The organism is Cryptosporangium japonicum (genome assembly GCF_039524755.1).
In the GTDB taxonomy this organism is placed as follows: Bacteria; Actinomycetota; Actinomycetes; order Mycobacteriales; family Cryptosporangiaceae; genus Cryptosporangium; species Cryptosporangium japonicum.
On the sequence record NZ_BAAAGX010000015.1, the window covers coordinates 1 to 55,635 of the forward strand.

Annotated in this window: 57 protein-coding genes and 2 pseudogenes (1 of these 59 only partly in view); 33 read left to right on the plus strand and 26 right to left on the minus strand. The window is 71.9% G+C overall.

The features are described from left to right. The 4 genes from ABD437_RS18865 to ABD437_RS18880 form a co-directional block, all read left to right on the plus strand. Positions 1-1,021, plus strand: a 1,021-nt coding sequence (locus ABD437_RS18865; protein ID WP_344650177.1) for a pseudouridine synthase, incomplete at its 5' end; no start/stop codon positions are given. Positions 1,022-1,066: 45 nt separating this feature from the next. Next, positions 1,067-1,429, plus strand: coding sequence for a chorismate mutase (gene aroH, locus ABD437_RS18870; protein ID WP_035850714.1), 363 nt, complete (start codon positions 1,067-1,069; stop codon positions 1,427-1,429). Next, positions 1,426-2,130: a TVP38/TMEM64 family protein gene (locus ABD437_RS18875; RefSeq protein ID WP_344650178.1), complete on the plus strand. Its 705-nt coding sequence runs from the start codon at positions 1,426-1,428 to the stop codon at positions 2,128-2,130. The genes aroH and ABD437_RS18875 overlap by 4 nt, the downstream gene beginning before the upstream one ends. Before the next feature lie 148 nt (positions 2,131-2,278). Beyond that, a complete protein-coding gene (locus tag ABD437_RS18880) occupies positions 2,279-2,941 on the plus strand; it encodes a class I SAM-dependent methyltransferase (RefSeq protein ID WP_344650179.1) in 663 nt (220 codons plus the stop codon). Between the two features lie 4 nt (positions 2,942-2,945). Here ABD437_RS18880 and ABD437_RS18885 read toward each other — a convergent pair whose 3' ends face one another. Together ABD437_RS18885 and ABD437_RS18890 are read right to left on the minus strand one after the other, a co-directional pair. Then, complete coding sequence (locus ABD437_RS18885; RefSeq protein ID WP_344650180.1) at positions 2,946-3,953, minus strand: alpha/beta fold hydrolase; 1,008 nt, start codon at positions 3,951-3,953, stop codon at positions 2,946-2,948. Beyond that, on the minus strand, positions 3,950-4,414 hold the full coding sequence (locus tag ABD437_RS18890; RefSeq protein ID WP_344650181.1) for an NUDIX hydrolase: 465 nt from the start codon (positions 4,412-4,414) through the stop codon (positions 3,950-3,952). The genes ABD437_RS18885 and ABD437_RS18890 overlap by 4 nt, the downstream gene beginning before the upstream one ends. A gap of 167 nt (positions 4,415-4,581) precedes the next feature. Between ABD437_RS18890 and ABD437_RS18895 the strand changes: the two genes are divergently transcribed. Beyond that, positions 4,582-4,710 (plus strand): hypothetical protein, encoded by a 129-nt coding sequence (locus ABD437_RS18895; RefSeq protein WP_344649990.1) that lies wholly within the window; start codon positions 4,582-4,584, stop codon positions 4,708-4,710. Between the two features lie 76 nt (positions 4,711-4,786). On the opposite strand, the pseudogene ABD437_RS43050 reads toward ABD437_RS18895, so the two are convergent. The 3 genes and pseudogenes from ABD437_RS43050 to ABD437_RS18905 all read right to left on the minus strand — a co-directional run. Continuing rightward, positions 4,787-4,950, minus strand: a pseudogene (locus ABD437_RS43050) (YciI family protein); the annotation flags it as partial. Positions 4,951-5,225: 275 nt separating this feature from the next. Beyond that, the gene (locus ABD437_RS18900) at positions 5,226-5,459 is read right to left on the minus strand and encodes a hypothetical protein (RefSeq protein WP_344650182.1); all 234 of its coding nucleotides are present in this window, start codon (positions 5,457-5,459) and stop codon (positions 5,226-5,228) included. 238 nt (positions 5,460-5,697) lie between these two features. Further along, entirely contained in the window at positions 5,698-6,075 is a 378-nt protein-coding gene (locus ABD437_RS18905; protein ID WP_344650183.1) for a VOC family protein, read from the minus strand. Between the two features lie 66 nt (positions 6,076-6,141). On the opposite strand from ABD437_RS18905, the gene ABD437_RS18910 reads away from it, so the two are divergent. The 12 genes from ABD437_RS18910 (at position 6,142) to ABD437_RS18965 (ending at position 16,179) form a co-directional block, all read left to right on the plus strand. Then, the gene (locus ABD437_RS18910; RefSeq protein WP_344650184.1) at positions 6,142-6,705 is read left to right on the plus strand and encodes a TetR/AcrR family transcriptional regulator; all 564 of its coding nucleotides are present in this window, start codon (positions 6,142-6,144) and stop codon (positions 6,703-6,705) included. 86 nt (positions 6,706-6,791) lie between these two features. Continuing rightward, positions 6,792-7,370 carry a TetR/AcrR family transcriptional regulator gene (locus ABD437_RS18915; protein ID WP_344650185.1) on the plus strand — a complete coding sequence of 193 codons (579 nt, stop codon included), beginning with the start codon at positions 6,792-6,794 and terminating at the stop codon, positions 7,368-7,370. Beyond that, positions 7,367-8,572, plus strand: coding sequence for a cytochrome P450 (locus ABD437_RS18920; RefSeq protein ID WP_344650186.1), 1,206 nt, complete (start codon positions 7,367-7,369; stop codon positions 8,570-8,572). The genes ABD437_RS18915 and ABD437_RS18920 overlap by 4 nt, the downstream gene beginning before the upstream one ends. Further along, complete coding sequence (locus ABD437_RS18925) at positions 8,572-9,357, plus strand: SDR family oxidoreductase (RefSeq protein ID WP_344650187.1); 786 nt, start codon at positions 8,572-8,574, stop codon at positions 9,355-9,357. Before ABD437_RS18920 ends, ABD437_RS18925 begins: the two co-directional genes overlap by 1 nt. Further along, positions 9,354-10,718 (plus strand): cytochrome P450, encoded by a 1,365-nt coding sequence (locus tag ABD437_RS18930; protein WP_344650188.1) that lies wholly within the window; start codon positions 9,354-9,356, stop codon positions 10,716-10,718. The genes ABD437_RS18925 and ABD437_RS18930 overlap by 4 nt, the downstream gene beginning before the upstream one ends. Further along, positions 10,715-10,933, plus strand: coding sequence for a ferredoxin (locus tag ABD437_RS18935; RefSeq protein ID WP_344650189.1), 219 nt, complete (start codon positions 10,715-10,717; stop codon positions 10,931-10,933). Before ABD437_RS18930 ends, ABD437_RS18935 begins: the two co-directional genes overlap by 4 nt. Position 10,934: 1 nt before the next feature. Further along, positions 10,935-11,540: a nuclear transport factor 2 family protein gene (locus ABD437_RS18940; protein WP_344650190.1), complete on the plus strand. Its 606-nt coding sequence runs from the start codon at positions 10,935-10,937 to the stop codon at positions 11,538-11,540. Next, on the plus strand, positions 11,537-12,997 hold the full coding sequence (locus tag ABD437_RS18945; RefSeq protein ID WP_344650191.1) for an aldehyde dehydrogenase: 1,461 nt from the start codon (positions 11,537-11,539) through the stop codon (positions 12,995-12,997). The genes ABD437_RS18940 and ABD437_RS18945 overlap by 4 nt, the downstream gene beginning before the upstream one ends. Positions 12,998-13,011: 14 nt before the next feature. Beyond that, positions 13,012-13,758, plus strand: coding sequence for an SDR family oxidoreductase (locus ABD437_RS18950; protein WP_344650192.1), 747 nt, complete (start codon positions 13,012-13,014; stop codon positions 13,756-13,758). After that, positions 13,755-14,606: an NAD(P)-dependent oxidoreductase gene (locus tag ABD437_RS18955; RefSeq protein ID WP_344650193.1), complete on the plus strand. Its 852-nt coding sequence runs from the start codon at positions 13,755-13,757 to the stop codon at positions 14,604-14,606. The genes ABD437_RS18950 and ABD437_RS18955 overlap by 4 nt, the downstream gene beginning before the upstream one ends. Continuing rightward, the gene (locus ABD437_RS18960) at positions 14,603-14,962 is read left to right on the plus strand and encodes a carboxymuconolactone decarboxylase family protein (RefSeq protein WP_344650194.1); all 360 of its coding nucleotides are present in this window, start codon (positions 14,603-14,605) and stop codon (positions 14,960-14,962) included. The genes ABD437_RS18955 and ABD437_RS18960 overlap by 4 nt, the downstream gene beginning before the upstream one ends. Then, positions 14,959-16,179, plus strand: a complete 1,221-nt coding sequence (locus ABD437_RS18965; RefSeq protein WP_344650195.1) for a hypothetical protein — start codon at positions 14,959-14,961, stop codon at positions 16,177-16,179. Before ABD437_RS18960 ends, ABD437_RS18965 begins: the two co-directional genes overlap by 4 nt. Before the next feature lie 129 nt (positions 16,180-16,308). Here the strand turns inward: ABD437_RS18965 and ABD437_RS18970 are convergent, their stop codons facing one another. Beyond that, positions 16,309-17,454 carry an erythromycin esterase family protein gene (locus ABD437_RS18970; protein WP_344650196.1) on the minus strand — a complete coding sequence of 382 codons (1,146 nt, stop codon included), beginning with the start codon at positions 17,452-17,454 and terminating at the stop codon, positions 16,309-16,311. A 109-nt stretch (positions 17,455-17,563) separates the two neighbouring features. Here ABD437_RS18970 and ABD437_RS18975 point away from each other — a divergent pair, with 109 nt between their 5' ends. From ABD437_RS18975 to arfA, 5 genes are read left to right on the plus strand one after another with little or no spacing between them, the layout of a single operon-like run. Continuing rightward, positions 17,564-18,568 (plus strand): LacI family DNA-binding transcriptional regulator, encoded by a 1,005-nt coding sequence (locus ABD437_RS18975; protein WP_344650197.1) that lies wholly within the window; start codon positions 17,564-17,566, stop codon positions 18,566-18,568. Between the two features lie 18 nt (positions 18,569-18,586). Next, on the plus strand, positions 18,587-19,903 hold the full coding sequence (locus ABD437_RS18980) for an extracellular solute-binding protein (protein WP_344650198.1): 1,317 nt from the start codon (positions 18,587-18,589) through the stop codon (positions 19,901-19,903). Between the two features lie 13 nt (positions 19,904-19,916). After that, complete coding sequence (locus tag ABD437_RS18985; RefSeq protein WP_344650199.1) at positions 19,917-20,819, plus strand: carbohydrate ABC transporter permease; 903 nt, start codon at positions 19,917-19,919, stop codon at positions 20,817-20,819. 2 nt (positions 20,820-20,821) lie between these two features. After that, positions 20,822-21,703 carry a carbohydrate ABC transporter permease gene (locus ABD437_RS18990; RefSeq protein ID WP_344650200.1) on the plus strand — a complete coding sequence of 294 codons (882 nt, stop codon included), beginning with the start codon at positions 20,822-20,824 and terminating at the stop codon, positions 21,701-21,703. Positions 21,704-21,707: 4 nt separating this feature from the next. Then, a complete protein-coding gene (gene arfA / locus ABD437_RS18995; RefSeq protein ID WP_344650201.1) occupies positions 21,708-23,210 on the plus strand; it encodes an arabinosylfuranosidase ArfA in 1,503 nt (500 codons plus the stop codon). Positions 23,211-23,415: 205 nt separating this feature from the next. On the opposite strand, the gene ABD437_RS19000 is transcribed toward arfA, so the two are convergent. Together ABD437_RS19000 and ABD437_RS19005 are read right to left on the minus strand one after the other, a co-directional pair. Further along, positions 23,416-23,544 carry a hypothetical protein gene (locus ABD437_RS19000; protein ID WP_281174598.1) on the minus strand — a complete coding sequence of 43 codons (129 nt, stop codon included), beginning with the start codon at positions 23,542-23,544 and terminating at the stop codon, positions 23,416-23,418. Positions 23,545-23,725: 181 nt separating this feature from the next. Next, a pseudogene (locus tag ABD437_RS19005) lies at positions 23,726-23,965 on the minus strand (Imm21 family immunity protein); the annotation flags it as partial. Here ABD437_RS19005 and ABD437_RS19010 point away from each other — a divergent pair. After that, positions 23,949-24,446, plus strand: a complete 498-nt coding sequence (locus ABD437_RS19010) for a hypothetical protein (RefSeq protein WP_344650202.1) — start codon at positions 23,949-23,951, stop codon at positions 24,444-24,446. The pseudogene ABD437_RS19005 and the gene ABD437_RS19010 overlap by 17 nt on opposite strands. Before the next feature lie 209 nt (positions 24,447-24,655). Here the strand turns inward: ABD437_RS19010 and ABD437_RS19015 are convergent, their stop codons facing one another. The 6 genes from ABD437_RS19015 to ABD437_RS19040 all read right to left on the minus strand — a co-directional run bounded on the left by ABD437_RS19015 (position 24,656) and on the right by ABD437_RS19040 (position 30,875). Next, positions 24,656-25,066, minus strand: coding sequence for a VOC family protein (locus ABD437_RS19015; RefSeq protein ID WP_344650203.1), 411 nt, complete (start codon positions 25,064-25,066; stop codon positions 24,656-24,658). 116 nt (positions 25,067-25,182) lie between these two features. Beyond that, a complete protein-coding gene (locus ABD437_RS19020; RefSeq protein WP_344650204.1) occupies positions 25,183-26,046 on the minus strand; it encodes a hypothetical protein in 864 nt (287 codons plus the stop codon). Positions 26,047-26,210: 164 nt separating this feature from the next. Next, a complete protein-coding gene (locus ABD437_RS19025; protein ID WP_344650205.1) occupies positions 26,211-27,518 on the minus strand; it encodes an AAA domain-containing protein in 1,308 nt (435 codons plus the stop codon). Next, positions 27,515-28,942, minus strand: a complete 1,428-nt coding sequence (locus tag ABD437_RS19030) for a hypothetical protein (protein WP_344650206.1) — start codon at positions 28,940-28,942, stop codon at positions 27,515-27,517. Before ABD437_RS19030 ends, ABD437_RS19025 begins: the two co-directional genes overlap by 4 nt. Beyond that, positions 28,939-30,036: a hypothetical protein gene (locus ABD437_RS19035; RefSeq protein WP_344650207.1), complete on the minus strand. Its 1,098-nt coding sequence runs from the start codon at positions 30,034-30,036 to the stop codon at positions 28,939-28,941. The genes ABD437_RS19030 and ABD437_RS19035 overlap by 4 nt, the downstream gene beginning before the upstream one ends. A 41-nt stretch (positions 30,037-30,077) precedes the next feature. Beyond that, positions 30,078-30,875 (minus strand): hypothetical protein, encoded by a 798-nt coding sequence (locus tag ABD437_RS19040; RefSeq protein WP_344650208.1) that lies wholly within the window; start codon positions 30,873-30,875, stop codon positions 30,078-30,080. Between the two features lie 104 nt (positions 30,876-30,979). Between ABD437_RS19040 and cmk the strand changes: the two genes are divergently transcribed. From cmk to ABD437_RS19065, 5 genes are all read left to right on the plus strand, one after another. Continuing rightward, the gene (gene cmk, locus ABD437_RS19045) at positions 30,980-31,702 is read left to right on the plus strand and encodes a (d)CMP kinase (protein ID WP_344650209.1); all 723 of its coding nucleotides are present in this window, start codon (positions 30,980-30,982) and stop codon (positions 31,700-31,702) included. Next, entirely contained in the window at positions 31,699-33,117 is a 1,419-nt protein-coding gene (gene der, locus ABD437_RS19050; protein ID WP_344650210.1) for a ribosome biogenesis GTPase Der, read from the plus strand. Before cmk ends, der begins: the two co-directional genes overlap by 4 nt. Further along, on the plus strand, positions 33,114-33,713 hold the full coding sequence (locus tag ABD437_RS19055; RefSeq protein ID WP_344650211.1) for a sulfite oxidase-like oxidoreductase: 600 nt from the start codon (positions 33,114-33,116) through the stop codon (positions 33,711-33,713). The genes der and ABD437_RS19055 overlap by 4 nt, the downstream gene beginning before the upstream one ends. Before the next feature lies 1 nt (position 33,714). Beyond that, a complete protein-coding gene (locus ABD437_RS19060; RefSeq protein ID WP_344650212.1) occupies positions 33,715-34,437 on the plus strand; it encodes a ferredoxin reductase in 723 nt (240 codons plus the stop codon). Positions 34,438-34,503: 66 nt separating this feature from the next. After that, the gene (locus tag ABD437_RS19065; protein ID WP_344650213.1) at positions 34,504-37,401 is read left to right on the plus strand and encodes a hypothetical protein; all 2,898 of its coding nucleotides are present in this window, start codon (positions 34,504-34,506) and stop codon (positions 37,399-37,401) included. Here ABD437_RS19065 and ABD437_RS19070 read toward each other — a convergent pair. The 3 genes from ABD437_RS19070 to ABD437_RS19080 are packed head-to-tail and all read right to left on the minus strand — an operon-like array spanning position 37,342 to position 40,635. Continuing rightward, entirely contained in the window at positions 37,342-38,058 is a 717-nt protein-coding gene (locus ABD437_RS19070) for a GNAT family N-acetyltransferase (RefSeq protein ID WP_344650214.1), read from the minus strand. The genes ABD437_RS19065 and ABD437_RS19070 overlap by 60 nt on opposite strands. Positions 38,059-38,104: 46 nt before the next feature. Then, positions 38,105-39,439, minus strand: a complete 1,335-nt coding sequence (locus ABD437_RS19075) for an NtaA/DmoA family FMN-dependent monooxygenase (protein ID WP_344650215.1) — start codon at positions 39,437-39,439, stop codon at positions 38,105-38,107. Further along, positions 39,436-40,635, minus strand: coding sequence for an LLM class flavin-dependent oxidoreductase (locus ABD437_RS19080; protein WP_344650216.1), 1,200 nt, complete (start codon positions 40,633-40,635; stop codon positions 39,436-39,438). The genes ABD437_RS19075 and ABD437_RS19080 overlap by 4 nt, the downstream gene beginning before the upstream one ends. A gap of 120 nt (positions 40,636-40,755) precedes the next feature. Between ABD437_RS19080 and ABD437_RS19085 the strand changes: the two genes are divergently transcribed. Then, on the plus strand, positions 40,756-41,178 hold the full coding sequence (locus ABD437_RS19085; RefSeq protein ID WP_344650217.1) for a hypothetical protein: 423 nt from the start codon (positions 40,756-40,758) through the stop codon (positions 41,176-41,178). Here ABD437_RS19085 and ABD437_RS19090 read toward each other — a convergent pair. After that, positions 41,168-42,193 carry a medium chain dehydrogenase/reductase family protein gene (locus ABD437_RS19090; RefSeq protein ID WP_344650218.1) on the minus strand — a complete coding sequence of 342 codons (1,026 nt, stop codon included), beginning with the start codon at positions 42,191-42,193 and terminating at the stop codon, positions 41,168-41,170. The two genes, ABD437_RS19085 and ABD437_RS19090, sit on opposite strands and share 11 nt — an antisense overlap. Before the next feature lie 134 nt (positions 42,194-42,327). Between ABD437_RS19090 and ABD437_RS19095 the strand changes: the two genes are divergently transcribed. Then, entirely contained in the window at positions 42,328-43,563 is a 1,236-nt protein-coding gene (locus tag ABD437_RS19095; protein WP_344650219.1) for a serine hydrolase domain-containing protein, read from the plus strand. Here ABD437_RS19095 and ABD437_RS19100 read toward each other — a convergent pair. The 4 genes from ABD437_RS19100 to ABD437_RS19115 all read right to left on the minus strand — a co-directional run bounded on the left by ABD437_RS19100 (position 43,539) and on the right by ABD437_RS19115 (position 47,286). Then, positions 43,539-44,741 carry an MFS transporter gene (locus ABD437_RS19100; RefSeq protein WP_344650220.1) on the minus strand — a complete coding sequence of 401 codons (1,203 nt, stop codon included), beginning with the start codon at positions 44,739-44,741 and terminating at the stop codon, positions 43,539-43,541. The genes ABD437_RS19095 and ABD437_RS19100 overlap by 25 nt on opposite strands. 46 nt (positions 44,742-44,787) lie before the next feature. Next, on the minus strand, positions 44,788-45,249 hold the full coding sequence (locus ABD437_RS19105; protein ID WP_344650221.1) for a hypothetical protein: 462 nt from the start codon (positions 45,247-45,249) through the stop codon (positions 44,788-44,790). A 182-nt stretch (positions 45,250-45,431) separates the two neighbouring features. Beyond that, on the minus strand, positions 45,432-46,211 hold the full coding sequence (locus tag ABD437_RS19110; protein ID WP_344650222.1) for an LLM class F420-dependent oxidoreductase: 780 nt from the start codon (positions 46,209-46,211) through the stop codon (positions 45,432-45,434). A 34-nt stretch (positions 46,212-46,245) separates the two neighbouring features. Then, on the minus strand, positions 46,246-47,286 hold the full coding sequence (locus ABD437_RS19115; RefSeq protein ID WP_344650223.1) for a lysylphosphatidylglycerol synthase transmembrane domain-containing protein: 1,041 nt from the start codon (positions 47,284-47,286) through the stop codon (positions 46,246-46,248). A gap of 178 nt (positions 47,287-47,464) precedes the next feature. Here ABD437_RS19115 and ABD437_RS19120 point away from each other — a divergent pair, with 178 nt between their 5' ends. The 3 genes from ABD437_RS19120 (at position 47,465) to ABD437_RS19130 (ending at position 51,929) form a co-directional block, all read left to right on the plus strand. Beyond that, positions 47,465-48,448 (plus strand): hypothetical protein, encoded by a 984-nt coding sequence (locus ABD437_RS19120; protein ID WP_344650224.1) that lies wholly within the window; start codon positions 47,465-47,467, stop codon positions 48,446-48,448. A gap of 59 nt (positions 48,449-48,507) precedes the next feature. Beyond that, complete coding sequence (locus ABD437_RS19125; RefSeq protein WP_344650225.1) at positions 48,508-49,269, plus strand: TetR/AcrR family transcriptional regulator; 762 nt, start codon at positions 48,508-48,510, stop codon at positions 49,267-49,269. A gap of 2,141 nt (positions 49,270-51,410) precedes the next feature. Further along, positions 51,411-51,929: a hypothetical protein gene (locus ABD437_RS19130; protein WP_344650226.1), complete on the plus strand. Its 519-nt coding sequence runs from the start codon at positions 51,411-51,413 to the stop codon at positions 51,927-51,929. A 258-nt stretch (positions 51,930-52,187) separates the two neighbouring features. Here the strand turns inward: ABD437_RS19130 and ABD437_RS19135 are convergent, their stop codons facing one another. From ABD437_RS19135 to ABD437_RS19150, 4 genes are all read right to left on the minus strand, one after another. After that, positions 52,188-52,535, minus strand: coding sequence for a histone-like nucleoid-structuring protein Lsr2 (locus tag ABD437_RS19135; protein WP_344650227.1), 348 nt, complete (start codon positions 52,533-52,535; stop codon positions 52,188-52,190). Between the two features lie 123 nt (positions 52,536-52,658). Further along, positions 52,659-53,858: an MFS transporter gene (locus tag ABD437_RS19140; protein ID WP_344650228.1), complete on the minus strand. Its 1,200-nt coding sequence runs from the start codon at positions 53,856-53,858 to the stop codon at positions 52,659-52,661. A gap of 46 nt (positions 53,859-53,904) precedes the next feature. Continuing rightward, on the minus strand, positions 53,905-55,257 hold the full coding sequence (locus ABD437_RS19145; RefSeq protein WP_344650229.1) for a GH1 family beta-glucosidase: 1,353 nt from the start codon (positions 55,255-55,257) through the stop codon (positions 53,905-53,907). After that, on the minus strand, positions 55,254-55,635 hold the 3' portion of the coding sequence (locus tag ABD437_RS19150) for a carbohydrate ABC transporter permease (RefSeq protein ID WP_344650230.1). It continues 458 nt past the right edge of the window; the window shows 382 of its 840 coding nt (coding positions 459-840); its start codon lies beyond the right edge, outside the window; its stop codon occupies positions 55,254-55,256. Before ABD437_RS19150 ends, ABD437_RS19145 begins: the two co-directional genes overlap by 4 nt.

The window sequence follows — 55,635 nt, forward strand, 5'->3', positions numbered from 1 at the left end:
CCGCGCTGCCGGTCCGCGCCGGGAGAGCAGCGGCGACAACCCGCGCCGCGGCGGCGCGCCGCGCCAGGGCACCGGCGGCGGGCGCGGTGGTGCTCCCCGCTCCGGCTCCGCGCGTTCCTCGCGGGACACCGACTCGCCGCGCATCGAACCGCTCGGCCGCGACGGCCAGCCGGCCCCGAAGCGTGTGTCGCGCACCGTCGGCCGCGGCAAGGCGGCCACCGACAACCGCCCGTACCAGGACATCTGGGAAGAAGAAGAGGGCGACCCGAACTGGGCGGCCAAGCTCGACGAACCCAAGGAGGGCGAGCGCCTGCAGAAGGTGCTCGCGTCCGCCGGGATCGGATCGCGCCGCGCCTGCGAGGAGCTCATCGAACAGGGCCGGGTCAGCGTCGACGGCAAGGTCGTCCAGGTCCAGGGCAAGCGCGTCGACCCGCTCACCGCGGTGATCCACGTCGACGGCCAGCGCGTGATCGTCGACGACCGCATGGTCTACATGGCGTTCAACAAGCCCACCGGCGTCATCACGGCGATGAGCGACGACAAGGGCCGGCTGAACATCGGCGACTACGTCCAGGACCGGGAGACCCGGGTGTTCCACGTCGGGCGCCTGGACACCGAATCCGAGGGCCTGCTGCTGCTCACGAACGACGGCGCGCTCGCGCACCGCCTCACCCACCCGTCCTACGGCGTGCTCAAGACCTACCTCGCCGAGGTGCCGGGCCCGATGAGCAGCGACGTCAAGAAGCGGCTGCTCGAGGGCGTCGAGCTCGAGGACGGGTTCGTGAAGGTCGACGACTTCCGCGTCGTGGACAACCTGCCCGGCAAGCTGCTCGTCGAGGTCGTCATCCACGAGGGGCGCAAGCACGTCGTGCGGCGGCTCCTCGAGGAGGTCGGGCACCCGGTCAGCCGGCTGGTGCGCACCGCGATCGGTCCGGTGCAGCTGGCCAACATCAAGCCCGGCAAGGCGCGGCACCTGAGCCAGGCCGAAATCGGCCAGTTGCACTCCCAAGTAGGGCTTTAGACCCCGTCGGCTAGGCTTCGCCTAGCCGACGAAAGGGAAGTGCCGGTGGCGGTCAGGGCCCTGCGTGGAGCCATTCAGGTCGACGAGAACTCGCGTGACGCGATCCTCGAGGGCACGACCGAGCTGATCAAGGCGGTAATGCACCGCAACACGATCACGCCGGACGACCTGATCAGCGTCATCTTCACCGCCACGCCGGATCTGGACGCCGAGTTCCCGGCGTACGCGGCCCGGCTGCTCGGGTTCACCGACGTGCCGCTGCTCTGCACGACCGAGATCGGGGTGCCGGGGGCGATGCCCCGGGTGCTCCGGTTGCTGGCCCACATCGAGACCGAGACCCCGCGCTCCGGCCTGCACCACGTGTACCTGCACGGCGCCGCCGCGCTCCGGAGGGACCTGCCGCAGTGACGTCCCCGGCGGTCCGGGCGGTGGCGCTCGGCGTGATCCTGTTGATGTGCGTGGGGTTCCTGCTCACGTACGGGGTGCCCGAGCCCGCCGAACTGCGTGCCTACGTGGCGCAGGCCGGCCCGTGGATGCCGTTCGGGGTGGCCGGCATCGCGGTCGTCACGTCGGTGCTGATGGTGCCCCGGGGTGTTCCGGCGCTGCTGGCCGGGCTGCTGCTGCCGGCCCCGGTCGCGGTGGTGGCCGCGCTCGGCGGCATCGCGCTCGGGGCGTCGGTGTCGTTCCTGCTCGGCCGTTGGCTCGGGCGCCCGTTCCTGTCCGGGCGCACGGAGGCCGCCGGGCCCGACGCGCGGCTCACCCGGCTGCAGTCCTGGCTCGACCGGGACGGCACCCGCGCCGTCGTCTACGCCCGGATCCTGCCGGTCTTCCCGTTCGGTCTGCTCAACTACCTGTTCGGGGCGACGACGGTCAGGATGCTGCCGTTCGTGCTCGGCACCGCGGCCGCGATCGTGCCCAGCACGACCGCGTACGTGCTGGTCGGTGCGTCCGCCGATCATCCCGGTTCGCCGGCGTTCTTCCTGTCGGTGGGGCTGGTGGCGCTGGTCGGTGCGCTCGGTCTGGCCCACGCCTGGTGGAGCCGCCGACGGGGTCGCCGCATCGCGCCGCCCGAAGAGCCGGCCACCCCGGCGCTGTCGGCCGGCCGGTAGCAGCGCCGCCCGGTCCTGGTGCCGCGCCCTCTCGGGCCGGGCCAGAAGCGCGAATGGCCGGTTTGCGGGACGCGGGAGGCGGTGCCCGGCCCGGAGACTCGGATCGCCCCCTCCACGGGGCGCCCACCACCGAGTCCGAGGGACCGCCATGACGCTGACCGACACCGCCGACCGCGCGGGCTGGTACGACCGCCTGTTCGCCGCGATCTACGACCCGTTCCTGGCGCTCGGGGAGCGCCGGGGGATGGCCGCGCGCCGCCGCGATCTCCTGGCCGGAGCGGTCGGGTCCGTGCTCGAGATCGGCGCGGGCACCGGGTTGAACCTGCCGCACTACCCGGAGACGGTCACCGGCCTCACGGTGTCCGAGCCGAACGCGGCGATGCGCGCGGTGCTCCGGCGGCGGGTCGGCGCCGACGCGGTGCGGGTCTCGCCGGCCGCGGCCGAGGCGCTCCCGTTCGCCGACGACACGTTCGACACCGTCGTCAGCACGCTGGTGCTGTGCACCGTCGAGGACCCGGTGGCCGCCGTCGCGGAAGTGCGGCGGGTCCTGCGCCCCGGCGGCCGGTTCCTGGTGCTGGAGCACGTGCGCGGCGAGCACGGCAGCCGGTTGGCGCGCCGCCAGCACCGGTTCGCCGGCCCGTGGGAGACGTTCGCCGCCGGGTGCCGGTGCGACCGGGCGACCGCCGAACTCCTGGACGACGCCGGGTTCGCCGTTCCGGCGCTGCGCCGGGAGCGGTGGGCCGGCATGCCGTCGATCGTCGCGTCGCTGGTCGTCGGCGCGCTCACGGTTCCCGACCAGGGCGCGTGCTGACCGGTCAGATCAGGCCGAGGCGCACCGCGGCGGCCGCGGCGGCCGCACGGGACGGCTGGTCGAGCTTGCGCCGGATGTTGGCCACGTGCCGGTGCACGGTGTGGCTGCTCAGGAACAGCTCGGCCGCGATCTCGGAGTCGCTGCGCCCGGCCGCGACCAGCCGCAGCACCTCCCGCTCCCGGGCGGTGAGCACGTCCCCATCGCTCTCGGTGAGAAACGGGAGCAGCGCGTCGAGGACCGCCCCGGAGTCGCCCAGCCACGGCGGGTGGTTGCTGCCCTCCAAGGGGACGAAACGAGCGCCGGGGATGCCGGCGGCCACCTCGCGGCCCAGCGCGAACGGGATCGCCCGGTCGTGGCGCCGGTGCAGCACCAGCGTGGGCGCCCGTACGTCGGCCAGTATCCCGCGGAGGTCGGCGTCGTAGACCGACGCCAGCACCGCCGCCGCGGTCTCCGCGTCGGTGGCCTCGCGCTGCAGCCGTGCGAACGCGTCGCGCACCCGGCTGTCGACGTCGGGCATCCAGACGTCGGCCAGCAACCGTGACCCCGCGCCCCAGTGCGCCCGGACGGTGGCGAGGATCGACGTGCGCAGCGCCTCGGGCGCCGTGCGGGCCCCCTCGGCGTACCCGCCGAAGAGCGCCAGCCGGGTCACCCGCCCGGGCCGCGCGGCCGCGTAACCCAGCGCGGCGCACGCCCCGATCGAGAACCCGAACACCGCGAACGACGCCAGCTCGAGCTCGTCGACGAGCGTCGCGAGCACCGCGGTGTCGTGCTCCACGCCGGTGCCGCCCCGCGGCGGACGGTCCGACAGGCCGCACCCGAGCCGGTCGTACCTAACGACCCGGTGCGTGCGTGCCAGCGCGGTCACGAACGCGCGGAACTCCGGCACCTCCCAGTCGCGCTCCAGGTGACTCACCCACGGCGTCGGCAGCACCAGGGGAGGCCCGTCGCCGACCTCGGCGTACGCCACCCGGCCCCCAGGCACCGCCCGGAAGCCGATCCGCTGGCCACTCACCCGAGGGACTCGCCGAGCCGGTCCAGGAACGGGAGCTGGCCCTTGACGAGCTTCTCGCGCGCGGCGTCCAGATCGAACCAGCCCACCCGATCGAGCTCCGGGAACTGCTGGATGCGCCCCGACTTCGGCGGCCACTCCAGCTCGAACGTGCCCGGGACGACGTCGGCGGGGGAGAGGTCACCCTCGACCGCCCAGACCGTGACGGTCTTGCCGCCCGACTGCTTCACCTCGCCCAACGGCAGCAGCGGACCCTCCGGCGCGGGCAGGCCCAGCTCCTCGGTGAACTCGCGGCGAGCCGCCGCCTCCGGCGTCTCGTCCGCCTCGTACTCGCCCTTCGGCACCGACCAGGCCGCCGCGTCCTTCTTGGCCCAGAACGGCCCGCCCATGTGCCCGAGCAGCACTTCGAGCCGGTCACCGGCCGTGCGGTACAGGAGCAGCCCCGCGCTGCGCTTCGCCACCATGCGGTCAGTCTGCCCGCCCCGGCAACCCGTTCGTAATAACAAGCCCAGACGAGTGTTGGGAACCGAACGTTCCGGTCGTCACGCCGCCGATCGAACATGCCTGGCTTTCCCGCGAAGCTAGTGGCACAGCAGGAACACACACTCTTTCTTCTTGGAGGCTGGACGACATGAGCGGCTGCTACGACTACTCGTACGACTCGTGCAACGACTGGGACTACAACGAGTGCAAGCCGCGCCGTCGCCGCCACCACAAGAAGCGCTACAACGACTGCTGGGACTACAACCCCTGCAGCTGATCTTCAACGCTCGAAGCCCGGAACGCTCATCGCGTTCCGGGCTTTTTCACGAGTGGTGCGCATCCCGCCCCGTTCGTCAGCGGCGCCCGCCGAACTGCCAGTTGCGCGCCTCGACAACGGCATGCCGATCCGCGGTCAGGAAAGCGCACGTCGCGTCCGGACCCGCGCCTCGACCAGGATTGCGGTACCCAGCCACGTGGCGCCGTCGTCCGACAGCAGCGGACCGTACGCGATCAGGTGGTCCGGCGCGGACGGCACGACCGCCGTTGTCCGCGAGCGTTGGGCCCGCGGGCGATCAACTGGTCCGCCTAGCCGTCCATGTAGGCCCAGTGCTCTTCGGCAACTCGTCGCGGAGTGTCCCGGAGCCAGGCCGGCCCCGAGGGAAGCAGAGAAACTCCATCGAGACGCGCCGCCCATGACAGACGCCGGCGGAGGCGGCAACGCGGACTGTCCTCACTGTGGCCACGTCTTCGGCGTAGCGGATCGGCAGAACGCGAGCTCGAACCCCGGGATCGTCAACGGACCGGGCGGCTGTCGGCCAACACCTCGCGGGCCACGCTCTCCGAGAACGCCCACTCGGCGGGGTGCCTCACTTCCTCGTCCCCGTCGTCCTGGACGTCGGGCTCGCGCTCCTCCCAGCGGGTCGCCCGCCCGGCGACGTACCAGCCGCAGGACGAGAACTCCGAGCCGTCGGACGAGACGCTGTGCACGACGAGGCCGGGATGCTGCGCACTGAGCGTGGCCCACACCGTCGAGGCCGGTGGGGACGGCGGCCTCCAGGCTCAGGACGTGCGCCGGGGACCACGGGACGGCCGGGCGGACCTGATCGCGGACCGCGGCCAGGACCGCCGGGTCGAGCGCGAAGAACGTGACGGTCGAGTCCGCGATGTTGGCCACCGCACCAGCGTGTCAGCACGGGCACCCCGACGGCAGACGCGCGGCACTCTGCTCCCGACTGCTGGTTTGCCGAACGCGTACGCCGGTTGGCTAGGTGGCGGATGAATAGACGTTGATGAGATTCCCGTCGGGATCGCGGAAAAGCATCGAGCGGTTGCCCCAGGGCTGGCTGGTCGGCTCCTGGACCCAGTCGGTGACGTGACCCGCAAGTCGTGCACGCACGGCATCGGTGTCCTCGACCTGGAATTCCAGGATCGCCGAACGGTTGGCCCGGGCCGACGCGGCCCCGTTGTTGTAACGGTTGACGCCCGCGGTGGTCACCAGCGCCAGGACCGACCCGTCGGCGTGCAGCTCGACGTAGTCCTCGCCACCGAAAGGGGTCACGGGTTCAGTGGAGAGAAGGACGCGGTAGAACGCCGTGAGTGCGGCCAGGTCGTCAGTCACCAGCCGTACCGATGCGAGCTTCATCTGAACTCTCCTTCGTCATTCCGCTACGCTACAGTAGCGTAGTGGAGTAGAGAGCGGAGTTCACTGGTGGCCCCCGACAGTCGCGTGCAGAAATCCAGAGCGGCGGTGCTCGCGCAGACCTACGAACTGCTGACCGAGGGCGGCATCGGCGGCGTCAGCATCGATGAAGTGGCCCGCCGCTCCGGCGTGGCGAAGACCACGATCTACCGGCACTGGCCGTCCAAAGCCGCGCTCCTGGTCGAAGCCTGCTCGACCATCGGCACCCCACCGGAGACGCCCGACACCGGAAGCCTCGCGGGAGACCTCACCGTCCTGACCGAACGGCTGGCCGAGCAACTGCGTACCGCCCGCTGGGCCGCCGTCCTGCCCTCGATCATCGACGCCGCCGAACGAGACCCCGACTTGGCCGGCCTGCACACCGCCCTCCACGCCGAAATCATGGAACCGTTCACCACGGTCACCGAACGCGCCCAGGCCCGCGGCGAGCTCGCGGCGAACCGGGAGCCGGCCGACCTCGTCGCCGCGATCGCCGGACCCCTCTTCTACCGGCGCTGGTTCTCCCGCGAACCCCTCGACGACGCGGTGATCCACCACATCGTCCGTGACGCACTCACCCAGGTCACGACCTAGCGACAGCTGGGGGACCCCGTGACACGCCCCAGATCCCAAACTAGAACGTGTTGCATCCCAACAAGAACGTGTTCTAAGTTGGATAGGTGTCCAGTCAGGTGTCCACGCTGCCCCGGCAGAGCCTCAACGCGCGTCAGACGCAAACGCTCGAGCGGCTGTTCGCGGCGGCGTCCGAGGTGCTCACCGAGGTCGGCCACGAGGCTCTCACCATTCGCATGGTCGCCGGCCGGGCCGGGGTGTCGGCGGCCACGGCGTACACCTACGTCGCGTCGAAAGACCACCTGTTCGCCGAGTTGTTCTGCCGCCTGCTGGCGGCCGACACCGGCCCGGCGCCGACCGGGGCCACCCCGACGGCCCGGCTGCAGGAGACCACACGTCACCTGGCTCTCCTGATCGGAACCTCTCCGGCGCTGGCCGCGGCGACGACCAAGAGCCTGCTGGGGGAAGACCCGCAGGTCCGGCGGTTACGGCTTCGGATCGGCGCGGCGTTCGTCGTCCGGTTCCGGGCCGCGCTGGGTGACGCGGCCGACCCCTGGGTGCTCGAAAGCGTGACGCTGGCTTTCTTCGGCGCGCTCCTGCAGGCCGGGATGGGGCTGGTCTCCTACGCCGACCTCGCTCCCCGGCTGGACCAGGTCGTCGCCGTGATCATGAAGGGCAACGCATGAGCGCCCCGGTGCTGGACCCCTACGACCACCAGCTGCAGGTGGATCCCTATCCGACGTACGCCCGGCTACGCCGGGAAAGCCCGCTCTACCACAATGCGGAGAACGATTTCTGGGTGCTCTCGCGCCACGCCGACATCGCCGCGGCGCTCCGGGCCGACGAGGCGTACAGCAATCGCATGGGCGTCTCGTTGGACGCCACCGCGTGGAATGAACACGCGCACACCGTCATGTCGTTTCTGGCCCTCGACCCGCCGGAGCAGACCCGGTTACGCCGGTTGGTCTCGCGGGGCTTCACCGCTCGCCGGGTCGCTCTGCTCGAACCGCAGATCCAGCGGATCACCGCCCACTACCTCGACCAGGCGCTGGCCGGCGGCGGCACGTCCTCGTTCGACTGGATCGCCCGGGTCGCCGGGACGGTGCCGATGGACGTGATCTCCGAGATGCTGGGGGTGCCGGAATCCGACCGGAGTGAACTGCGCCGGCTGGCCGATCTGCTGGTGGCACGCGAGCACGGCATCCGGGACGTACCCGCGGCCGGCATCGAGGCGTCGCTCGTCCTGTTCGACTACTACCGTGCGCACGTGGCGCAGCGGCACCGCCGCCCCACCGACGACCTCACCTCGGCTCTGCTCAGCACCGAACTCGAGGGTGACCGGATGACCGACGACGAGGTCGTCGCCTTCCTGTTCCTGATGGTGGTGGCCGGTAACGAGACCACGACGAAGCTGCTGGGCAACGCGCTCTACCATCTCACCGCCCGACCGGCGCTGCGCGACGAGGTGCTCGACGATCCCTCGCTGGTGCCGGCCTGGGTCGAGGAGACCCTCCGCTACGACGCCTCCACCCAGTTCGTCGCCCGGTACCTGGCCGAGGACGTGCTCCTGCACGGCGTGACCGCGCCGGCCGGGTCGCCGCTCCTGCTGGCGCTGGGCTCGGCCAACCGGGACGAGGCCGTGTTCGCCGAGCCGGACCGGTACGACCTGCACCGGCCGCCGAAGGAGCTGGCCCAGATCCTCAGCTTCGGCGGCGGGCGGCACTTCTGTCTCGGCGCGAACCTGGCCCGGCTGGAGGCCCGCGTGGTGCTGAGCGCGCTGTTGGCTCGCGTCCGGGCGATCGAGGTGGACCACACCGGCTGCACCCGCTTCTACTCCGCGAACGTGCGTGGCTTCGCCACCGTCCCGGTCACCGTGGAGGTGCGCTGATGGGCAAGTACGACCAGCCGGCCCGACGTCCGGCGGTGGTCACCGGAGCCTCCTCCGGCATCGGCGCGGCGACGGCGATCGCGCTGGCCGCGGCCGGTCACCCGGTGGCACTGGGCGCCCGGCGGCTGGACCGGTGCGCGGAACTCGCCGCCCGGATCGTCGCCGACGGGGGAGAAGCCACGGCCCACCCGGTCGACCTCACCGACCCGGGCTCGGTGGCCGACTTCGCCAAGCAGGTCACCGTCGCGCTGGGACCGATCGAGGTGGTGGTCTCCAATGCCGGGACGGTCGAACCGGGCACGGTGTACGAGGCCGATCCGGAGCGTTTCCGCGTCCAGGTGGACCTGAACGTGCTCGGCGCGCACCGCCTGGTCACGGAGTTCGTCCCCGGCATGGTCGAACGTCGCCGCGGTGACGTGGTCTTCGTCTCCTCCGACGTCGCCGTGCGCGCCCGGCCGTTCATGACCGCCTATGCCGCGGGGAAGTGGGGGCTGGAAGGCATGGTGGCCGCGCTGCAGATGGAGCTGGAGGGCCTGGGCGTCCGGGCCAGCCTCGTGCGCCCCGGCCCGACCTGGACCGGGATGGGCATGGATTGGAGCCCCGAGGACACCGCTCGCGTGATCGACGGCTGGGTCCGGTTCGGCCACGCCCGGCACTCGCATTTCCTTCGGCCCTCGGCGGTCGCCGACGTGATCACCACCGTGGTGAACGCTCCCCGTGGCGTCCACCTCAACCTCGTCGAGGTCAGCCCGGAGGCACCTCTCTCCGACCAGGAGGAGAAATGAGCGCCGACCTGCTCGCCGTGCCGGAGGTCTCCGGTCGCGCCCCGGACGACCTCGGTCACCTGCAAGAACTACGCACCGACCCGATCGGGCTGCTGCGGCGGGTCCGCGAGGAGTGCGGCGACGTCGGTCGGTTCCGCCTGGCCGCCCGTGACGTCGTCCTGGTCAGTGGCGCGGAAGCCAACGAGGTGTTCTTCCGCGCCCCGGACGAGGTGCTCGACCAGGCCGAGGCGTACCCGTTCATGACGCCGATCTTCGGCCGGGGCGTGGTCTTCGACGCCACCCCGGAACGCCGCCGGGAGATGCTCAAGAACCAGGCGCTGCGCGGCGAGCACATGAAGGCGCACGCGGCCACCATCGAGCGCGAGATCAACCGGATGGTGGCCGGCTGGGGCGACGAAGGCACGATCGACCTCCTCGAGTTCTTCGCCGAGCTGACGATCTACACCACCTCCGCCTGCCTGATCGGGCAGCGCTTCCGCGACGATCTGGACAGCCGCTTCGCCGCGCATTACCACGACCTGGAACGGGGCACCGACGCACTCGCCTACGTCGACCCGTATGCGGACATCGAGTCGTTCCACCGACGGGACCGGGCCCGGCTCGCGTTGGTGGCGATGGTGCAGGAGATCATCACCCGGCGGGCGGCGCAGCCCGCGGTCACCCGCGACCGGCGCGACCTGCTCGACGTGCTGGTCTCGCTGACCGACGAGGACGGCACCCCGCACTTCTCCGCCGACGAGATCACCGGGATGTTCATCTCGATGATGTTCGCCGGGCATCACACCTCGTCGGGCACGGCGGCCTGGACGATGATCGAGCTGCTGCGCCACCCCGAGGTGCTGTCCGAGGTCGTCGGGGAACTGGACGCCCTGTACGCGGACGGATCAGCGGTCAGCTTCCAAGCCCTGCGCGAGATTCCCCGGCTGGAGGCCTCGCTCAAGGAGACCCTGCGGTTGCATCCCCCGCTCATCCTGCTCCTGCGGGTGGCCCAGCAGGAGATCACGTTCGGCGGCCACACCGTCCCGGTCGGCACGATGGTCGGCGCGAGCCCGAAGGTCTCCAACCGCATCCCCGAGGACTTTCCGGAGCCCGAGCGGTTCGACCCCGGCCGGTATCTCGACCCGCGCCAGGAGGACCTCGTCCACCGCTGGACGTGGATCCCGTTCGGCGCCGGCCGGCATCGCTGCGTGGGCAATGCGTTCGCGATGATGCAGCTCAAGGCGATCTTCTCGGTGCTGCTCCGGGACTTCGAATTCACGATGGTCCAGCCACCGGACACCTATCGCGACGACTGCTCGAAAATGGTCATCCAGCTCGAGCAGCCCTGCCTCGTCAGCTACCGGCGCCGGGCCGGCCGGTGAGCGGCTGGCGCGTCGTCGCCGATCCCGACCTCTGCCAGGGCCATCAGATGTGCAGGCTCGACGCCCCCGAGGTGTTCGGCTTCGACAAGGCCGCCGACACGGTCGTCGTCCGGCGGGATGCCCCGGACGACGAGCTGCTGACCTCGGTGCGGACGGCGGTCGCGAACTGCCCGGCGATGGCGCTTTCGCTGCTCGAGACGGAGAGGGAGACCTGAGATGACGGTGTCACGGGCCGAGCTGGAACGGCTGTGGGCGGGCTGGCTGGCGGCCAACCGCGAGGCTGAGCGGAGCCGCGACTGGTCGCCGCTGGCCGACTTCTACGCCCCGGATGCGACGTACGGCTGGATGTACAGCCCGGACGACCACTTCATGGCCGTCGGCCGGGACCAGATCCGCCAATGGGCGCTGGGCACCGAGATGGCCGGGCTGGAGGGCTGGCACTACGACTACCAGGCCACCGTCATCGACGAGAGCAACGGCATGATCGTCGGTTTCTGGAAGCAGCGCTCCGGCATCCCCGACGACGAGGGCCGGGAGTACGAGATCCTCGGCATCGGCGGCAGCTGGTTCGGCGTCGAGCCCGACGACGCGGGCGACCTCCGGTTCGCCTGGCAGCGGGACTGGTTCGACCTCGGCTCCACCGCGCACACCTTCCTGTCGATCGTGAGCGCCGGCAAGGCACCGCAAGGCCTGCGCGACCGGATGAAGGTCGACGGCAAGTCCGCACCGGGCCACTTTTCCGCGGCGGGGCTCCCCTCGACGGTCTGGCCGCCGCCGGTGGAGGCCGGCCGGTACCGCGCTCACGAGGAGCCGGACGCGTGAGCGCGCCGCCCGCCCGTCAACTGATCGACGGCAAGCTGGTTCCGGCCCGTTCCGGCGCCACGTTTCCGATTCTCGACCCGGCGACCGGCGAGGAGATCGGCCACGCACCGGACGCGACGCCCGCCGACGTCGACGCGGCGCTGGAGGCCGCCCGCACCGCGTTCGACCGCACCGGCTGGGCCACCGACCTCGCACTGCGCGTCCGTTGCCTGCGCCAGTTGCACCGGGCGCTGGTGGAGGCCGGGCCGGTGATGCGCGCGTTGACCACCGCCGAGGCCGGAGCGCCCACGTTCCTCACCCGGGGGCCGCAGTACGACCTGCCGGTGGACGGCCTGCGCTGGGTGGCCGACCTGGCCGAGGGCTACGCCTGGGAGACCGACCTCGGAGTGGCCAGCCCGCTGGGCATCCCCACCCGGCGGACGCTCCGCCGCGAGGCCGTCGGGGTCGTCGCCGCGATAACGCCCTGGAACTTTCCCAACCAGATCAACCTGGCCAAGATCGGGCCGGCGCTGGCGGCCGGCAACACGGTCGTGCTCAAGCCGGCGCCGGACACGCCGTGGGTCGCCTGCGAACTGGGGCGGCTGGCCGCCGAGCACACCGACCTCCCGCCGGGCGTGCTCAACGTCGTGACGCCCGCGGACGACTCGGTCGCCGCGCTGCTGACCACCGACCCCCGCGTCGACCTGGTGTCGTTCACCGGCTCCACGGCCACCGGCCGGGCCATCATGGCCGCCGCCGCACCGACCCTGAAGAAGGTCCTGCTCGAGCTGGGCGGCAAGTCCGCCGCGATCGTGCTCGAGGATGCCGATCTCGCCGCCGCCGTCGGTGCCGCGGCGTTCGCGGCCACCGTCCACGCCGGGCAAGGTTGTGCGCTGACCACCCGCCTGCTGGTCCCCCGTGACCGGTACGCCGAGGCCGTCGAGATCGCCGCCGCGACGATGCGTGGCCTCGCGCCGGCCGATCCCGCCGACCGCCGCACGATCTGCGGTCCGGTGATCTCGGCCCGCCAGCGCGATCGCATCCAGGCCTATCTCGATCTGGCCGTTGCCGACGGCGGCCGGTTCGCCACCGGGGGCGGGCTCGATACGGCCAAGGACGGTGGCTTCTGGGTCCAGCCGACCGTGATCGCCGGCCTGGACAACTCCTCCCGCGTGGCCCGGGAGGAGATCTTCGGGCCCGTGCTCGTGGTGCTCCCGCACGACGGTGACGACGACGCGGTGGCGATCGCCAACGACTCCGAGTACGGCTTGTCCGGCTCGGTGGACTCCGGCTCGCTGGAGCGGGCGAAGGCGGTGGCGGCCCGGGTCCGCACCGGCACGCTCGCCGTGAACGGTGGGCTCTGGTTCGGCCCGGATGCTCCGTTCGGCGGCTACAAGCAGTCCGGTCTGGGCCGGGAGATGGGCGTGGCCGGCTTCGAGGAGTACCTCCAGATCAAGCTCGTCGCCGAGCCCGCGTGACCGAGGGGATGGCTATGCAGCGCTTCGAGGGCAAGACGGCGATCGTCACCGGTGCAGCGCGGGGCATCGGCGAGGCCTACGCGCGGGGGCTGGCCGCCGAGGGCGCCGCCGTGGTGGTGGCCGACCTGGCCGAGGAGGCCGGCGAGCAGGTCGCCGCCGGCCTGGTCAAGGACGGCGGCCGGGCGCTGTTCGTCCGCACCGACGTCGCCGACCCGGCGTCGGCCGAAGCCGTGGCCGAGCGCGCGGTGGCCGAGTACGGCGGGCTGGACCTGCTGGTCAACAACGCCGCGATCTACGGCGACATGGCCTTCGAACTGCTGCTGAACGTCGACTGGGACTACTACCGCCGGTTCATGGCGGTCAATTTGGACGGCGCGCTGGTGATGACCCGCGCGGCCTTCCGGCACATGAGGCGACGCGGCGGCGGCGCGATCGTCAACCAGAGCTCGACCGCGGCCTGGCTCTACTCCGGCTTCTACGGGCTGGCCAAGGCCGGAGTCAACGGGCTGACCCAGCAGCTGGCCCACGAGCTGGGCGGTATGGGCATCCGGGTGAACGCGATCGCGCCCGGCCCCACCGACACCGAAGCCACCCGCAAGCAGGCCGGCGAGGCGGCCGAGGCTCTCGTGAGCGCCACCGCGCTCAAACGGCTCGGTCAGCCGACCGACCTGGTCGGGGCCTGCCTGTTCCTGCTCAGCGACGAGGCGTCCCTGGTCACCGGGCAGATCCTCTGCGTCGACGGCGGGCAGGTGTTCCGGTGACCGGCCCGGTGGGGTTCGTCGGTCTGGGGACGATCGGCAAGCCGATGGCCCAGCGGCTGCTGGCCTGGCCCGGCGGCCTGGTGGTGTACGACGTCGCACCCGAGCCGCCGGCCGAGCTGGAACGCGCCGGGGCGAAGGTCGCGGGTTCGGTCACCGAGCTGGTCGGACAGGTAGGGCTGGTCGGTGTGATGGTCCGGAACGACCAGCAGGTCCGCCAGGTGCTCGCCGAGATGCTCCCGGCCGCTCAGCCGGGCCTGATCGTCGCGATCCACTCCACGGTGGCGCCGGACACACCGGCCGAGCTCGCCGCGGTCGCCGCGGAGCACGGGATCCGGGTGATCGACGCCCCGGTCAGCGGCGGCGGAATGGGCGCCGCCGACGGCTCCCTGGCCATTCTGGTGGGCGGTGACGAGGAGACGTTCGCCGCCGCCGAAGGCCCGCTGCGGCTGATGGGGCGGCGGGTCGTGCATGCCGGCCCGATCGGCGCCGGAACCCGGTTCAAGCTGGCCCGTAACCTGCTGCATTTCGTCGCGTTCGCCGCCGCGGGGGAGGCGGCCCGGCTGGCCGAAGCGGCCGGCTTGGACCTGATCGCGCTGGGCAAAGTGGTGCGCCACACCGATGCGATCACCGGCGGCCCCGGCGCGGTGCTGATTCGCGACACGACCGCGCCGGTGGCGGCGGACTATCCGTTCCGGGGGTCGCTCGAGCACGCCTGGACGCTCGGCGAGAAGGATCTCGGTTTCGCCGTCGAACTGGCCGACCGGCTCGGCGTCGACGTGCCGCTGGCCCGGCGCGCGCTGCGCGAGCTGGGGCCGGCCCTCGGGTTTCCGTCGGAAGGACAGGCATGACCGACGACACGCGCAACCGTGGTCTGCGGAAGATGGAAGAGGTCTACGGCTGGGACATGCAGGATGGGCCGGGCGAGTTCTTCCGCTACACCGCGGACCATCTGTTCGCCGAGATCTGGTGCCGACCCGGGCTGAGCACGCGTGACCGCAGGCTCCTGCTGATCGGCCTGCTGGCCGGCACCAACTCCGCCGACGTCCTGAGCATCCAGGTTCCGGCCGCACTGAAAAACGGCGAATTGGACGAGGCGGCGCTTCGCGAAATCGTCGTCTTCCTTTCCCACTACGCCGGCTGGCCGATGGGGGCGCGCCTCAACACCGTCGTCGAGGACGCCATCCGCACGGCTCGGAAGAAATGACCAGCCACTACGCGAGCCTGGATCGGGCGGACCTGGCCGTGCTCGTACCGGAGCTGCTGCTGTGCGGACAGCTGATCGACCGGTCCGGGATGGCCTGGTGCATTCAGGCGTTCGGTCGCGAGGAGATGGCCCGGATCGCGATCGAGGAGTGGGCGGCGGCCAGCCCGATCTACACCCGCCGGATGCAGCGGGCCCTGCGGTTCGAAGGCACCGACGTGGTCACGATCTTCAAGGGGCTCCAGCTCGACATCGGAGCTCCCCCGCAGTTCATGGACTTCCGCTTCACCGTGCAGGACCGCTGGCACGGCGCTTTCTCCCTGGCTTCCTGCGGTGCGTTGATGGACGTCGAGCCGATGGGGCCGGCCTACGTCACCTCGATGTGCCACGACATCGAGGATCCGACGTTCGACGCCACCGCGGTGGCCACCAATCCCCACGCCCGGGTGCGATCGGTGCACCGCCCGCCGCGCGCGCCGGCCGACCGGCAGCCGCACTGCGCCTGGACGGTGGTGATCGACGACGCCCAGCCACCGGCGGCCGAGACCGCGGGCTGCCGGGCGCTGCGCCGCAGCCGGGCCGCGGCCTGGGTCCTCGATCCGATCGACGACGCGGACGACGGCGCCGCCGACTACACCGGCCCGCTGCTCGGCGACGTCGACTTCAGCGCCTTCTCCCGCTCGGCGCTGATCCGGATCGCCGACGAGGTCGTGCTGCAGATGCACCTGCTGGCGCTGGGCTTCATGCGGGCACTCGCGGCGCGGACCGGCGCGGACGGGGTTCGCGAGATCACCGGCAAACAGCTGACCGGAATCGCCGGGCTCACCGCCGAACGGCTCCGCCGGGCCCTTCGCCTGGGCACCGACGAGGCGGCCGCCTTGAGGCTGCTGGAACTGCACCCGCTGCTCAACCCGGCCGGATACGTGCTGGCGGAGCGGGTCGGCGGCCGGCTCGAGGTCGCCCGGTCCCCGGCCCACGCCGACGGCGGCTGGCCCGCGCTCTGCGGACCGCACGCCGCTCGGCCCCTGGCCGCGATCGTGCGCGCGGCCGATCCCCGCTTCGACGTCGAGGTGGCCGGCACCGCGACCGACTGGACGCTGCGGGTGCAGGCCGGCGAGCGCCCGCACGCCGAGTTCGACGAGGTGGCGGTCACCCGGTTCAGCACCGGCGCCGACTTCCGCTTCCGGCCACGACGTTCGTTACCGGTGATCCCGACCTGACGTCGACCCTCGTCATGCTTCCCGGCCCTCGCCGGTGCCGCCGACAAGTTCCCGGGCTGACGACGGCCAGTCGGGGTATCCCGCACCGAGGTGGACCCGAAAACTCGCGGTCCCGCCCGGGCCACCCGCTTACGTCTCGAGCCACTCCGACACTGTCGTCGACGGCACGCCGACCACTACGTCGTACGCGTCCGCCACCGGACCCTCCAGATAGGTGTCCTGCACACGGATCGCGGTCGGCGCGTCCGGCAGCCCCCGCGCTCCGCGCAGGTCGAGCCGGCCGAGCCGGTGCGGCAGCGCCGCCTCGATCGCGTCCGGGCGTGGGGGCTCCAGGTCGGCGACGGCGATCTCGACGCCGCCCGGTGCGGACGGCGACGGTCGCCGGGTGGGCGTGCGACCGGCCACCGCCGTGACCGCCACGGCCAGGTACGCGGAGCCGAGTCGCGCCGCCAGGTGGTGCCCGGCCGGCGAGACCCGCAGGCCCGGGACGCTGATCGGCGTCCGCTGGAGGTGGCCGTTCGCGGCGCCGAGCACGATCGTCGCGTCCGGATGGTAGTCCAGCAGCCAGAACACGGTCTCGGCCAGAGCTCGGTCCCGGGCGGCGGCCGCGAGTGCTGAGCGCGTCGCGTGGCCGCGGAGCATCTGGTCGAACAGCACGCCCAGCCGCACCTCGTGCCGCACCACCGGGTCGAGGCCGGGCACCTGCACGTCGGCCCAGGCCGAGAGCGACGCCCAGCGCGCGGTCAGCGCGTCCCGGTCGGCCTCGTCGAGCGCGGCGTACGCGGCGTAGGTGTGCAGGGCGTGCTCGCTCGCGAACTTCTCCGTGCGGGTGATCAGCTCGTCGACGAACGGGAACTCGGCCGGCAGCCGGCGCAGCGTCGGCAGCGGGGTGGCCGCCGAGCCGGGCAGATCGAGCCCGGCGTAGGCCACCCCGGCCGAGCGCGCCCAGGTGAGCTGGGCACGCATCTCGGCGCACCGCCCCATGCGGTAGGTGAGGCCCTCGTCCGCGACCGCCCGGACGTCGCCGGGGCCTCCGGCCAACCACTCCGAGACGAGCCGGCCCTCCGAGAACCCGGACTCCAGCGCGAACACGACGGGGCCGCCCCGGGACGCCAGCGACCGCAGCAACCGGTGCCGGAGCTGCGTGTATTCCGGCACCCAGTGGGCGCTCTCACCGATCGCGACCACCCGGACGCCGGTCAGGTCGTCGAGCGGGAACACCGGCTCCTCGGTGCTCAGCGGGTGGAAGTTATCGGTCACATACGCGGTGAACACCCGGCCACCCTAGCGAGCGAAGTGATCCTTGACACTGTCGTCGCGCACAGAGCATCCTGCCGAAGGCGAACGTTCGCCTAACCGGTCGGTGTGAACGATCACACGGGAGGTGGTCCCCCTGTACGTCTCGCTCAAAGACGTCGCCGAGCGCGCCGGGGTCAGCTTCCAGACCGCCAGCAAGGTGCTCAACGGCAACTCCGGCGTCGTCTCGGCCCAGACGCGCGAGCGCATCCTGGAGGCCGCCCGCCACCTCGGTTACGTGCCCAACGCGCTGGCCCGCGGGCTGGTCCGCCGCGATTCGCTCACCGTGGGCATCCTCGCCGACGACTTCTCCGACGCGTCGCTGTCCCGCTTCGTCGTCGCCGCGCAGCGCACGATCGAGAGCCAGGGCCACGCCGCGCTCGTCGCCACCACCACGCAGGGCAGCGACGGCCCGCTGCGCCGGCTCCAGGAGTACCGCGTCAACGGCGTCCTGGTCATCGCGCCGAGCGTCGAGGAGGACGAGAGCGTCGGCGAGTACCTGCGTGGCCCGATCCCGGCCGTGACCCTCAACCACATCCCGGGCGGCGGGGTGCCTGCGGTCGGCTCCGATCACCGCCGCACCGGCGTGCTCGCGGCCGAGCACCTGCTCGAGCTCGGGCACCGGGCCATCGCCACGGTCACCGGCCCGACCGCGCGCCGGGTCGTCGTCAGCCGCACGAGTGGTTTCCGGGAGACGTTGCACGCGGCGGACGTGGAGCTGCCGGACCGGCGGGTGTGCGCGACCGACTGGGACGCGCGCAGCGCGGCCGCGGTCACCCACGAGCTGCTCGACGCCGACCCGCACGTCACCGCGATCTTCGCCCACAACGACACCATGGCGTTCGGGGTGCTGGCCGCGCTGCGTGCCCGTGGCGTCCCGGTGCCGCAGCGGTGCTCGGTGGTGGGCTGCGACGACCTGCCGCTGGCCGATTTCGCCGCGCCGCCGCTGACGACGGTGCGGGTGCCGTTCGAGGAGACCGGGGCCCGCGCCGCCGAACTGCTGCTCGCCCGGATCCGCGGCGAGGACACCCCGCCTCGTGACCTGCTGCCGGTGCAGCTGGTCGTCCGCTCTTCCACTGCCCCACCCCCGTAATACACGGAAAGGACAGCGATGACCTTTTCCCGACGATCCTTACTCGCCGGCGCACTAGGAGCCGGCGTTCTCGCCGCGACCAGTGGCTGCTCGGTCGCGTCCGGCCTCACCACGGCCGGCGAACCGGCGAGCACGCTGCAGTTCTGGGACCTCTTCGGCGGCGGCGACGGCGTCCGCATGCAGTCGATGCTGGACACCTACCGGAACGCCAACCCCGACATCACGCTCAAGGGCACCACGTTCAACTGGGGCAACCCCTACTACACGAAGCTCTCGCTGGCGACGGTCGGGAACAAGCCGCCCGACGTCGCGGTCGCGCACCTCACCCGGGCCAAGTCGATGGTCGAGGGCGGCCTGCTGCAGGAGCTCGAGCCGGACGTGCTCGAACGCGCCGGCCTCACGCCGGACAAGTTCAACCAGCGCGCCTGGGAGGCCGGGCTGGTCGACGGCAAGGCCTACGCGATCCCGCTGGACACGCACCCGTTCGTGATGTTCTACAACACCGAGATCTGCGAGAAGGCCGGCCTGCTCGACGCCGACGGCGTGATCAAGCCGCTCAAGGGCGAATCGGCCTTTCTGGACGCGATGGACAAAGCGAAGGCGGCCAGCGGCGGGTTCGCCGGCGCGATCGCGCTCGGCTCCGAGGTCGTCACCGCCTGGCGCGCGTACCAGTCGCTCTACGCGCAGCTCGGCGGGCAGATGCTGGCCGACAACGGCACCAAGGTCGTGATCGACGACGCAAAGGCGCTGAAGACGCTGACGTTCCTGCGGAACCTGACCAAGAGCGGCCTGTTCCCGGAGAAGACCGACTACCAGGGTTCGATCGCGGACTTCTCGGCCGGCCGCACCGCGTTCCTGTTCCAGGGCGAGTGGGAGATCACCACGTTCCAGACGGCGAAGACGCCGTTCTCGATGGCGCCGTTCCCGCACGTGTTCGACGAGGGCCAGTACGCCGTGCAGGCCGATTCGCACACGCTCGTCGTCCCGAAGAGCCCGAAGCTGACGCCGGACCGGCTCGACCGCGCGCTGCAGTTCATCCGCAGTCTGCTCGACCAGAGCAAGGCCTGGGCCGAGGGCGGGCACGTCCCCTCGTGGCTGCCGTTCCGCGACAGCGCCGAGTTCAAGGCCCTGCAGCCGCAGGCGCAGTACGCGAGCGCCGCCGACAGCGCGGCCTACGACCCGGAGGGCTGGTACTCCGGCTCCGGTTCGAACTTCGAGATCGTCACCGGCTCCGCGGTCGGGGCCACGCTGGCCGGCCTCACCGAGCCGCAGCAGGCGCTCGACGACATGCGTACGAAGCTCGAGAACCTCGCCGCGACCGCCTCGCCGATCTGACCGGGAGTCACTGATGACCACACCCGCGCTGCGGCCCGGCCGCGCACCCGGGCAGGGGCGCTCCGCCGCCGCCTTCCTGGCCCCGTTCCTGATCCTGTACGTGCTGTTCATCGTCGGGCCCGCGCTCTACGGCCTGGTGATGAGCTTCTTCGACACCAGCATGGTGAAGTCCGGCCTGTCGACGTTCGCCGGGCTGCAGAACTACGCCGACGCGCTGGGCAGCTCCGACTTCTGGTCGTCGCTGTGGCACACGTTCTGGTTCACGATCCTCACCACCCCGCCGCTGGTGATCCTCGCGCTGGTGCTGGCCCTGCTGGCCAACCGCGTCGGGCGCGGCCAGTGGTTCTACCGCCTGGCGTTCTTCCTGCCGTACGTGCTGCCGTCCGCGGTCGTCGCGCTGATCTTCATGTGGATCCTGTCGCCCGGCATCGGCCTGCTCGACACGACGCTGGCGAAGATCGGCATCACGGCCCCGAACTGGCTCGGCAGCGAGACGTGGGCGATGCCGGCGCTGGCGATGACCACGGTCTGGTGGACGATCGGCTTCAACTTCGTGCTCTACCTGGCCGGGCTCCAGGAGATCCCGCGTGACCTCTACGAGGCGGCCGCGCTCGACGGCGCCGGCCCGTGGCAGCAGATCCGGCACATCACGATCCCGCTGCTCGGCCGCACCACGACGCTGGTGGCGGTGCTGCAGGTCATCGCGTCGCTGAAGGTGTTCGACCAGATGTACATCATGACCTCCGGCGGACCGAACTACTCCACCCGCTCGCTCCTGCAGTACGTCTACGACGAGAGCTTCACGAACTACCGCGTCGGCTACGCGTCCGCGGTCTCGATGCTGTTCTTCCTCGTCGTGCTGGCCGTGTCGATCGTCTGGTTCCGGCTCGTCCGTTCGCAGCAGAAGGAGGCCTGAGCATGGTCACCGAGACGTTGGCGCCGCCCGTGCGGGCCGATCGCACCGTGACGGTCGCGACCGTCGACCGGCGCATCGCGATCTTCAACCGGATCTGCGTCGGGGTGCTGATCGCGTTCGCGCTGCTCTGGCTCGTGCCGATCCTGTGGGCGCTGGACACCGCACTCAAACCCAACGCCGAGACCGTCAACACCACCTGGTGGATCGAGAACCCGACGCTCGCCGCGTTCGGCCGCGTCTTCACCGACACCGACATGCTGCAGTGGTGGGCCTCGACGTTCATCGCCTCGGCCCTCTCCGCGGTGCTGACCGTGGTGACCGCGAGCCTGGCCGCGTTCGCGCTGTCCCGGATGCGCTTCAAGTACCGCACGCTGGTGTTCTGGTTCATCCTGGCGGGCATCATGGTGCCGTCGCAGGTGCTGATGGTGCCGCAGTTCCGCGAGTTCCAGTCGCTCGGCCTGCTCAACACGTTCTGGGCCGTCGCGCTGCCGCAGGCGCCGACCGCGATCGCCGTCTTCATCTTCAAGCAGTTCTTCGACGGTCTGCCGGCCGACCTGGAGGAGGCGGCCCGCGTCGACGGTGCCGGGTTCTTCCGGGTGTACTGGCAGATCGTGTTACCGCTGGCCCGGCCCGCGGTCGCCGCGGTCTCGATCTTCACGTTCGTCTGGGCGTGGAACAGCCTGCTCTGGCCACTCCTGGTGTTGACCAACCCCGACCTGATGACGATTCCGGTGGGGTTGGCGACGGTGCAGGGCGCGTTCGGGATCCGCTACGCCGACACGATGGCGACGGCGGTGTTGGGTGCGGTGCCGCTGGTCGCGGTGTTCCTGCTGTTCCAGCGGAACATCGTCGAGGGCATCGCCGGTACCGGTATCAAGGGGTGAGTTCGTGCTGCAAGCGTCACTGACCATCGATCCGGCCTTCTCGGTCGGGGAGGTCGACCCGCGGTTGTACGGGTCGTTCGTGGAACACATGGGACGGTGTGTGTACACGGGCATCTACGAGCCCGGTCACCCGTCCGCCTCCCCGGAGGGTTTCCGGGAGGACGTCGCCGGGCTGGCCCGTGAGCTGGGCGTTCCGTTGATCCGCTATCCCGGCGGAAACTTCGTCTCCGGGTACAAGTGGGAGGACGGGATCGGGCCGGTCGACGACCGGCCCACCCGGCTCGACCTGGCCTGGCGGTCGCTGGAGACCAACCGGGTCGGGGTGGACGAGTTCGTCCCGTGGGCGTCGGGCATCGGCGCGGAGACGATGATGGCGGTGAACCTCGGTACCCGGGGCATCGACGCCGCCCGGGAACTGCTCGAGTACTGCAACCTGCCCGGCGGCACGTACTGGTCGGATCTGCGACGGAAGAACGGGGCCGCCGAACCCTACGGGATCAAGACCTGGTGCCTGGGCAACGAGATGGACGGGCCCTGGCAGATCGGGCACAAGACCGCGTACGAGTACGGGCGGCTGGCGTCCGAGACCGCGAAGGCGATGCGGCTGGTCGACCCGTCGATCGAGCTGGTGGCGTGCGGCAGTTCCAACTCCTCGATGCCGACGTTCGGGTCGTGGGAGGCGACCGTGCTCGGCGAGACCTACGACCAGGTCGACTACGTCTCGATGCACGCGTACTACGAGCAGCGCGGTGACGACCGGGACAGCTTCCTGGCGTGCGCGGTGGACATGGACCGGTTCATCGACGCGGTGATCGCCACCGCCGATCACGTCCGGGCGGTCAAACGCCGGTCGAAGCGGGTCGACATCTCGTTCGACGAGTGGAACGTCTGGTACCTCAAGCGGTTCGAGGGCGAGGCGAACCTGGCGATCCGGGAAGCGCCGCCGCTGATCGAGGACGTGTACTCGGTGACCGACGCGGTCGTGGTGGGCACGATGCTCAACAGCCTGCTGCGCCACGCCGACCGGGTGAAGATCGGCTGCCAGGCGCAGCTGGTCAACGTCATCGCACCGATCATGACGACGCCCGGCGGCGCGGCCTGGAAGCAGGCGACCTACCACCCGTTCGCGCTGACGTCGCGGTACGGGCGGGGCACGGTGCTGCGGGTGGAGCCGACGTCGCCGCGGCACGAGACGAAGTGGCTGGGGGAGGTGCCGGTGCTGGACGCGGTGGCGGTCGCGACCCCGGACGAGGGCGTCTCGCTGTTCGCGGTGAACCGGTCGCAGACCACGCCGATGTCCGTCGACGTGGATCTGCGGGCCTGGCCGGGGTACCGGGTGGCGTCGCACGTCACGATCGCCGACGCCGACCCCGACGCGGTGAACACGGCGGACGACCCCGAGCGTGTAATTCCTCGTTCGCTCGAGGTACCGGCGGTGGACGGGGGGCGGGTGGCCTTGGAGCTCCCGGCGCTGTCCTGGAGTTTGGTGCGCCTGGAACGCGCCTGATTCTCGGGTGGATCGGTCCGGTGCGGCCACCGGACCGGTCCGGCTGGGAGCCGGTGAACGGTGCCAGGTCCGGGCGACACGCGCGTTCGTCTGCGCCAGCGGCGCGCCGCAGCGGAAGACGGACGCGCTGGCCCGGGGCGATGGCTGCCGGACATGACACGGCCCGGGGCGCGTGGTGCGCTCCGGGCCGCGTCGTTCAGGTGGTTCAGCTGCAGGGGTTGTAGTCCCAGCAGTCGTTGTAGCGCTTCTTGTGGTGGCGGCGACGGCGCGGCTTGCACTCGTTGTAGTCCCAGTCGTTGCACTGGTTGTAGTCGTAGTCGTAGCAGCCGCTCATGTCGTCCAGCCTCCTTGGTGTTGTCTCTGTGGTGCCGATAGCTTCGCGTCTTTTCGGGGTCGGTTCGATCGGCGGCGTGACGGCGGGAACGTTCGCTTCCGAACACTCGCTCGTGCTCGGTCCGGTGGAGCGCTCGAACCCTCCGACGTCCGGCTGGAGTGGGAACCAGCGCGTATTCGGGCCTACCGGTGCCGTCTGGGTACTCGGTGTCGATATCGGGGCCGGCGTGAGCGGAGTCCATCAGGATCGCCGGCCCGTCCGTCTCCCAGACCCCGCAGTCGTCCCACTCGGCGGCCGCGAGGTGGGCACATGACCTCTGCTTCGTGACTGGGCGACGTGCTCGCGGAGACCAAAACCCGTCGACTCCGCTTGAGCCGCCGGGCGGTCGTGCCGATTGGTTCGGCATGGGCACTCTCATCATGATCTGGGATGGCGATCCGGCGAATTACTACATCGGCGGGGACTACGCCGCGGACATCCGAGCCACCGCGGCCGGCTACCCGGTCAACGGCTGGTGGAGTGCGGGTACGCGGAAGGCCGACCTCCATCCCGGCACACCCGTCTACCTTCTTCGCCAGGGCAACACACTTCCGGGCATCGTTGCCCACGGCGAGCTAGCCGATGGAGAAACCTTCGCGGCCCACGAGCGACGGCGGAACTGTGTACGAATTCGCTGGCGCCGGGTTGTCGACGCCGACGACCGACTGCCAACCGAAGAGCTCGAGCTGGCCATGCCGGATGAGCAGTGGCGCGGACGCGGGGCCTCCGGGCAGGGCCTGCGGGGCAGGGCTGGCGACGCGACACTCGATGACCTGTGGCGACGCCATGTGGGCCACCTCTACGCCTCCCGTTTCGACTACGAGGAGATGCATCCCGCCCTATCAAAGGGCATGACGAGATAGCGGTCCGTCTCGGTGACGCACTTTTCTGTCGCCGCGCGATATAGCGCCAGTCGGTTGGACCGCCTACCGTTCTGAGGACGAGAAAGGTCCGTCGAAGGCGAGGGGGCCGCCGCTCATGCGTAGATTTCTAATGCGATTGGCCATCGCCGCAGCTGTTGCTGCTATGACGCTGCTCGTGTACGGCGGCGTCGCCCAAGCCGGCCTGCGTATCAATACGAACTGATCGGTGACGTCACCATCCAGAGGTGGCCGTCCGGATCGGCGAAGGTTGCGGTGTATCCCCACGGCTGCCGGTCCGGGGCGGAGATGATCTCGGCTCCGGCTCGGTGGGCCCGCTCGAACAGTGTGTTCACGGCGTTGTCGGTGGCGGCGGGGAGATCGAGCACGCACTCGCTGACGCCTCGGCCGGCTACGTCGCGGCCTCCGATGACCCAGCCGAAGCCGCCGGCGGGGATCAGCATCAGACGCACGCCGTCGTTGAGGGCGAACTGCAGGGGTTCCGGCACGCCGTCGTCCGCGGCCTCGCCGACGGGCTCGAAGGCCAGGCCGTCGCGGTAGAAGCGGAACGACGTCCGGCGGTCGGCTATCGGAAGGCTGATGGTGACGGGCGTGACGGCCATGGAGCGTCCTTCGGTCGAGGGATTCCTGCGTTACCGACGAACGGAGCGCGCGTCGGAGGACATGGTCCAGCGCTCGGCAGCTCAACAGCGGCCCTGAGCCCGAGCCGCCGTCCGAGTCAGTTCGGGGCGGCCGGGATGATCGCGCGGAGGCCGCGGAGCCTCGTCCGGAGCAGGTCGTCCTGGACGTGCCCCAGCAGCCGGCCGTGGTCGACCTGGCCCAGCGAGAGCAGCGCCCTCGTCGCGCCCGCGTTCCGGAACGCCAGCAGCCCCAGCGTGAAGATCGCGGTGTCGACGGTCGGATAGCCGTACCGGCGCCGTACCGCCCCCGCCACCTCGAACGCCTCCGTGAGCTCGGGGGACAACCGGACCTCACGCCAGGTCGTGCGGTCCGGCCGGACCGCGCTCGCCGGGGGCGAGTCGTCCGCCGACGCCAACCCGGTCTGCTCCGGTGCGCCGGTGACGAGCCAGATTCGCTGCCAGTCGAGCCGGTAGTCGAGGCGGACCAGCGCGACGAGCACCCGCCCGGTGGTGAGGTCGGCGCCCGGCGCCAACTGGCCGGCGGCGTCGTGCAGTGCGTCGGCGACGAGGCCGGTGACCGGGACGTCGTCCACGGTGGCCGGGGGTTCCGGCGCCGGCCTGATCGGACCGGGGCCGCCGACCCGGCCGGGCCGAACCTCCCGCGGCCTCGCGGCGCGGCTCTCGGCGGCCACCGCCCGCACCAGGAGGACACCGGCGGTTACCGGGCCCACCACTGCTCCGAGCAGCAGGAAGAACGTGCTGACGTCCGGCCGCGGCACCTCGTAGGTCTCGACGCGGTCGAGGACGAAGTCGACGATCAACTCGACGCAGAAACCGAACAGCCAGGCACCGGCGACGAGCCCCACTCCGACGGCGGCCGAGCGGGGTAGCGCCCGGAGCGTGTACCGGATCAGCTGCCCCACGGCGCGACCGCTGCCCTCCGCTGCCGAGTCGCCGGACACGGACCCGGACCCTACTGCCCGCCCACCCGCACCGCAGCGGATTGCCGGACGCCGCTCGAGCACCACAGGAGATGCCCGGATCCCGCCTGATCCGATCAGCCCGCAGTAGCCGCATCGCCCGACGTCACCGCACGAACCGTAATCGGCCGACGGCCGATCGGGGCCTACCAGCTGACCGTGTGGGGCTCCAGGTGAGCGAGCATCGTCTGGTTGGCGGCCCAGCCGTCCGGGAACTTGACCGGGTCGCCCAGGTGCACGGGGGCGCTGGACGGGTGGGCGTCGAGCAGGTCGCGGATGCCGGCGCGGGCCACGACGATGCACGCCTGCCGGTGGCGTGACGCGAGCACGCACAGCCGGCCGGCCTCCAGGTGGAACGCGGTCGCGTCGCGTCGGCCGGAGAGGGGGTGCAGGAACACGGTGACGTCGTACTCGCGGCCCTGCAGGCGGTTCGCGGTGTCGACCACGATCTCCGGGTGGTCCAGCACGGCCCGGATCGCGGCCACCTGGTCACGGTGGGCGGCGCCGACCGCGATGCGCGACGGGCCCACCGGCGTCACCGCGGAGCCGTCCCGGGCGGTGGCCCCGCGCTCCAGCAGCCGCCGGGCGATCGCGGCGACGGCCTCCACGGCCTCGCCGTCGGTGCGCAGCGTGTGCCGCCGGGGCAGCTCCACCAGACTCCACCCGGTCTTGGCCGCCGTCGTCAGCACCGCGTCCTCGACGCCGTGGCCCGCGGTGCGGAAACCCAGCTCGCGCTCGCCCGGCCCGGTGCCGGTGCGGAACCCGGTGAACGGGTAGAACGCGGACGCCACGACGTCCTGCGCCGAGTACGGCAGCCGCCACGACACCGGCAGCCGATGCACCGGCACCGAGGGGTTGTTGCGCAGCAGCACCGAGATCGCGCTCTGCATCGGGTCCCAGGTCAACCCACGCCAGCGGTCGTTCTCCACGGTCGAGAACGGGTCGAGCTGGCCCGGGTCGCCCACGAACAGCGCCCGCTCGAACCGGGCCGCGAGCACGAGCAGCGCGTCCGAGCGCATCTGGTAGGCCTCGTCGACGATCGCCCACGGCCACACCTCGTCACGCACGTGCGCCCACTTGGCCGCGGTGGCGATCGTGACCAGCGGGTCGTTCAGGTCGGCCAGGCCGCTGGCCACGACGACGTTGGGCAGCGCGGCCAGCCGCGGCGGCGCGGTGAACCCGCCCCGCGACAACCGGCCGATCCGCGCGTCCGGCCGCGCCGCGAACAGCGACGCCGACAGCCGCACGATCAGGTCGTCGACCTGCTCGTTGGTCTGCGCGACGATCATCAGCCGCTCGCCGGCCAGCGCGAGTTCCAGCGCGGCCCGCACGACGAGCGTCGACTTGCCGGCACCGGGTGGTGAGTCGACGACGATCCCGCGGTGCGCCCCCGAGCGCAGGTCGGCGAGGATCGCCTCGGTGGTCCGTGCGGCCTCGGCCGCGGGGTCGGTCATTCCCACGTCTCTCCGGCGTCCTCGTCGGTGGGCACGTACGGCTCCGGGGGGCCGCCGTGCGTCCAGGGGGTGTCCTCCACCGGCGGCAGGTTCGGCCCCCGCCCACCGGAGGACAGGACGCTGCTGTAGGTGACGTCGTCGCCGACGCGGGGCAGCGCCTCGCGCAGTCCCTTCGCGATCTCGACGGTCACCAGCCCGGCGTCGGTCTCCAGCACGCGGCCGGACTGTTTCGGCCGCGACGGCGAGCCGACCGCGGTGCCCACCGCCAGGTGCACCGGGTCCTCGGTGCGCACCACCACCAGCGGCCGTTTCACCAGGTTGCCGTTCTCGTTCTCGACGCGACGCTCGGCGTCGACCTCGGTGACCGTGCCCCGGAACGCCTCGCCGGTGACCCGGAAGTCGGCCATCACCCGCGGGTCGTCGAACGACCGCGACACGGTGTACTCCTGCTGGGCCCACTCCAGCCGGAGCAGCCGCCGGGCCGCCGCGACGGCACCGTCCCGGCGCGCCTGCGGCAGCCCGTCCTCGGCCATCCACCGGTGGAAACCCGCGTACTGACGGCAGTCGGCGGCCCACCGCACCGCGACCGACCCGCCCGGCGTCAGCGTGCGCATCAGCTCGATCGCCCGCCACGTCAGTTCCCAGGTGGGAAACGTCTGGCCACGCAGCGCTCGCTCCAGGCGCGCGGTCGAGCGCTCCGGGGCCTCGGCGTACGCGGCGATCGCCGGCGCGAGCACCTCGTTGTCGAACGACGGGTCGGTCGACGGCCCGGCGGGCGGCCACACCGTCGGATCCTCGGCCTCGCGGGCCGCTTCGCGCGCGGACGAACCGGCCGGCGGGTCGATCCAGCCGAGCAGCGCGGCCAGGTTCGCGTCCTCCAGCGCGCTCTGCCCGGTGGCCCAGTGCGCCCCGAGCACCTCGGTGGCGGCCAGCAGCGCGCTCGCGCCCGGGTACTCCGAGCGCTCGGCGAACCAGGTCAGCCAGCGCCCGAGCACCGGCACGCCCGGCGCCACCGGATACTCGCCGGTCGTGCGGCGAAAGCGCGTCGAGCGTCCGAACAGGCGCAGGAACGCGAGCCCGCCGCGGTTGGGAACCCACAGCTGGGGTGCGTCGGCGGCGACGGGCTCCTCGCCCGCGAGCGCGACCGGGAACTCGTCCAGATAGGAGAGCACCACGTCGGCGAGCGACGCGGCGAACGCGAAGCGGAGCTGGCGGTCGCGCGGCTGCGGCACGATCAGCAGGCGGGGCGAGGCCGGGTCGGTGCCCACCATCGCGGCCAGCGGCGCGTTGGCCTCACCGGCCAGCGCCAGCGGCACCAGCACCAGCGGGCGCGCCGCGACGTGCACGTGGGCGACGGTGGTGATCGGCTGGGCGACACCCTCGACGACCGCCAACGCCCGCGCGTAGGCGGCGATCGCGCTCATGCCGTCTCGGAGAAGACGCGCGCGGTGGTCCGCAGCACCGCCGCGACCTCCGCCTGGTACTCGTCGCCGGCCCAGGTTCCCTGGGCCAGTTGCAGCGCCTCGGCGACGGTGTCGACGCCGCCGAGCTGCTCGCGGACGGCGGTGCCGAGCGCGTCGGTGCACCCGGTCGCCTCGTCGCGGCAGAAGAAGCCGAGCTCGCAGTGGCTCAGACAGTCGGGGGAGTACCGCGCGGACATCTCGCCGAGCGCCGCGGTGAGCTCCCCGACCGGGCGGGTGGGGGTGCCGTCGGGGCCCGGCGCGAGCCCGAGCGACAGGCCCGCGGGCAGCGCGCTCAGCAGCGTGTCCACGTCGTCCATCCGCTTGAGCTGGTGGTCGAGCACGAGCAGCTGTTTGCGCACGTCGACCTTGGTGGCGACCGGCCGGTTGGAGAAGTCCTTCGGGCAGACCAGCACGACCTCGTCGGCGACGGCCTCGGGGCGGCCGAGCAACTGGCGCAGCGCGTGCACGTAGACGGCCGACTGGATCGCGGCGGCCGCCACCTTGCTCGGGTCGGCCTGCCCGTCGATCACCGCGAACGACTTGATCTCGACGACGTGGAAGCGGCCCTGGTGCTGGAACGCGACCAGGTCGGGCTCGAGGTACACGCTCTGTCCGGCCACGATCAGCCGCAGCAGGGGGTGGTCGAACAGCGTGTTCTCGCCGCCGTGGGCCAGCTGCTGCTCGGAGTAGGTGTTCCGGACGTCCTCGGAGGTGTTGTCGCCGACGCTCTCCAGGTCGGCGTACGCGACCTCGGTGAGGTCGAGCTCGAGGGTCTCGCGCAGCAGCGTCAGCAGTTCGGCGCAGCCGTCGGCCTTCAGCTGGGCCTCGAAGGCGTTGCCGCGGGTGATCGCGAACGACGACTGGCCGAACGGGGCCGGGAACTCGAGGTGGCGGGCCAGCGCGTCCTTGTCGATCCCGGCGGTGTCGAGCACCGCGCGCCGGACGCACCCCGGGTTCGTGGTCAGCGCCGCGATCGTGCGGGCGTTGTGGCGCTTCGGCGGCACGCTGCCACGCAGCAGGGCGAGCCGGGGATCGGGTGGGGGAAGCTTCGGCACGGAGGTCCTCGGGGAAGGCGTCTCTACGGGAACAGTGTGACTCAGGTGGCGCCGGCGCCGCGGGCGACGACGCCGAACTTGGTTCCGAACAGTTGCTGGGCCTCGTCCAGCCGGTCCCGCGCGCGCCGGGCGGCGTCGTCGCGGTGCCGCTGGTCGGCCGCGCGGTGGAGGTCCAGTTCGGCGAGCGCGGCGGCGGCCACCGCCGTCGGCGACGCCTGGTCGGGGCCGGTGGCGGCGCCCGGGATGTTCGCGGCGAACCGCCAGAGCAGCCGGCGGGCCGACGGCCCCGGGTCGGCGAGCCGCTCGATCTGCTCGGCCAGCCGCGCGGCCGCGGTGAGGAAGTCGACGCGAGGGCTGAGCGGACCGATGACGCGGGTGGCCATCGGCCAGGTGGACACCGCGAGCAGCCCGCGAGCCGGCGCGAGGAGATCCGCGGTGAGCGCCGCGCACAGGTAGTAGGGGCGCATCTGCGGCGCGGAGCGGAACGACCGCTCCTCGTCGCGCCGGAGGCTGGTCAGCCGGGCCGACGTGATGCCACCGGTGGAGAACGCCTCGTGCACCTGGACGATCAGCTTCGGCGCGGCCGGCGCGCCGAGCAGCGTCAGCGCCTGGTGGACCTGTTCACGCAGGGGGAGCAGCGCGGCCGGTGCCGGTACCGGTGCGGGCGGAGCGGGCTCGGGGGCCAGCGCCTCCAGGGCCGACTCCCATTCCTGTTCGGCGCGGTGGAGCTCGGTGCGCAGCGTGCGGGCGCGGGCCCGGTCGCCCGCGGTGACGGCCCGGCGGACCGCGGCACGCAGGTCGTCGATGCGGCGCTCCAGCGCCTCGGCCGGTCCGGTCACGGGTCCGAATCTAACCCGTTCCAGTATTCTCCAGCAAGACCCAGTGAATTCCACCCTGCGCCACCGCGTTCCACGGTCGCCGCCGGAGCGGGCATGATAGGAGGGTGTTCGGTTCACAGGAAGGCCAGCCGTTGAATACGGGTTTCCGGGGCGTCATCGCCGTCGACGGCCCCTCGGGATCGGGCAAATCGAGCGTCTGTCGTGAGGTCGCCCGCACGCTCGGCCTCCGCTACCTCGACACCGGCGCGATGTACCGCGCGGTCACCTGGGCCGCGCTCGACCGCGGGCTCGACCTCACCGATCAGCCGGCGGTCGCCGCGCTCAGCCGCTCGCTGGTGCTCGACATCGCGACCGACCCGGCGTTGCCCCGGATCGCCGTCGACGGCGTCGACGTCACCGCGGCCATCCGGCAGACGCGGATCTCCGAGAACGTCAGCGCGATCGCGACGAACCTCGACGTCCGGGCCGACCTGATCGCCCGGCAGCGCGCGCTGATCGAGGAGAAGGGCGCCGGCGTCGTCGCCGAGGGCCGGGACATCACCACCGTCGTCGCGCCCGACGCCGACGTGCGGCTCCTGCTCACCGCGGACGAGAACGCCCGGATCGCCCGCCGCGCCCGTGAGCTGCACGGCAACGACGACGCGGCGTCGCTCGCCGCGACGCACGCGCAGATCGCCACCCGCGACGCGCGTGACTCCACCGTCGTGGACTTCCTCGTCGCCGCCGACGGCGTCGTCGAGATCGACACTTCCCCCTTGACGTTCGAGCAGGTCGTCTCCGCCGTCCTCCGCGTCGTCTCCGAGACCGCGGGAGCCCCGGCCCGATGAGTGACAACTGGACCCAGCTCGCTGAGGAATACGAGATCAGCGACGCCGAGCTGGCGTCGCTGGACGACGACGGCGCCGACGACGACGAGGTACCGGGCTCACTGCCCGTGCTCGCGGTCGTAGGGCGCCCTAACGTCGGCAAGTCCACGCTGGTCAACCGCATCCTCGGGCGCCGCGAAGCGGTGGTCCAGGACGTGCCCGGCGTCACCCGCGACCGGGTCGCCTACGACGCGCTGTGGAACGGCCGCCGCTTCACGCTCGTCGACACCGGCGGCTGGGAGCCCGACGCCCAGGGCCGCGCCGCGGCGATCGCCGAGCAGGCCCGGTACGCGATGACCGTCGCGGACGCCGTCCTGCTGGTCGTCGACGCGCGGGTCGGCATCACCGAGACCGACGCGGCCGTCGCCCGGGTGCTGCAGCGCGGCGGCAAGCCGGTGGTGCTCGCGGCCAACAAGGTCGACGACACCAAGGGCGAGGCCGACGTGGCCGAGCTCTGGCGCCTCGGCCTCGGCGAACCCTGGCCGGTCTCGGCCCTGCACGGGCGTGGCTCCGGTGACCTGCTCGACAAGGTCCTCGAGGTGCTTCCCGAGGCGCCACCGGAGGGCCGGTTCGGCACCGGTGGCCCCCGCCGGGTCGCGCTCGTCGGGCGCCCGAACGTCGGTAAGTCGAGCCTGCTCAACGCGGTCACGAAGGAGAACCGCGCAGTCGTCGACGCGGTCGCGGGCACCACCGTCGACCCGGTCGACAGCCTGGTCGAACTCGGCGACGAGGTGTGGCGTTTCGTCGACACCGCGGGCCTGCGCAAGAAGGTCACGTTCGCCAGCGGCGCCGAGTACTACGCGAGCCTGCGCACCGCGGCCGCGATCGAGGCCGCCGAGGTGGCGGTCGTCCTGCTCGACGCCAGCGAGCCGCTGAGCGAGCAGGACCAGCGGGTCATCACGACGGTGGTGGAGACCGGCCGCGCGCTCGTGCTGGCGTTCAACAAGTGGGACCTGCTCGACGAGGACCGCCGCGAGCTGCTCGAGCGCGAGATCGAGCGGGACCTGCAGCGGATCCGCTGGGCGCCGCGGGTCAACATCTCCGCGCGCACCCGCCGGGCCGTCGACAAGCTCGCGCCCGCCCTGCGCACGTCGCTGGAGGGCTGGGAGCAGCGCATCCCCACCGGGCGGCTCAACAGCTGGCTCTCCGAGCTGGTCGCGGCCCACCCGCACCCGGTGCGCGGCGGCAAGCAGACCCGCATTCTGTTCGCGACCCAGGCCGGCAGCAAGCCGCCCCGGTTCGTGCTGTTCACCAGCGGCCCCGTCGATGTGGCCTACACGCGGTACATCGAGCGGCGGCTGCGCGAGGACTTCGGTTTCGTCGGCACGCCGATCCAGATCACGGTGCGGATCAAAGAGAAGCGGAAGCGTAGATGAGCGGTGTGATCTCCCCGGGCTTCACCGGACGGCGGCGGCACGACCGGGATTTACCGCCCGGCCAGTACCTCACCGAGGACTTCCCGGTGCTCACCTACGGCCCCACGCCGCAGGTGGACCTGGACGAGTGGAACTTCGGGATCGTCACCGAGACCGGGGCGGTCCACGGCTGGGGCTGGGAGGCGCTGCAGGCGCTGCCGCACGAGACGCCGCACGTCGACATCCACTGCGTCACCAAGTGGTCGAAGCTCGACACCGACTGGGAGGGCGTGTCCCTGGACACGCTGTTCGAGAACGTCGAGACGGAGGCCGAGTACGCGAAGGTCTACTCCTACGGCGGGTACAGCACGAACCTGCCGCTGGAGGATCTGCTCGACGGCAAGGCCTGGATCGCGTTCGGTTTCGACGGCGAGCCGCTCGAACCCGAGCACGGCGGTCCGGCGCGGCTGCTCGTCCCGCACCTCTACTTCTGGAAGAGCGCCAAGTGGGTGCGCGGCATCCAGTTGCTGCTCGAGGACGAGCCCGGGTTCTGGGAAGAGAACGGCTACCACAACTACGGCGACCCCTGGCGCGAGCAGCGCTACGAGGGGGACTGAGGTGGTCAGGCGGCTGTCCTGGCGCGTCGGCACGGTCGCCGCGGTCCGCGACGAGACGCCCACCGCGCGGACGCTCGTGCTCGACGTACCGGACTGGCCGGGGCACCTGGCCGGTCAGCACCTCGACGTACGGCTGACCGCGCCGGACGGGTACTCCACCGAGCGGTCGTACTCGATCGCGTCGGCGACCGCCGAGGGGCGCGTCGAGATCACCGTGCAGGTGGTGGACGACGGCGAGGTGTCGCCGTACCTGGCGCAGGTGCTCTCGGTGGGCGACCCGCTGGAGCTGCGCGGGCCGGTCGGCGGGTACTTCGTCTGGCGTCCGACCGAGACCCAGCCGGTGCAGCTGATCGCCGGCGGGTCGGGCATCGTGCCGCTGATGGCGATGGCCAGGGCGCGGGCGCAGGCGTCGTCCGACGCGCCGTTCAAGCTGCTGTACTCGGTGCGCAGCCCGGCCGAGGCGATCTACCCGGCCGAACTCGGCGAGCTCGGGGTGGAGGTCACCTACGCCTACACCCGGCGCACCCCGCCGGACTGGCCGCTGCCGCCGGGCCGGGTCGGCGCCGGCCTGCTCGCCGCGCACACCTGGACACCGGACGACAAACCGCGCGTCTACGTGTGCGGCCCGACGCCGTTCGTCGAGACCGTCGCGAACCTGCTCGTCGACGCGGGGCACGATCCGGCGTCGATCCGCACCGAACGATTCGGTCCTACCGGTCGATAAAGCCTCTCCGTTCCGGCTACGGTGCGTACCTACATCATCGACGGAGAGTGGTAATTTGCGCCCCTGATGAGCGCGACGCAAGAACTCACCCCCCGCACGTCCGCCCGGCCCGTCGAGGGAGAACCACGCCGCTGGTGGGGACGCCGTCCGGATCCGCTGGTCTCGATCGTCGTACTGGCGATCGCCGCGTTCGCGCTCGGCGGCATCGGGTCACCGCTGTGGGGCGGCAGTTCGCTCGTCGAGACCGGCCTGCTGTCGCGGGTCGCGCCCTACTCCGACGCCGAGCTGCTCGGCGTCGAGCGGGAGACGCTCGACCTGGGCGACACGGTCGACTCCGCGATCCCCAACGCCGCGCTCTTCGGCGACGCGATCCGGAGCGGCGAGTGGGCCGACTGGAACCCCTACGCGCTCGGCGGCGGGTCCCTCGGCGGCACCCCGAACGCCGGAATGTCGTCGCCGGTCGCGGTGCCGTTCTGGGTCCTGCCGGCCTGGCTGGCGCCGGCGTACATGCTGCTGCTGCAGATCCTCGTCGCGGTGGGCGGCAGCTACCTGTTCCTGCGGCGGCTGGAGCTGGGGAAGCCGGCCGCGCTGCTCGGCGGGCTCGCGTTCGCCACCAGCGCGTTCCTGATCGCCTGGGTGAACTGGCCGCAGAGCAGGGTCGCCGCGTTCGTCCCGGCGCTGTTCTGGGCGCTGGAGTGCGTCGTGCGGGACCGCCGGCTGCGGAACGTGGCGCTGGTCGCGCTCACCGGTGCGGCGATGTGGCTGGGTGGGTTCCCCGCCGTCACCCTGTACGCGCTCGTCACCGGGGCCGCCTACGTGCTCGTCCGGTCGGCCGCCGAGCACGGCTGGACCCGGCGCACGGTCGGGGTGTGGCTGCGGGCACTGGCCGGGGTCGGCACCGGCGTCGCGCTGGTCGCGGTCCAGCTCCTGCCCTGGCTGTCGGTGATGTCCACGGTGCTGGTGCGCGGCCGGGAGCAGACGCCCGACCAGCACATCCCCCTTCAGGTGCTGCTGACGTCGATCGCGCCGTACGTGTTCGGCACGGCGCAGCCGCCCGAGGGCCCGTACTGGTACGAGACGCGGATCTTCCTGGAGGAGGTCGCGTACGTCGGTGCCGGCGTCGCGGTGCTGCTGATCGCCGCGGTCGCGTTGTTCCGCCGGGCGCGGGTGGCGCTGCCACGGGGAACCTGGTGGTTCTTCGTGGCCGCCACCGCGGTCTGGGGCGGGATCATCTTCGTCGGCGGGCCGCCGCTGGCGCTGCTGCAGAAGCTGCCGTACCTGTTCAGCGACAACGCGGTCGAGCGGGCCCGCAGCGTCCTCGGGTTCGGCGTCGCGGTGCTCGCGGCGGTGGGGTTCCAGCTGCTGCTCGACCGCCCCCGCGACCACCGCCCGCTGCACGACGGGCGTCGCGCGTGGTGGGGTATCGCGGTCTGGTCGGGCGTCGCCGCGGCCGGTGTCGCGCTGTACGTGTCGGCGCGGCGGTTCGCGCTGGTGCACGACGCCGACGGGGGGTTCCCGGGCGGCGGGCCGCACCTCGGGTGGCTCAACCGGGAACTGGCGATCGGCGTGATGTTCGTGTGCGTCGCGCTGGGCGCCGCGTGCTGGCTCTGGTTCGTGCCCGGGCACCGCGCGCTGCGTCCGGCGGCCGCCGGGCTGATCCCGCTCGTGGTCGCCGCGCAGGCGCTGCTCTGGGTGCACAACTACTGGCCGCGGACGCCGGTGGAGAACTTCTACCCGGTCACCGACACCCACCGGTACCTGGAGGCCAACCTCGGGCACGAGCGGTTCTGGGGTTCCACCGGCGCCGTGCTCGGCGGCATCCACCAGCTCCACCGGCTGCGTGGGCTGCAGGGCCACTCGTTCGTCGAGGCCCGGTTCGCCGAGCTGCTCGAGGCGCTGCCCGGCGACCAGTTCAGCCCGCCGCCGAAACCGGCGACGTTCCTGTGGCCGCAGCCGCTCAACGACGGCACGTCACCGACGAGCCCGGTGCTCGACCGGCTCGCGGTCGCCGGGTACGTCACGCCGCCGACGCAGGTGCCGTACGGCGTCGAGACGGAGGACGCGGGGGACGCCTCGACGTACACGCTGGCGCCGGGCCGCCCGGTGACCGTCCCGGTGCCGGTCACCGGGCCGATCCGGGGCATCGGGGTGACGCCGGTGGCCGACGACGTCGAGGAGACGTGGGCGCTGCGGGTCGGCGTCGTCCTGACGGACCCGAGCGGGCGTACGGTGGCCGCGTCCGAACGCGTCGACCGCGCGATCGCGGCCGGCCGGCCGTTCTACGTCCCGCTGGCCGCCGAGGACGTGCCGGCCGGCACCCGCCTCACGGCCGAGATCTCGGTGCGTGGCGACGCGTCGTTGGTCGTGGCCGGGCGGTCCGGTGCGCCGGCGCTGTCGACGGTGGCGCGCACCGACGACGGGCTGAAGCTGGTGCGTGACGGCGACGCGATCATCTATCAGCGCACCACCGCGTTGCCGCGGGCGCGGTGGGCGTCGAGCGCGGTGGTGGAGGGCTCGTCCGAGCGGCGGCTCGCCCTGCTCGCGGACGGGGCGCCGGCGGCCGACACCGTGGTGCTCGACGCGCCGGGTGGCGCCACCGACGGCAAGCCGGCCACGGTGCGGTGGGTCGACGACGGCTTCGACGAGATGCGGCTGGACGTGGACGCCGACGGCGCCGGGTACCTGGTGCTCGCGGACGCGATCCAGTCGACCTGGCGGGTGACCGTCGACGGTCGCCCGGCCGCGCTGGTCCGCGCGGATCACGGGCTCGCGGCGGTGCACGTCCCGGCGGGGACGCACACGGTCGACTTCTCGTACGCCCCGAAGCACGCCGACCTCGGCGCCCGGATCAGCGTCGGCGCGGCGATCCTGCTGGTCGCCGCGGTCACCGGCGAGTGGTGGTACCTACTCCGCCGGCGTGCGGACCGCGCTGAAGGTCGTGTGCCGGCGCAGGACAAAACCTAGCTTCTCGTAGAGCGCGATCGCGCCGGTGTTCGTCGCGGCGGCGTGCAGGAACGGCACCTCGCCGCGGGCCCGGATGCCGGCCGCGACGGCGAGCACGAGCCGGGTGCCCAGCCCCTGCCCCCGGTGGGCCGGGTCGGTGCACACCGCGCTGATCTCGGTGTGACCCGGAGGGTGCATCCGCTCACCCGCCATCGCGACCAGCGCGCCGCCGCGGCGGATCCCGAGGTACGTGCCGAGCTCGATCGTGCGCCGCTCGAACGGGCCGGGCCGGGTCCGCGCGACCAGGTCGAGCATCTCCGGCACGTCGGCCGCGGTCAGCCGGATCGCTTCCGGGTCGGTGCGCGCGTCCACCGTGGCGTCGACCATCTGCACGCCCGGCCCCGACCACTCGATGCGGAACGTGTCCGGCGGCGTGAGGTCCACGCCCGCCAGCGACCACACCGCGTCCGGGCCCGCCAGCGCGATCACGTCGTCCCACGCCCGGGCGTCGGCGTCGGGTGCGAGCACACCGAACGGGGAGACGTCGGGCTGGTAACGGGCGGCGCGCCCGTGGAGCTGGGCCAGGTGCCGGTGCGCGCCGGTGAGCGAGGCCCAGCCCGGGTGGTCGAGCGGATGCGGTTCGACCGGAGTCCCCGCCGGGTCCTGAACGATGGTCACCGGACGAGCCTACGAGCACCCGCGCCGACCTCCCGCGTGGCTTCGGTCACCGGCGCGGAGCCAGGCCGAGGTGGTCGCGCAGCGTGGTGCCCTCGTACTCGGTGCGGAAGACGCCCCGCTCCTGCAGCAGTGGCACGACCGTGTCGGCGAACTCGTCCAACCCGCCCGGCGTGATGTGCGGAACGAGGATGAACCCGTCGCTGGCGTCCTCCTGCACGAGCGTGTTGATCTGCTCGGCGACCGTCGACGCCGACCCGATGAAGTTCTGCCGCCCGGTCACCTCGATCACGACCTCGCGCAGCGACAGCTTCTTCGCCGCCGCGAGCTCGCGCCACTGCCGCGCGACCGCGAGCGGGTCCCGGAACATCCGGACGCTGGCCCGGCCGGCGGCGATGTGCGAGTCGCCGACCACCGGGTCGACGTCGGGCAGCGGGCCGTCCGGGTCGTAGCCGGAGAGGTCCCGGTTCCAGAGCTGTTCGGCGAACTTGATCGCGGTCTGGCCGCTCACCTGCTGGCGGCGGATCACCGCGGCCTTCTCCTGCGCGTCGGCGTCGGTGTCACCCAGGGTGAAGGTCGCGGCGGGCAGGATCACCAGTTGGTCCGGTGTGCGCCCGTACTTGGCCAGCCGGCCCTTCACGTCGGCGTAGAACGCCTGGCCCTCGGCCAGCGTGCCGTACCGGCTGAAGATCGCGTCGGCGGTGGCGGCGGCGAACTCGCGCCCCTCGTCGGAATCGCCGGCCTGGAGGATCACCGGACGGCCCTGGGGTGAACGCGGGACGTTGAACCGGCCGTGGATGTCGAACTGCGGGCCCTGGTGGCGGAACGTGCCGGCCGCGGGGTCGCGCAGGAACGTGCCGGCGGACTTGTCGGCGACGATCTCGTCGCCACGCCAGGAGTCGAACAGTTCGGCGGCGGTGGCGAGGAACTCCTTGGCTCGCGAGTACCGGTCCTCCTGCGCGAGGAACCCGCCGCGCCGGAAGTTCTCCCCGGTGAACGCGTCCCACGAGGTGACGACGTTCCACCCGGCCCGGCCGGCCGACAGGTGGTCGAGCGACGCGAACTGGCGCGCGACCTCGTACGGCTCGTTGAACGTGGAGTTGATCGTGCCGGTCAGGCCGAGCCGCTCGGTGACCGCGGCCAGCGCCGCGAGCACGGTGAACGTGTCGGGGCGGCCGACGACGTCGAGGTCGTAGATCCGGCCGCCCTGCTCGCGCAGCCGCAGGCCCTCGGCGAGGAAGAAGAAGTCGAACTTCGCCCGTTCCGCGGTCTGCGCCAGGTGGACGAACGAGTCGAACTCGATGTGGCTGCCTGCCGCCGGGTCGCTCCAGACCGTGGTGTTGTTGACGCCGGGGAAGTGGGCGGCCAGGTGGATCTTCTTCATGAGGTGGTCCTCGCGTACCGGTTGGCGGGACGGGACAGACCGAGCCGGCCCCGGAGCGTGTTCGCCTCGTAGGCGCGGCGGAACGCGCCCCGCTGCTGCAGTTCGGGAACCAGGCCGCGGGTGATCGCTTCCAGGTCGGTCGGGAGCACGCCGGGGCGGAGCCGGAACCCGGTCACCCCGGCGGCCTGCCACTCGAGCAGCAGGTCGGCGAGCTCGGACGGCGTGCCGGTGAAGATCAGCGCGTCGGACTCGTACTCCTCGCCGGCCCGCTCGTCGAGGCGGGCCTTGCGGTCGGAGTTCCCGAGGAACACCACGAGGTCGGCGAAGACGTGCACGGTCTCGGCGGCGCGCCCGGCGGCCTCCTGCTCGGCGCGGACCTCGGCGAGGATCGTTCGCGCCTCCTCGGCGTCGTGCGGCGTCACGTAGACGACGTCGCTGGTGCGCGCGGAGAGGCGGTAGGGGATCGTCGCGTGCGCGAGTGCGGTGACCAGCGGCTGGCCCTGCGGTGGCCGCGGCGTGATCGACGGGCCCTTGACGTCGAAGAACCGGCCTTCGAAGTTGATGTAGTGCAGTTTGTCGCGGTCGACGAAGCGGCCGGTCGCCGCGTCGCGGATCTCGGCGTCGTCCTCCCAGGAGTCCCAGAGGCGGCGGAGCACCTCGACGTAGTCGGCGGCTTCGTCGAACAGGTCGGTGAGCAGCGCCGGGGCCGCACCCGCGCGCAGGTCGTCGACGCTCAGCCGGGGGATCGTGCGGCGGCCGAAGTGGGCGGCCTCGTGGGCGCGTGGGGAGACCTGCACGCGGACGCCGGCCCGGCCCTTGCTGACGTAGTCGAGCGTCGCGATGGCCTTGGAGAGGTGGAAGGGTTCGGTGTGGGTGACGGTGGCGGTGGGCACCAGCCCGACGTTCGTGGTGCGTGGGGCCACCCGTGACGCGATCAGCACCGCGTCGAGGCGGCCGCGGACCTGGTCGACCCGGTCGTCCTGGCGGTCGAACTCGGTGGTCTGCAGACCGACCGCGTCTTCGATCGTCAGGAAGTCGAGCAGGCCGGCGTCGGCCTCGGTGGCCAGATCGACCCAGTAGCCGGCGGAGAGTAGATCGGCCGGGCGAGCCTCCGGCTCCCGCCAGGCCGCCGGGTGCCACCCGGCGCCGTCGAACGCGACCGCAAGATGTAAGGGCGCAGACACGTTTCCGACCATAACCCGCTCCGACGCCGATCGTCTAATCCCTATCGGACAACTATGTTTTGAAGCTGGGTTATTTCGACGCGCCGGGGATATCCGTCCCACATGGTCGGTTCTAGGGTGGAATGAGAGGCGATGAGCGACAAGACCCGATTCACCGAGCGCGGCGTCGAGGAAGACCTCTCCGGGCCGGAGATCATGGCGACGTTCACCTGGGAGAACACGCCGGAACTCCTTCATGTGGGGCTGACCGACCTGTACTCCGGCGGTATGCAGGGCGGGAAAGTGGCGACCGTGTCGACGGTGTGGCTGCCGGCGAACCGGGCGATGGGTGACGGCATCGCCGAGTACGAGACGCTCGTCAGCGGCCTGGCCGAACACCACGACGACTTCGGCGGGATCGAGCGCTGGAAATCCCGGGCCGAGGCCGAGGCCGGGCACCGGTCGGTGGTGGAGGCCACCCGGGACCGGCTGATGGACGCCCACTCCTACACCGAGATCCACGTCGTCGACCGCGACCACAAGTACCGGACGGACGGCCCGGAGTTCAACGCGTGACGTCCGGCACCAGGACGACCTTTCCGGTGACCGTGCCCGACTCGGCCAGGCGGAGTGCGTCGGACGCCTCGGTGAGCGGCACCCTGGCCGCGACCTGTGCGGTGATCGCTCCGTCGGCGAGCAGGCGGAACACCTGGGTGAGGTCCTCGCGGAGGCGGGCCCGGAACGCGGCGCGGCGACGGAGCCCGCTCCAGATGTTGTAGAACATCGCGCGGTGCCCGTTCGGCAGCACGTTCCACCAGGCCAACCGCGCGAACAGGCGCAGTACCGGCAGCTGGGAGTTGCCGGGCTCGTTCTTGGTCGAGGCGGTGCCGTACGCGATGAGCGCTCCACCCTTCGCGAGCAGCCGGTACGAGTCGCGCACGCTCGCGCCGCCGACGTGGTCGAACACCGCGTCGACGCCGTCCGGCGCGAGCTCCCGGACCCGGGCCGGGACGTCCGAGCGGTAGTCGATCGGCTCGGCGCCCAGTGCGCGCACCGCGTCGTGGTTGCGCGCCGACGCCGTGCCCAGCACCCGGATCCCGGCGTGCCGGGCCAGCTGCACGAGCGTCGAGCCGACCCCGCCGTTCGCGCCGTGCACGAGGATCGTGCCGCCGGGGCGGACCCTCGCGTGCCGGTGCAGCATCTGCCAGGCGGTGATGCCGTTGACGACGACGGTCTCGGCGGCGGCCGCGTCGACCGAGTCCGGGACCGCCACCAGGTCGTCCTGGTCGACGATCGCGTCGCTGGCCCAGCCGCCGGTCTTGGTCAGCGCGGCGAACCGCCGGCCACGCAGCGCGGGGTCGACGCCGGGGCCGGTGGCGGTCACGGTGCCGACCAGGTCGTAACCGGGGACGAACGGGAACGCCGGCTGGTCGTAGTACTTGCCGCGGCGCATCTGCTGCTCGGCGAACGAGACGCCGCTCGCCTCGACGCCGAGGCGCACCTGGCCCGGGCCCGGCTCGGGGAGCGGGCGGCTGGCGACGACGAGGCCCTCCGGCTCGACGATGCCGGGAAGGACGATTTCGGTCATCATGTCGGTCTCCTTGTAAGAGTGGTTGATCACTCACCCTGGCGAGAGTGATTGAACACTCACACCTGAATGTTGTCAACCGCTGGCTGCCGATCCGCTCCGCCCGCGAGGATGAAATCCGGCGCCCGGGAGGAAACATGACGAACGCTGTAGTCGAGGTCGAGCCGCTCGAGGTCGGGTTGGACCCCACCCGCCTCGCCCGGATCGACCGGCACTTCGCCCGCTACGTCGACGACGGCCGCCTGCCGGGCTGGTCGGTGCTGGTCAGCCGCCACGGCCGGGTGGCGCACACCGGCACCTACGGCCTCCGTGACGTCGAAGCCGGGCGACCGGTCACCGACGACACGCTGTTCCGCATCTACTCGATGACCAAGCCGATCACGTCGGTGGCCGCGCTGATGCTCTACGAGGAGGGCGCGTTCGAGCTGACCGACCCGGTCAGCCGGTACCTCCCGGCGTTCGCCGAGCAGCGTGTCCTCGTCGGCGGCACCGCCGCGAAGCCGGTCACGGTGCCGGCGATCGAGCCGGTACGCATCTGGCACCTGCTCACCCACACCGCCGGGCTCACCTACGGCTTCCACCACGTCGACGTGCTCGACGAGATCTACCGCGCGAACGGGTTCGAGTGGGGCACGCCGCGAGGCCTCGACCTGGGCACCTGTGTCGACGCCTGGGCCGGCCTGCCGCTGGCGTTCCAGCCCGGCAGCGAGTGGAACTACTCGGTGGCCACGGACGTCGTCGGGCGTCTGGTCGAGGTGGTGTCGGGGCAGTCGCTCGACACGTTCTTCGCCGAACGCATCCTCGGCCCGCTGGGCATGACCGACACCGCGTTCTCCGTGCCCGAACCCGAGGCCGACCGCCTGGCCGCGCTCTACACGCCGTCACCGGAGGCCGGGCTGGTACGCAGCGACGTGATGGGGCGGGCGGCGCTGCACCCGCCGCGCTTCCTCTCCGGCGGCGGCGGCCTCGTCTCCACCCGGCACGACTACCACCGCTTCGCGCAGATGCTGCTCCGGCGCGGCGAGCTCGACGGCGTCCGCCTGCTGGGCGACCGCACGGTGCGCTTCCTGAGCGCGAACCACCTGCCCGGCGGCGCCGACCTCGAGCGGTTCGGCCGCCCGCTCTTCGCCGAGACGCCGTTCCGCGGCGTCGGGTTCGGGCTCGGCGTCTCCGTGCTCCTCGACCCGGTGGCCAGCGGCACGCTCGGCAGTGCGGGCGAGTTCGGCTGGGGCGGCGCGGCCAGCACCGCGTTCTGGGTCGACCCGGCCGAGGACCTGGTCGTCGTGTTCCTCACCCAGCTGCTGCCCTCGAGCACCTACCCGATCCGCAGCCAGCTCCGCCAGCTCGTCTACTCGGCGCTGGTGGACCGGTAGCTCTCCGGACCGCCGGGCGGGCGCCACCGCGCCCGCCCGGTGCCCGCCGCCACCCCCAGCGGCACGACCAGCGCGGCCGCCACCGCGAAGACCGCGCCGTACTCACCCCGGCCGGCCGGCCCGGCGGCCAGCAGCGCCGCCACCGCGCTCCCGGAGAACAGCGCGCCGGCGAAGAGCGACACCACGGTGGCACGCACGGCGGGCAGCACCTCGGTGACCCAGGTCTGCAGCGTCGAGTGCAGCCACGCCCAGGCCAGGCCGAGCAGCAGCGCGACCACGATCGCGGCCACCGGCGTCTGCGTCACCGCCACCAGGACACAGCCGACGAACGCCGCGACCGCCCCGAGCGAGGGCAGCTGCCACCGGCCCAACCGCCGCGACAGGCTCCCCGCCACCCGGGCGAACACCAGCATGCCGAGCCCGTAGAACGCCGTCACCGACCCCGACAGCGCCGCCCCCGTCCCGGCCGCTTCCACCGCGGCCGGCAGCAATGTCAGCACGCCGAGCAGCACGACGCCGTCGCCGAACGCCAGCAGCAGCACCAGCAGCGCCCACCGCGACCGGGCGACCTGGCCGAGGGCCGCGCCCAGCCGCTGGCCCTGCCGGTTGCGCGGCGTCGGGGTCAGCCCGCGCAACGCCAGCACCAGGAGGAACGCGAACACCGAGGTGATCAGGAACGTCACCCGCCAGCTCGCGAGCTGGGCGACGATACCCGCCCCGGACGCCCCCAGCGCCGTCCCGATCGCGCTGCCCGACATCAGATTGGTGATCTCGCGCTGCCGGTCGGCCGGCGGCACCGTGTCGCCGAGGTACACCAGCCCGGCGGGGATACCGGCGCTGAACGTGCCGCCCGCGACGCCCCGCGCCAGCGCCAGCGACACCGGGCCGGCCACCAGCGCGGACACCGCCGTCGCCAGGCCGGCGATCAGTAACGCGAACCGCATCGTCCGGACCAGCCCGACCCGGTCGGAGATCAGCCCCCAGACCGGCTGCATGAGCCCGTAGGCCAGGAAGTAGACGCTCGCGGCCTGGACGATGCGCGCCAGCGGCACGTCGAGATCACGGGCGATCGCGATCAGCATCGGCGGCATCGCGAACCGGTCGAGCGTGCTGACGAGTGCGGTGGCCTGGAGCAGACGCCGGTCCCTGGTGACGCGGGGAATTCCGACTCCGAGCACGATCAGTACGTTACCCGCACGGAGATCGCGCGGATGAATACCGCTCTCAGCATTCAGCGAGTGCGATTTCCCGGTGATTGTTCGCGGCGGCGGGGTCGAGTTCGGTGCTCGCCAAATAGGTGCGGCGGGTGGCGTCGGCCAGCGTGCGGTACCGCTCGTCGTCCGCGGCCGCGGCGGCGCTGAGTTCCCCGGCCGTGCGTAGCTCCGCGCTGTCCTGGTTCAGCACACCGTCGGCGGTGAACGCCGGGAGGTCGGCGAGGATGCGGCAGGCTGCGGCCGCGTCACCGGCCGGACCGGTTGGTCCGGCCGCGTCGCGGGACGGATCGCTGCTGACCAGGGAACTTCCGAGCCAGACGCTGCCGACGACGAGTGCTCCGCAGAGGAGGCCGAGCAGCGCGGCGAGGGAGGGGCGGCGTCGGCGCGGGGGCGCGGGCGCCGGCGGCCAGCTGATCGGTGGGGGAGGCGACCACGTCTCGGTGGGGGCGTGATCGATCGTGTCGAGGCCCATCGCCGTCCTCCCCTCGTCGATTGGTCATGCGTTGCTCAGAATAGGAATTCAGTACGGCTGAGCGCGCTATTCGGTTCGTTACTTAAGCTTCCTTTAATGCACTGCGACGCCGTGTTGAATAAGGTTCAAAACGCCATTCAAGGAGGTTCCGGGGGCAGCCCGGCCGGGCCGCCCCCGGGTGGTCAGCCGTTGCGCTCGTCGCGCCAGGCGACCCATTCGCGCAGCGCGGACAGGTCGTAGTCCGGGCCGCTGACGCCGATCGTGAAGAGCCGGACGCCCAGGTCGTAGAGCGTGTCGCCGGAGTCGGCCGGCTTGCCCTGCGCGGCCGTGGAGATCTCGATCTCGGCCGGGTCGCGCCCCACGTCGGCGCAGTGCTGGGCCAGAATGCCGATCTTGCGCTCGATCGTCGGGACGTCGCCGAAGCTGTGCCAGATGTCGGCGTGCTCGGCGACCAGGCGCAGCGTCTTCTTCTCGCCGCCGCCGCCGATCAGCGTCGGGATGTCCCGGGTCGGCGGCGGGTTCACCTTGCCCAGGCGCGACTCGATGCGCGGCAGCGCCTGGGCCAGGTCGGCCAGGCGTCCGCCCGGGGTGCCGAAGTCGTAGCCGTACTCGTCGTAGTCACGCTCGAACCAGCCCGCGCCGAGGCCCAGGATGAGGCGGCCGCCGCTGATGTGGTCGACGGTGCGCGCCATGTCGGCGAGCAGCTCCGGGTTGCGGTAGCTGTTGCAGGTGACCAGGGCGCCGATCTCCGCGCGCGAGGTCTGCTCGGCCCAGGCGGCGAGGATCGTCCAGCACTCGAAGTGCTCGCCGTCGGGCTCGCCGTAGAGCGGGAAGAAGTGGTCCCAGTTGAACAGGATGTCGGCGCCGATCTCCTCCGCCTCGGCGGCGGCCCGGCGAATGGACTGGTAGTCGGCGTGCTGGGGCTGGAGCTGCACCCCGACGCGAATTGCTCTGGAGGTCATGTTCCGAGCCTAAAATCGATCCCCGCTGTCCGCCTCAGGGCGCGCTGGAGACGATTGCCGTACGCAACGGATCACGCCGTTGGCGACGACGGATGAGCAGCCACACAATCCACCCGGCCGTGATGATGAAACCGAGGCTGACGATCCGGTAGAGCACCACCGCCGCGATCGCCGTGCTGGTCGCCAGCCCACCGGCGACCAGGCCGACGATCAGCGCACCGTCGACGACGCCGAGGTTGCCCGGCACCAGCGGGATGCTGGCCGCGGCCATGCCGGCGCAGTACGCCAGCACCAGCGCGACCGCGGTGATGTGCGGCGCCCCCACCGCACGGCAGCACAGCAACAGGCACAGCGCGTCGAGCAGCCAGTTCGCCAGTGCGAAGTACGACGCGACCGCGAGGTCGAACGGCCGGATGCGTACCGACGTGAGCTCATGGGCCATCGCGACCAGGCGCCCGCTCCGACCGGCGGGGCGGTGCCGGACGCGGTCGACGACCGACTCGATCGCGCCGGCCACCGTCGTCAGCCACTGCGGGTGCCGCGCCATCGCCCGCACCACGATCGCCAGGGCCAGCCCGACCACCAGGTACGTCACCAGCGTGGACACGCCGCCGCCGCTCCCGGCCAGCAGCGCGCCCGCGGCGCCGATCAACACCAGCGCGACGCTCGAGAGCACGCCGCTCAGCGCGATGCACCAGGAGGCGGCGGCGGCCGAGGCGCCGTACCGCCGCATCTGCTGGAAGTTGTAGCGGGTCGAGAACAGGGGGCCGCCGGGCAGGCTGACCGAGAGCGAGTGGGCGGCGAACGCCAGCGCCACGTGCCGCCCGAGATGCACGGTGGTGCCGGCCGAGCGGAGCAGCCGGCGCTGCATCCGGGCGTAACCACCCATCGAGACGAGCTCGGCGACGACGGCGAGCGCGACCCACCCCCAGTGCGGGGTGTGCAGCTCGTCGAAGGCCGCGGTCAGCGACGACCAGCCGACGACCGCCTCGACGACCAGGATCACCGCGACGACGACGATCGGGACGGTGCGCCGCGCGGTCTCCGCCCTGGCCGGTGCCGTCGGACTGTTCATCGGACCGGCTCCCTTCGGGCGGCTGTTCCGACTTTCTACGTTAATCGCCCATTTTCCTGAGGTGGTTTCCGGGGAGGCTTCGCTTTTCTCAACGTGTGTTGATTTCTCCGGGACGGGAGCTTACCGTCAGGGCGACTCGAAAATCCACAGCTGTTGAATTAGACGAGGAGGAGCGGTCATGGAGACCGTTCGAAACCGCCCGGCCGGGCTCGAGGCAACCGGCATCGTGCTCGGGCTGGCGCTGGTCGTCGGCCTGATGCTGGTGGCGTTCGGGCTGCCCGCGGTGAACGGGGGTCCGCACGACGTCCCGATCGGCGTCGTCGCCCCACCGGCCGACGCCACAGCCGTCGAGCAGGCGCTGGGCTCGGACGCGTTCGCTCCCCGCCGGTACGCCGACGAGCGCGAGCTCCGGGCCGCGATCGCCGACCGGGACGTCTACGGCGGGTTCGTGCTCGGCCCCGGCGGGGTCACGGTGCTCACCGCGAGCGCCGCCAGCCCGGCGGTCGCGCAGGGGCTCAGCGGTGTCGGCACCACGCTGGCCGGCCACGCCGGGGCCACCGCGCGCGTCGTCGACGTCCGCCCGCTCCCCGCCGACGACGCGCGCGGCGCCGGGCTCGCCGCCGTCGGGCTGCCGCTCGTGCTCGGAGGGATCCTGCCGGCGCTGGTGCTCACCCGCCGTTTCCCCGCCCGCCCGTGGGTGCGGGTCGGGGCGGCGCTGGCGTTCGCCCTCGTCGAAGGCGTGCTCGTCGCGTCGGTGCTGACCTGGTGGTTCGGGTCGGTCGACGCGAACTTCGCCCCGGTCGCGCTCGGCCTGGCGTTCGGCATGGCCGCGGTGTCACTGACCGTGCTGGGCTTGGAGGCGCTGCTCGGCGTCGCCGGGTTCGGCCTCGGGGCGGCGCTGTTCGTGCTGCTCGGCAACCCGCTGTCCGGGCTCGCGTCCGGGCCGGAGTTCCTGCCGTCCGGGTGGAGCACGCTCGGTCAGCTGCTGCCGCCGGGAGCCAGCGCCACGCTGCTGCGCGGCAACGCCTACTTCGACGGCGCCGGCACCGCCACCGCGTCGACGGTGCTGACGTGCTGGGTGGCGGCCGCTCTCCTGCTCAACGTGGTGGCGTCGCGGCGTACCGTCGCACCGCCCGCCGTTTCGGAGCCGGTCACCGCGTAGGGGCGTCGGTTCTGAACGGCGGGTCGTGGGGCTGCGGCAACGGAGCGTATGTTTCGACGATGGGCGAGTCGGGTGGCGGGGGCAGTCGGCCGGTTTCGCCGGGTTCGCCGGGTTCGCCGGGTTCGCCGGGTTCGCTGGGTTCGCTGGGTTCGCTGGGCTCGCTGGGCTCGCCGGGTGGCGGGGGAGGCCGGCGGCGGGGAAGGCGGCCGGGTTCGCCGAACACCCGGGAGGCCGTGCTGGCCGCCGCCCGAACGGCGTTCGCCACGCACGGCTACGGCAAAGCGACGATCCGCTCGATCGCCCGCGAGGCCGGGGTCGACCCGTCCCTGGTCATCCAGTTCTTCACCAGCAAGGAAGACCTCTTCCGGGCGAGCCTCGAGCTGATCATCGGCCCACCCGACCAGGTGGCCGCGACCGTCGCCGCGGCGGAGGGCACGCTCGGGGCACGCATGGCCACGTTCTATTTCGGCCTCTGGGAGCGCCCGGAGACGCGCCCCGCCCTCACCGCGATGGCCCTGAGCGCGGCCTCCGAGCCGGAAGCACGCAACGCCGTGCGCGACCTGATGGGGCGCCACTTCATCGGACCGATCGGCGAACACGTCGGCGCCGAACACGCCGCCCGCAGAGTGCCGTTGGCCGCGACGCAGCTGCTCGGGATGGCGTTCCTGCGCTACGTGGTGCCGACCGACCCGATGGCGAGCATGCCGGTGGGGGACGTGGTGCGTCTGGTCGCTCCGGTGATCGACCGCTATCTCACCGAGGATCTGGACGAGCACCTCACCGCTGCGCTCCGCCCTTTCGACGCGACACCACCGACGTAGCCCACGCGATGGCGCTGAAGTAGCCTTCGCCGCTTGCTCAGCGGACGCCGCGCCGCGCGTGCGTGAGTCGTGCCGCGTGCATGATCTGGGGCCGTGTCGTTTATGTGTGCCGCGCCGCGTGCGTGATCCGGCCGTGCCGTTTACGTGTGCCACACCGTTTTTCGTATGCCGCGCCGTGCCGCGTGCGTGTGCCGCGCCCTGCCGCGCGCCGTGCCGCTTGCGTGGGCCTTCGCCGTGCCGCTTGCGCGACTGGTGCCGTGCCGCCTGCGTGGACCGACTTGATGACCTGGGCTGCCGTGATTCTGGTCTGCGCCACATTGCGCACCGCATCGGCCCCTGCGTCCGGGGAGCCACTCGGCGCCGCTTGCGTGTGCCACGCCGTGCCGCCGACGTTCAGCCGTCCGCCGCGCAGCCGCCGCAATCCCGTCGCGGCGGACGTAGCTCGCCCCACGCAGCTGCCGTAACCAGTGCCATAAAGTCGAAGCAGCCCGCGCCGCCGGCCCCAGCTGTGGCGCGCCACCGGCACGCCGATCGCCTACGTGCTGTGCTGGCGCGCCCGCGCTGACGCGCCCCGGTCCCCACGCGTGGGGCCTCCCACGTGCTGCCCCGGGCGCCACCCACGCGCACTGCTCCCACCCGTGCCGGTTCCGCGCGGGTCGGTTCCGGGCGTGCCGGTTCGCGCGGGTCGGTTCTACGCGGGTCGGTTCTACGCGGGTCGGGCCCACCCGGATCGGTCCCACGCGAACCGATTTCGCCTCGTGCAGGCGTTGCCCGTGCAGGCCTTGCCCGTGCAGGCCTTGCCCGTGCCGACTCAGCGGGCGCCAACCTCATGCGCGACGTTCCCACCCGTGCCGATCTGGCGCACGCCGATCCGCCAGCTCTGGCGCTGCCCGCGTTGGCTCCAGCCTCGCTACCCCCTCGCGGGCCGATCCCGCCCGGGCCGACCTGTGCACACCCCCCTCACGAGCGTCCGCTTCACCGTGCCCCTCCTACGCAATCCGCTCCGTCAGCGCCAGCCCTGCCCGCGTTGCTCCCACGCGTTGCTCCCACGCGCTGACTCCACGCGCACTGATCCCGCTCGGAACGACCACCCGCGGCGGCCGCATGCGCGCTGGCTCCGCACGTGCTGGCTCCGCACGTGCTGGCTCCGCACGCTGCTGCTCGGGCCGACCCCCGCTCGCCGGCTTCACGTGCGCCGGTTCCGCCTGTGCCAATCCCACGCACACCGATCCCACCCGTCCCGGCCACCCGTGCCGCCATCACGGGCGCCGCCATCATGCGCGCCGACCTGACCCGCGCAGACCCGCGCACTGACCTCGTTCGCGCCACGACACGCGCCAGACCTCGTGCGCCTCGGCCTCACGCGCGCTGGCCTGCGCCGACTCCTGGCCTGCGCCGACTCCTGGCCTGCGCCGACTCCTGGCCTGCGCCGAGCCGCGCCCGCGCCGAGCCTCGCCTGCGCCGAGCCTCGCCTGGGCTGCTGTCGGGGCGGCGTGCCGGGGGAGACATGCCGTCAGGGTTAGCGGCGATACAGAAACGTGACTTGTGGGCGTAAATCGGTACGAAATACCATGATGCCCAGAAGGTCGGGTACTTCCTGTTTACGGCCTGATCGAACATTGGGGTGGCGCAAGGGGCGAAAAGGTCGGTATCTATCGGCCACGGCTGTCGACCGCGCTGCGGGTCTCGGTGGGGGGAGGTCCATGATGGACCAGGGAATCGCGACGAGGCCGAGTGGCCGATCGTCCGGCAAATCCGGCGCGGCGACGCACCCCGGGCCCGGTCGTCCTCCGATCGCCCGGACCGATCAGTCCCGCCCCGCGCAGCGGCCTGGCCTGGTGCCCGGCACCACCCGTCCGGCACCGTGTGCCGCCCCGCTGACCGAACTCAGCCCGACTCCGTCGGCGCCCACGAACCCCGGGCCCACGAGCCCGGCGCCGACAGGGCTCGCGCCCACGATTCCGGCGCCCACGAACCCCGCGCCCACGATTCCGGCGCTCAGGCGTCCGGCCGCCACGAATCCAGCGGCTACGCGCTCAGCGGCCACGCGCTCAGCGGCTACGCGCTCAGCGGCCGCGCGCTCAGCGGCCAGAAACCAGCCCTGGGCCCTCGCCGCCGGGCGGCTCGCCGTTCCGGCGGACATGCACGCCTCGATCGAGACCGCCGTGCGCGCCTTCGTCCGCGGCCGGGCCACAGCGCCCAGTAGCCCTCGCCGTCACCACACCAGCACCCGCCTCGCCGAGTTCGGCTTCGCCGCGATCGTCGGCGCGATCGCCGTCCTTCTCACCCTCGTCGCGGTCGCCACCCTCCTCCCCGGCGCCGCCGGTGCCGGCGCCGTCGGGCTCGTGTTCCTCGCCGCCACCGGGGGCCTCGCCGGGTACGCGGCCCGGCGCTGGGTGCGCTGGATGCGCCATCGCGCCGAGCGTCTGCACTGGTCGGTGATCGCGGCGGCGGGGGCGGCGACGACGGCGGCCGAGTTGTACGGCGCGGCGGCGATCGTCGCCTCGCACTCCGGCTTCCTGGAGCGGATCACGGCATTCGGCGGGCTCGGTTTCGTGGCCGCTCTGACCGTCGCGATCACCGGCGCGGTGACCCTGATGAGCTACCACCGTTCAGTAACGGATGCCCAGCTCATCCACGCGGCCCGGCGTTTCGCCTAGGCCGTGTCCTGCGAATCCGTGCTCGGCTGCGGCTCCGCTCAGCCGCCGCCAGACCGAGTTGTCGGAACATCCGATACAACAGCGGTATCCGGATAGTCCTCCTGCGAGCGAGATTCACAGGACACGGCCTGGCCGCGCGAATACCGCACGAGCCGGCCTCCGCGGAGGCCGGCTCGCGAGAAATGCGGAATGCACATTGCAGCGCAACCTAATGGAATCCGCCGTCCCCATCCCCACGAAATTACGGCGGAAAGGCCATCAGGCCGCAGCGTGGTACTTCTCGATGATCTCGGCCGGAATCCGGCCGCGCTCACTCACCTGCAGGCCGTTTCGCTTGGCCCAGTCGCGAATCGCCTGGTTCTGTGCGCGGTCGGCACTCGGTGACGGCTTTGCCGGGCCCGCGGCCCTGGTCGCTTTACCGCTGCCGCCCCGGCCGGCCTTTCGGGCGGATTCGACGTACTTCGCCAGGGACTCACGGAACGCGCCGGCGTTGGCCGTGGACAGATCGATTTCGTAGTTCGCGCCGTCGAGACCGAACGACACGGTCTCGTCGGCAGTGCTGCCGTCGACGTCGTCGACGAGGAGAACTTGCACCTTGCGAGCCATTGTTACCTCATGGAAAGAGAGGGGGACTTAAACGCGGAGCCCACAATACTCCACGTGTTCAGCGCCAAGAGACTTCCCCGGTATGCGCGTGGCGCAATTACCCGAAGAAATTCCGCGCAATAGTCAGGCGCGCTCGCGGGCGGCCGGGGTCGCGAAGCCGGCGACGATGATGAGCGCGAAGACGAGCAGCAGCGCGCGCAGAAGGCCGACGCCGTCGCCCAGGAAACCGATCGAGGGCGGGCCGACCAGGAAGGCGAAGTAGCCGATCGTCGCGACGACGCTCACCCGGGCGGTCGCGGTGCGGCTGTCGTCGGCGGCGGCGGACATGCCGACCGGGAAGCCGAGCGACGCCCCGAGTCCCCACAGCACGACGCCCGCGGTCGCGAGGCCGGCCCACGGGGCGAAGATCACGATCAGCAGCCCACCGGCGGCGAGCGCGGTGGTGGTCCAGAGCACCGGGACGCGCCCGTACCGGTCGAGGAAGAAGACACCGGCGACGCGGCCGACGGTCATCGCGGTGACGAACACGCCGTAGACGACGGCGCCGGTCGAGTTGCTCACGTCGTGGCCGTCGACCATGGCCAGCGCCAGCCAGTCGTTCGCCGAGCCCTCGGCGAACGCCATGCCCAGCACGATCAGCCCGATCAGCAGCGTGCGCCGGTCCGCCCACATGCCCAGCCGTTCGCGCCACCCCGGATGCCCGGCGGAGTCAGCGGCGGAGAAGCCCAGGGCGTCCAGATGAAGGAACCGCACCGAGACGCCCAGCGCGACCACCGACGCGACCGCGACCGCGCCGAAGTGCACGGCGGTGGAGACGTCACCCCACTCGGCCAGCGCGCCGAGACCGGCGCCGGCGATCGTGCCCCCGCTGAACGCGGCGTGGAACAGCGGCATGACGGTGCGGCCGAGTTCCCGCTCGGCCGCCGCGCCCTCCACGTTCATCGCGACGTCGCACATGCCCATGCCGCAGCCCAGCAGCGCCAGGCCGATCACGACGAACACCCCGTGCGTGGAGAGCGTCGAACCGAGCCCCACCACCGAGAGGCCGACGCAGCCGACGACGACCGCGGCCGCGATCGTCCGGCGCGAGCCGACCCACGCCAGCACGTGGCTGGCCGACGAGAGCCCGACGATCGAGCCGGCGGCGATGCTGAAGACCACCCAGCCCATCTCGGCGGTGGAGGCGCCCAGGGCGTCCCGGACGGCGGGAACCCTGGACATCCAGGTCGCCAACGCGAACCCGTTGATCGCGAAGACCGCGAACACCGCGTTGCGCCAGGCCACGACGACCGGCCGCGCGAGGGCCGGTGCTTGTGCAGACATGTGAAACCATTCAATCGCCGGAAGCAGAACGGTAACCCGGGGCGGTTCAGCCCCGAGCGGCCCGGTACTCCCGAACGATCTCGGCGTAGCGACGACCACTGGCTTTCATCGTGCGCCGTTGCGTGGCGTAGTCGACGTGCACCAGCCCGAAGCGCTTGTCGTAGCCGTAGGCCCACTCCAGGTTGTCGAGCAACGACCAGACGAAGTAGCCGGAGAGCGGCACCCCGGCCTCGAGCGCCGCGTCGATGGCCACGAGGTGTTGTTCCAGGTAGTCGATGCGGTCCTGGTCGGCGATCGAGCCGTCCGGCTCCACCACGTCGGGCCAGGCCGAGCCCTGCTCGGTGACGTAGATCCGCGCCGGGGCGTAGTCGGCGGCGATGCGGGTCAGGATCCCGGTCAGGCCCCCGGGCGAGACCTCCCAGCCCATCGCGGTGTGCCGGCCGGGCACCTCGACCTGCTTCGCGTAGGGCGCCGGCCCGGACGGGTCGTCGGCCACCACGGCCCGGAAGTAGTAGTTCACCCCGAGGTAGTCGGTCGGGGTCGCGATCGTCTCGAGGTCACCGTCGAGCACCGGCGGCTCGTACCCGTACGTCTCGACCATGTCGCGCGGGTAGCCCCGCCCGTAGAGCGGGTCGAGCCACCAGCGGTTGGTGTGCCCGTCGGCGCGCAGCGCGGCCGCCGCGTCCTCCGGGCGGTCGGTCGCCGGCTCCGCCGGGCTCGGGTTCACCACGATGCCGACGTTCGCCCGCGCGCCCGCCGCCGCGCGGATCGCCTGCGTCGCCAGGCCGTGGCCGAGCAGCACGTGGTGCGAGGCGTCGATGGCCCGGTGCAGATCACGCAGCCCGGGCGCCATCGTGCCCTCGAGGTGCCCGATCCAGGCGACGCAGAGCGGCTCATTGACCGTGGTCCAGTCGGTGACCCGGTCCCCGAGCGCGCCCGCGACCGCACCGGCGTAGTCCGCGAACGCCTCCGCGGTGTGGCGGGCCGGCCAGCCGCCCTTGTCCTGCAGCACCTGCGGCAGGTCCCAGTGGTAGAGCGTGACGAACGGCCGGATGCCGGCGCCGAGCAGCTCGTCGACGAGGCGGTCGTAGAACGCCAGGCCCTTCGGGTTGACCGCGCCGGTGCCGGTCGGGATCACCCGCGGCCAGGCGACCGAGAACCGGTACGCGTCGACGCCGAGCTCACGGACCAGGCCGAGATCGGAGGACCAGCGGTGGTAGTGGTCGCAGGCGACGTCGCCGGTGTCGCCGTTGGCGATCGCGCCGGGAACGCGCCCGAAGGTGTCCCAGATCGAGGGGGAGCGGCCGTCGACGTCGACCGCGCCCTCGATCTGGTACGCCGCCGTCGCGACGCCCCACACGAAGTCCTGGGGAAGGTGGTGCAGCACAGGAACCCTCACTTAACCGCGCCGGCGGTCAGACCCGCCACGAAGTACTTCTGCAGGAACAGGAATGCCGCGACGACCGGAACGCTGACGACGAGCGACGCCGCCATGATCTGGTTCCAATAGACGTCGTACTGCGTCGAATAGCCGGACAGACCGACCGCGACCGTCCGGGTCGACTCGTCGGTCATGACCGAGGCGAACAGCACTTCACCCCAGGCGGTCATGAACGCGTAGACCGTGACCGCGAGAATGCCGGGCACGGCCGTCGGGATCAGCACCTGGAACAGAATGCGCATCGGTCCGGCGCCGTCCACCGACGCCGCCTCGTCCAGATCCTTGGGAATCGCGTCGAAATAGCCGACGAGCATCCAGATCGAGAACGGCAACGAG

What these genes read in the sequence shown, in the direction of transcription:
- ABD437_RS18880 (WP_344650179.1), top strand. Translation starts at nt 2,279, where the DNA reads ATGACGCTGACCGACACCGCCGACCGCGCGGGCTGGTACGACCGCCTG.
- ABD437_RS18890 (WP_344650181.1), bottom strand. Translation starts at nt 4,414, where the DNA reads ATGGTGGCGAAGCGCAGCGCGGGGCTGCTCCTGTACCGCACGGCCGGT.
- ABD437_RS18895 (WP_344649990.1), top strand. Translation starts at nt 4,582, where the DNA reads ATGAGCGGCTGCTACGACTACTCGTACGACTCGTGCAACGACTGGGAC.
- ABD437_RS18905 (WP_344650183.1), bottom strand. Translation starts at nt 6,075, where the DNA reads ATGAAGCTCGCATCGGTACGGCTGGTGACTGACGACCTGGCCGCACTC.
- ABD437_RS18920 (WP_344650186.1), top strand. Translation starts at nt 7,367, where the DNA reads ATGAGCGCCCCGGTGCTGGACCCCTACGACCACCAGCTGCAGGTGGAT.
- ABD437_RS18925 (WP_344650187.1), top strand. Translation starts at nt 8,572, where the DNA reads ATGGGCAAGTACGACCAGCCGGCCCGACGTCCGGCGGTGGTCACCGGA.
- ABD437_RS18930 (WP_344650188.1), top strand. Translation starts at nt 9,354, where the DNA reads ATGAGCGCCGACCTGCTCGCCGTGCCGGAGGTCTCCGGTCGCGCCCCG.
- ABD437_RS18940 (WP_344650190.1), top strand. Translation starts at nt 10,935, where the DNA reads ATGACGGTGTCACGGGCCGAGCTGGAACGGCTGTGGGCGGGCTGGCTG.
- ABD437_RS18950 (WP_344650192.1), top strand. Translation starts at nt 13,012, where the DNA reads ATGCAGCGCTTCGAGGGCAAGACGGCGATCGTCACCGGTGCAGCGCGG.
- ABD437_RS18960 (WP_344650194.1), top strand. Translation starts at nt 14,603, where the DNA reads ATGACCGACGACACGCGCAACCGTGGTCTGCGGAAGATGGAAGAGGTC.
- ABD437_RS18965 (WP_344650195.1), top strand. Translation starts at nt 14,959, where the DNA reads ATGACCAGCCACTACGCGAGCCTGGATCGGGCGGACCTGGCCGTGCTC.
- ABD437_RS18980 (WP_344650198.1), top strand. Translation starts at nt 18,587, where the DNA reads ATGACCTTTTCCCGACGATCCTTACTCGCCGGCGCACTAGGAGCCGGC.
- ABD437_RS18985 (WP_344650199.1), top strand. Translation starts at nt 19,917, where the DNA reads ATGACCACACCCGCGCTGCGGCCCGGCCGCGCACCCGGGCAGGGGCGC.
- ABD437_RS18990 (WP_344650200.1), top strand. Translation starts at nt 20,822, where the DNA reads ATGGTCACCGAGACGTTGGCGCCGCCCGTGCGGGCCGATCGCACCGTG.
- ABD437_RS19000 (WP_281174598.1), bottom strand. Translation starts at nt 23,544, where the DNA reads ATGAGCGGCTGCTACGACTACGACTACAACCAGTGCAACGACTGGGAC.
- ABD437_RS19010 (WP_344650202.1), top strand. Translation starts at nt 23,949, where the DNA reads ATGGGCACTCTCATCATGATCTGGGATGGCGATCCGGCGAATTACTAC.
- ABD437_RS19015 (WP_344650203.1), bottom strand. Translation starts at nt 25,066, where the DNA reads ATGGCCGTCACGCCCGTCACCATCAGCCTTCCGATAGCCGACCGCCGG.
- ABD437_RS19025 (WP_344650205.1), bottom strand. Translation starts at nt 27,518, where the DNA reads ATGACCGACCCCGCGGCCGAGGCCGCACGGACCACCGAGGCGATCCTC.
- ABD437_RS19030 (WP_344650206.1), bottom strand. Translation starts at nt 28,942, where the DNA reads ATGAGCGCGATCGCCGCCTACGCGCGGGCGTTGGCGGTCGTCGAGGGT.
- der (WP_344650210.1), top strand. Translation starts at nt 31,699, where the DNA reads ATGAGTGACAACTGGACCCAGCTCGCTGAGGAATACGAGATCAGCGAC.
- ABD437_RS19055 (WP_344650211.1), top strand. Translation starts at nt 33,114, where the DNA reads ATGAGCGGTGTGATCTCCCCGGGCTTCACCGGACGGCGGCGGCACGAC.
- ABD437_RS19065 (WP_344650213.1), top strand. Translation starts at nt 34,504, where the DNA reads ATGAGCGCGACGCAAGAACTCACCCCCCGCACGTCCGCCCGGCCCGTC.
- ABD437_RS19075 (WP_344650215.1), bottom strand. Translation starts at nt 39,439, where the DNA reads ATGAAGAAGATCCACCTGGCCGCCCACTTCCCCGGCGTCAACAACACC.
- ABD437_RS19080 (WP_344650216.1), bottom strand. Translation starts at nt 40,635, where the DNA reads ATGGTCGGAAACGTGTCTGCGCCCTTACATCTTGCGGTCGCGTTCGAC.
- ABD437_RS19085 (WP_344650217.1), top strand. Translation starts at nt 40,756, where the DNA reads ATGAGCGACAAGACCCGATTCACCGAGCGCGGCGTCGAGGAAGACCTC.
- ABD437_RS19090 (WP_344650218.1), bottom strand. Translation starts at nt 42,193, where the DNA reads ATGATGACCGAAATCGTCCTTCCCGGCATCGTCGAGCCGGAGGGCCTC.
- ABD437_RS19095 (WP_344650219.1), top strand. Translation starts at nt 42,328, where the DNA reads ATGACGAACGCTGTAGTCGAGGTCGAGCCGCTCGAGGTCGGGTTGGAC.
- ABD437_RS19105 (WP_344650221.1), bottom strand. Translation starts at nt 45,249, where the DNA reads ATGGGCCTCGACACGATCGATCACGCCCCCACCGAGACGTGGTCGCCT.
- ABD437_RS19110 (WP_344650222.1), bottom strand. Translation starts at nt 46,211, where the DNA reads ATGACCTCCAGAGCAATTCGCGTCGGGGTGCAGCTCCAGCCCCAGCAC.
- ABD437_RS19115 (WP_344650223.1), bottom strand. Translation starts at nt 47,286, where the DNA reads ATGAACAGTCCGACGGCACCGGCCAGGGCGGAGACCGCGCGGCGCACC.
- ABD437_RS19120 (WP_344650224.1), top strand. Translation starts at nt 47,465, where the DNA reads ATGGAGACCGTTCGAAACCGCCCGGCCGGGCTCGAGGCAACCGGCATC.
- ABD437_RS19125 (WP_344650225.1), top strand. Translation starts at nt 48,508, where the DNA reads ATGGGCGAGTCGGGTGGCGGGGGCAGTCGGCCGGTTTCGCCGGGTTCG.
- ABD437_RS19130 (WP_344650226.1), top strand. Translation starts at nt 51,411, where the DNA reads ATGCACGCCTCGATCGAGACCGCCGTGCGCGCCTTCGTCCGCGGCCGG.
- ABD437_RS19135 (WP_344650227.1), bottom strand. Translation starts at nt 52,535, where the DNA reads ATGGCTCGCAAGGTGCAAGTTCTCCTCGTCGACGACGTCGACGGCAGC.
- ABD437_RS19140 (WP_344650228.1), bottom strand. Translation starts at nt 53,858, where the DNA reads ATGTCTGCACAAGCACCGGCCCTCGCGCGGCCGGTCGTCGTGGCCTGG.